Here is a 47,925-nt window from a genome sequence, read left to right as displayed (position 1 = left end):
GGGCTCCATCGGGGTGGGTGCGCGGGGGTTGCAGGTGCACTGTTCGCGCCAGGCTCACCCGGGTCGCGCCCGTGCCGTGGGCCCGGGGGGGTTGGGGCGGGGCGCCCGCCACGATCCGCAGGGAACCCCCGAATCGGAGCGAGAACTAAGCGGCTTCAGGCGGCAGCCGCTTGGAAGTGTTTTTCGATGATCCCCTTGATGTCCTCATGGCACCCTCCGCAGCCTGTTCCGGCGCGGGTGGCCTTGGATACCTCGCCCACGGTGCTGCAGCCTTCCACCACGGAGTCCTCGATGCTGGCCGCACTCACCCCGGCGCAGCGGCACACGGTCCGTTGGGGATCGTTGCTCGTGGCGCCGGCATCCAGCTGGTCAGGTCCGTCCAGGCGGAGCAGCAAGGACCGGTCCGCGGGCAGCTCCGAGGAACGCTCGAAAAGAACCACCAGCTCGGCAGCAGTCCTGGGCATACCTACGGCCACCAAGCCTTCCAGCACTCCTCCGCGGGTGGTCATCTTCACGTAGCGGCCGTGTTCGGGATCGGCCCACTGGGAGATTTGCCGGCGGGCACGCCCGGACGCGGCACCTGCTTCCAGCAACTCCTCGTCCCATGGATCGGCCTGGTTATCGCCCGCCACGGCCAGATTGATGCCGCGTGCCTTCAGGACAACCACCCCGGGCTTCTCCATGGGCAGCGCTTCCAAGGCATCTGCGGCGTCCTGGCCATCCCGGGCCAGGACCACGAGGTACTCGGCCAACCACTCAGCCTGCCGCCAGCCCGGACCCACCAGGCCGGAGGGCCCAGCGGCTGTCCGGCAATCAACGCAGGCAGCGTCGGGGCAGCGCACTTCAGCGCAGTCGCCGATCGCGAACATGTGGGGCTCGTGATAGGTCCGGAGGTGGTGATCCACAAGGATCCCTGTCGCAACAGGCAAGCCACAGCCTTCCGCCAGTTCGATGCGGGGGCGCACACCACAGGACAGAACCAGCAGGTCGCCGTCGATCGCCGAGCCGTCATCCAGCAGCAAAGCCGAGAAGCTGCCGCCGGGTCCTGCCGTCTCCACACCAGTAGAACGTGCATTGCCTGCCATCCGGACACCTCCGGCGCGCAGACTGTTGATGAGGACGGATCCACTGCCGCGGTCAATGCTCCTGCCGAGGGGGAAGGGTCCATTGTGAACCACAGTTGCTTGGGCGCCTTCTTCCGAGGCAGCCAAGGCGGTTTCCAGGCCAAGCACGCCGCCACCCAGCACCACCACACGCTTTCCGTCGGCCACCGCCGCCCGAAGTACCGCAGCATCCTGTAGATCACGCAATGCCGTGACGCCGGCCGGAAGCACCGGCCTGGAAGGATCCGGGTTGAGCCCTGTGAGGTTGGGAATGACGGGACGGGACCCGGTGGCGAACACCAGTCGGTCATAGTGCTCAGTGCTGTCATCGGACAGGACTATGTTTTGACGGGCACGGTCGATCCTCTTGGCCTTGACGCCCAACCGCACTTCCACGCCGTCGGCTTCCAGCTCGGACGCATCAGTCATCGCGAGAGCCTCGGCTGTGGTGCGGCCGACGCCCAGCTCGGCCACCATAACGCGGTTGTACGCTGCCTCGGTTTCCTGGCCCACCACCAGCAGCTGCACCAGTCCCGAGCGGACGGCGGGGAGTAGTTCGTCCACGAGACGGGCAGCTACGGGGCCGAATCCAACAACAACAATGCGCTCGCTCATGATGCCTCCTTGACGTGCAGTGGCAGCCGGGTTCCAGCTGGAACCCGTTCCTGGGTGGAGACTGCCTTCCGGACCCATACCCGGCTGGTCTTGAACTCCGGCATGCCGGAAATGGGATCTGTGGTCGCCTCGGTGAGGCGGTTGGCATTTTCCTGGCCGGGGAAGTGGAACGGCAGGAAGACAGTGTCAGGGCGGACCGAGTTGCTGAGCTCGGCACGGCAGAGCACTTCACCGCGCTCATTTGTCACGGTGGCGTAGTCGCCGTCGGCAATGCCGCGTGAAGCCGCCGTTCCCGGGTGAATGAGGAGCCGGGCCTGGGGCTGCGACGCCAGGAGCTCGCTCACGCGTCGGGTCTGCGCACCGGATTGGTAGTGCTCCAGAAGCCTGCCGGTTGCCAGCGCCAGTGAATCGTCCGCGAACGAACGAACAGCCCGCTTGGACGGCGTCACCGGAACCATGACGGCCCGGCCATCGGCATGGGCAAACCCGTCGGCGAAGAGTCGCGGCGTCCCGGTGCTTCCCACGGGGTAGGGCCAGTAGGCAGCTTCGCCCCGGTCCAGCATGCCGTAATCGATGCCCGAGTAGTCGGCCAAACCACCGGCCGAAGCCAGGCGAAGCTCTTCGAAAACGGTCTCGGGATCGTCACTGAAGGTTGAAGGGGCGTCAAGCAGTTCCGCCAGCCGCGCCATGAGCCACAACTCGCTGCGAACGCCCGGGGGAGGAGTCAGCGCTCGGCGGCGCCGGATCACGCGACCCTCTAGGTTGGTCAGCGTGCCTTCTTCCTCGGCCCACTGGGTCACAGGCAGAACCAGGTCCGCTTCAGCTGCGGTCTCGGACATGAAGAAGTCGCAAACCACCAGGAAGTCCAGGCTGCGGAGGCCGTGGATCACTGCGTTGGTATCGGGCGCCGACACCACCACATTGGCGCCGTGCACGAAAAGGCACCGGACGCCGTCGGGCTTTCCGAGGGACTTGAGAAGTTCCACGGCGGGGAGGCCGGGGCCGGGGATCAGCGACTCGTCGATGCCCCACACACCGGCGACGTGCGCGCGGGCGGCGGGATCGGTGATCTTGCGGTAGCCGGGAAGCTGGTCGGCCTTCTGCCCGTGTTCGCGGCCGCCTTGACCGTTGCCTTGGCCGGTGAGCGTGCCGTAGCCGCTGCGGGCCGAGCCGGGCAGGCCCAGGAGGAGGCTCAGGTTGATCGCCGCGGTGGCGGTGTCCGTCCCGTCCACGTGCTGTTCCACACCGCGGCCGCTAAGGATATAGCTGCCGCCAGCGCGGGCTCCTTGCGCCAAGCGACGGGCGGTCTCGCGGATCAAGGTGGCGGGGACGCCGGTGATGGACTGCACGCGCTCGGGCCAGAACGCGGACAAGCTGCGCACCACCGCGGCGTAGCCGCTGGTGTTGGCCGCGATGTACTCAGCATTGGCCAGTCCTTCGTGGACCACCACATGGCTAATGCCCAAAAGGAGAGCCAGATCGGTGCCGGGCGTCGGTTGCAAGTGGAGCCCGCCGCCGTCGGACGTGAACGCCGCAGTAGCCGAGCGGCGGGGGTCCACCACGATCAGTCCGCCGGCGTCGCGTGCGCCCTGCAGGTGCTGGACGAACGGAGGCATGGTCTCGGCAACGTTGGAACCGAGCATGAGGATCACGGACGCGGTGTCCAGATCCGTAACAGGGAAGGGAAGGCCGCGGTCCACGCCGAACGCCCGGTTGCCCGCAGCTGCGGCTGAAGACATGCAGAAGCGGCCGTTGTAGTCGATCCGTGAGGTGCGCAAGGCCAGCCGGGCGAACTTGCCCAACAGATACGCCTTCTCGTTGGTGAGGCCGCCGCCGCCGAATACGCCCACGGCGTCATTCCCGTACTGCTGCTGGGTGTCCTTGACGGCAGCGGTGATGAACATCAGTGCTTGGTCCCACGAGATGGGCTGATGCACGCCGTCGGAACCTTTGAGCATCGGTTCGGTGACGCGGCCGTTGTGACGCAATAACGACGCCGATGTCCAGCCTTTGCGGCACAGCCCGCCCCGGTTGGTGGGGAAGTCGCGCCCGGATACTTCCAAGGGCGGGGCGGATGCTGCCTCCGGCGCGGGCACTGCCCCGGCTGCAGGTGCAGCCGGGGTCAGCGTCATGGCGCACTGGAGCGCGCAGTACGGGCAGTGGGTATCGGCGCCGTTGGGCATCTAGATGTGTCCGATCGTGTTGCGCTTCCGGGCGGGGCGGATGTAGCAGACCCAGCAGACGGTGAGCATGAGGACATAGGCTCCAACGAATCCGTAGAACGCCGGGGTGTAGGAGCCGCTGGCCGTGTTGGAAGCGTTGAGCACCTGTGGAATCACGAACCCGCCGTAGGCGCCGATCGCGGAGATCAGGCCCAGTGAGGAAGAAGCGAGTCGTGCGGTGGTGGCGCTCGGGGCGCCCGCACGGGCTGCCCGGCTGGATGTTGCGAAGATGACCGGGATCATGCGGTACGTTGCACCGTTTCCGAAGCCGCTGGCCAGGAAGAGCAGCAGGAACAAGGTGAGGAAGAGCCAGAAGTTCTTCAGGGGCAGCGTCCAGATCATGGTCAGCGTGATGACAGCCATGGAAGCGAACGATGCGATGGTCATCCGGGCTCCACCCATGCGGTCTGCCATGCGTCCGCCGTAGGGGCGGGCCAATGAACCGACCAGCGGGCCCAGGAAGGCCAGCGAGAGTGCCACCGCGCCGACGTGGATGGAGGAGAAGTCCGGGAAGTAGTCCTTGATCAGCTTGGGGAAGACGCCCGCGAAGCCGATGAACGAGCCGAAGGTACCGATGTAGAGGAACGCCATGATCCACAGGTGCGGTTCCTTGAGGGCAGCCAGGGAACCAGCCACATCACCCTTGGCGCTGGTGAGGTTGTTCATGTATTTGTAGGCGCCGAAGGCGGCGATGATGATCAGGGGGATCCAGATGATGCCTGCCATCGGCAGGTTGACGGTCCCGGCAGCCAGCAGCGTGATGGCGATAGGGACAACAAGCTGTGCGACGGCGGCACCGAGGTTACCGCCGGCAGCGTTCAGGCCCAGTGCCCAACCCTTTTCACGGGCAGGGTAGAAGAAGGTGATGTTGGCCATCGAGCTGGCAAAGTTGCCGCCACCGAAACCGGCGAGGCCGGCCATAAGGAGCATGACGCCAAAAGGTGTTTCCGGATTGGATACGCAGATGGCGAGGCCTGTGGTGGGGATCAGCAGGAGCAGCGCCGAGACGATGGTCCAGTTCCGGCCACCGAACTTGGGAACCATGAACGTGTAGGGGATGCGGAGCGTGGCGCCTACGAGGCTGGGGATGGAGATGAGCCAGAAGATCTGGTTGGTATCGAACTGGAAGCCGGCTGCGGGGAGCTGGACCACCACAATGGACCACAGCTGCCAGACGACGAATCCGAGGAATTCGGCGAAGATCGACCAGTAGAGATTGCGTTTGGCGATGGACCGGCCTTCGGCTTCCCACTGGCCCTTGTCCTCGGCATCCCAGTTGGCAATCCAGCGGCCGGGGCGGTGTTCAAGGGCGGGGGCGGCGGTGGCAGTGGACTGGACGGGGGCCAGTTCATCTGCGGAGCGGTCAACAGTCACGGAGTGCCTCCTTGGTGGGGGACGTTGTTATTCCAAGGTAGGTTTCGCGCATTTCGTGGACGGGCGCCGTTTGTAAACGTGCTGTGACATTTCCCTATCGGCGGGGTCACCGGCGCGTGAGGCGATGGTGAGGTAATGTGGCGCGGACCACAAGATGAGATTTTTCCGTTCGTCCGCATATTGGACTTTGTTGTCCATTCAATGGACAGCGGGAACTATTATTGAACTCTCGAATAATCCTTCGCCGGGTGGCCTCCTGGAGAATCGGCCGGCGTGAAAGAAAGCTGCAAATACATGTCTTCCACTGCACCATCCAAGGAAGGCGAGTCCACTAAGCCAGTGAACTCGCGGGGCAAGGTGATCTTCGCGAGCCTGATCGGCACGACGATCGAGTTCTACGACTTCTACGCCTATGCCACCGCGTCGGTACTCGTCTTCCCGAAGCTCTTCTTCCCGGACGCCACTGACATCAACGCGCTGCTCAGTGCGTTCGCCATCTTCGGTGTTGCCTTCTTCGCACGTCCCGTCGGCGCCGTGGTCTTCGGCCACTTTGGTGACAAGATCGGCCGAAAGGGCACCCTGGTTGCATCGCTGCTGACCATGGGTATTGCAACGTTCCTCATCGGCCTCCTGCCCACGGCTTCCATGGCGGGATGGGCCATCCTGGCGCCGATCATGCTGGTCATCCTGCGCTTCTTCCAAGGCCTGGCCCTGGGTGGAGAATGGTCCGGCGCGGCGCTGCTCGCCACGGAGAACGCGCCCGAGGGCAAGCGCGCCATCTACGGAACCTTCCCTCAGCTGGGCGCGCCCATCGGCTTCATCATCGCCAACGTCATCTTCATCTGGATGAACGTGTCCCTGAGTGCCGAAGAATTCCTCGCCTGGGGCTGGAGGGTTCCGTTCCTGCTCAGCGCGGTCCTTGTCATCGTGGGCCTCTACGTCCGTTTGAAGCTGGTGGAGAGCGTGTCCTTCACCAAGGTGATTCAGCAGGAAAAGGTGCAGAAGCTGCCCCTCGCGGCTACCCTCAAGAGCCACTGGCGCCCCGTGGTGGCCGGTACGTTCATCATGTTCGCCACCTACGTGCTCTTCTACATCATGACTACGTTCACGCTGTCCTACGGCACCAAACCCACGCTGGCCGGCGCCCAGGCAGCAGCGGAGAAGGCCGGTACGCCCATGACGCCGGAGCAAGTCGCAGCCTTCGTCCCAGGCCTGGGAATCACCAGGTCCGACTTCCTCTGGATGCTGATCATCGGCGTCGTCTTCTTCGGTATCTTCACGATGGTCTCCGGGCCGCTCGCTGAGAAGTGGGGCCGACGCAAGTTCCTGCTGGGCGTCACCGCCGGCATCTTCGTCTTCGGTGCGCTCTGGTTCACCATGTTTGGCCCCGGCCAGGCAGCGGCCATGGTTGGCCTCATTGTGGGGTTCACCCTCATGGGCCTGACCTTCGGCCCCATGGCGGCCATTCTTCCCGAGCTGTTCCCGGCCAACGTCCGTTACACGGGTTCAGCAGTGGCGTACAACCTGTCTTCCATGATCGGAGCGGCACCGGCCTCCTTCGTAGCCATTGCCCTCTGGTCTGTAGCCGACGGCAGCACCTGGCTGGTGGGCGCCTACATGGCAGCCGCCGCTGTGGTCACCTTCGTCGCGCTGTGGCTCACACGTGAAACCAAGGACACGGACTACGAGAACAACGTTGCCTAAGTAGCCAAATAACGACATCGGCCCCGCACCAAACGGTGCGGGGCCGACGTCGTTAAGAGGTTCTTGGCGTTAGTCCTCGATGGTGGCGATGACTGCACCTGCGGCGACAGTCTCGCCTGCGGTGGCAGCGAGGCCGCGCACGGTACCGGCCTTGTGGGCCGTCAGTGGCTGTTCCATCTTCATGGCTTCGAGAACCACGATCAGGTCGCCCTCAGCCACAACATCGCCTTCCGAAGCTGCCACCTTGACGATGGTGCCCTGCATGGGGGACGTCAGCGCGTCGCCGCCCGCAGCCGCAGCCGTTGCACCAGCTGAACGGGAGCGCTTCTTGGACTTGCCGGACTTGGTGCCCGAACCGCCGGAAACCGCGGCGATGCTACCGCCCAGGCCGGACGGCAGGACCACCTCAAGCCGCTTGCCACCGACCTCGACGACGACGCGCTGGCGCTCACCGGCGTCGGACGTTTCAGCGCCCGCGCCGTTGGCAGACCATGCCGGGATGCTGTTGACGAACTCGGTCTCGATCCAGCGGGTGTGAACCTTGAAGGGTCCTTCCGCGGGAGCAAAGTCGGGATCGGTGACTACTGCGAGGTCGAAGGGGATGACAGTGGGAATGCCCTCAACCACCATCTCCTCCAACGCCCGGCGTGAACGCTGGAGGGCTTGCTCGCGGGTGGCGCCCGTGATGATCAGCTTGGAGAGCATGGAATCGAAGTTGCCGCTGATGACGTCGCCCTGCTCAATGCCGGAATCGATCCGGACGCCGGGGCCTGTCGGGTTCTTCAGTGTGGTGATGGTGCCGGGGGCGGGCATGAAGTTGCGGCCCGGGTCCTCGCCGGTGATGCGGAACTCGAAGGAGTGGCCACGGACTTCGGGGTCGTCGTAGCCCAAGGCTTCACCGCGGGCGATGCGGAACTGCTCACGGACGAGGTCGATTCCCGTGACTTCTTCGGACACGCAGTGCTCCACCTGGAGGCGGGTGTTCACCTCGAGGAAGGAAATGGTGCCGTCCTGGCCCACAAGAAACTCGCAGGTGCCGGCGCCGAGGTAGTTGGCTTCCCTCAGGATTGCTTTGGAGGACTCGTACAGGCGCTTGTTCTGCTCTTCGCTGAGGTACGGAGCCGGGGCTTCCTCAACGAGCTTCTGGTTGCGGCGCTGCAGGGAGCAGTCGCGGGTGGAAACCACCACAACGTTGCCGAAAGCATCGGCCAGGCACTGGGTTTCGACGTGCCGCGGAGCATCGAGGAAACGCTCAATGAAGCATTCGCCGCGACCGAAAGCGGCCACTGCTTCACGGACGGCTGATTCGTAGAGCTCGGGAATCTCGTCCATGGTGCGGGCGACCTTGATGCCGCGTCCACCGCCGCCGAAGGCAGCCTTAATCGCGATGGGAAGGCCGAATTCCTCGGCGAACTTCAGGATTTCGTCGGCGGACTCCACAGGGTCGGCCGTGCCGGGGACAAGGGGTGCGCCTACTTTTTCGGCGATGTGGCGGGCCTGGACCTTGTCGCCCAGGGCCGAGATGGCCTCGGGGGAGGGGCCGATCCACGTGATGCCGGCGTCGATGACCTTGGCCGCGAACTCGGCGTTCTCGGCGAGGAAGCCATAGCCGGGGTGGATACCGTCGGCACCTGACTGCTTGGCGACGTCGATGATCTTGTCCATCACCAGGTACGACTCGGCGGCGGTGTTGCCGCCCAAAGCGTAGGCTTCGTCGGCGAGGCGGACATGGAGGGCGTCACGGTCGGGGTCGGCGTAAACGGCTACGGAGGCGATGCCTTCGTCCCGGGCGGCTCGGATGATGCGGACCGCGATTTCGCCGCGGTTGGCAATCAAGACCTTGGTGAGAGGGCTGGAAATGGGCTGCGCCGGGTTAGCTGACAAGTTGTTGACTCCTTCTGTCCTTGAGGAGCCTAGCGCGATTGTGAGGGTTCCGCCCATATTGATGGGGGATTCCGTGTGTGATGCGATGTTCCTTTGTAGGTTTGCTACAAACTACTTCTCTTGGTTATCCGTGTCCCACAGCTCCGTGATGCCCACGTTCGCATGGACCAGCAGGTCCCGAAGGGTGGAGATGGAAAGCCCGACGACGGCGTGCGGGTCGCCGTCGACCTTGCGGATGAAGGCCCCGCCCAAGCCATCGATGGTGAAGGAGCCGGCACAGTGAAGGGGTTCTCCGGTGGCGATGTAGGCATCGATGTCGTTCGTGCTCATCCGGGCGAAGTGGACCTCAGCGCTCGATACCGCGCCAACAGTGGCGCCAGTGCCTTCGGGAGCTTCATCTGCGCCTGCTTCTTCGTCCGCGTCAGCGGCCGTGTCCCGGCAGTCAACCAGCCAGTGCCCCGTGTGGAGCACTCCCTGCGAGCCGCTCATCCGCAGCATTCGTTCCCGCGCGACCTCCGCGGTGTAGGGCTTGCCGTGGGACTCGCCGTCGAACTCGAACACCGAATCGCAACCGATCACTAAGGCACCCTCGGCTTCGGGCAGGGCGGCAACGGCCTCGGCCTTGGCACGGGCCAGCAAGAGCGCGGTGTCGTGGGCGTCAGTCACACCGTACTTTGCCTGCACCGCATCCTCGTCGACGTCGGAGACCAGGACGTGATGCCGGATCCCGGCTTCCGTGAGGAGCTTGGTGCGGGCGGGGGACTGGGAGGCAAGGATCAATCGGGTCACGGTCCCAGCCTAATACGGCGCTCGATCACATCCCGCGCGCTTCCCCCTGACGCTCGATCACATCCCGCGCGCTTCCCCCTGACGCTCGATCACATCCCGCGTGCTTCCCCCTGACGCTCGATCACATCCCGCGTGCTTAAACCGAACGCTCTCTCACTTGCGTCACGCAAATGGGAGAGCGTTCGAGAATATTGGCTGTTACGTGAGAGATCGTTAGTGGACGAGTTCCGCGGCAGAGGCCTTCCGGCGATCACTGCGGTCCAGCTTGGCGCCTTCCACGTCCACATCCGGAAGGATCCGTTCCAGCCACTTGGGCAGCCACCAGGCCTTCTCGCCCAGGAGGTACATCACGGCGGGAACAATCGTCATGCGGACCACGAAGGCATCAATCAGCACACCGAATGCCATCGCGAAGCCGAGGGGCCTGACCATGGTCAGATGGCTGAAGATGAAGCCGGAGAACACGCTGACCATGATGATCGCGGCCGCGGTGACCACTGCTGCAGCGTGGCTGAACCCGGAGCGGACAGCATGTTTGGCGGACTCACCGTGCATGAAGGACTCCCTCATGCCGGAAGTAATGAACACCTGGTAGTCCATCGCCAGGCCGAACAGCACGCCGATCAGGATGATAGGCAGGAAGCTGAGCACAGCACCCGGATTGGCGACGTCGAAGATGCCTCCCAGCCAGCCCCACTGGTACACGGCAACCACGGCGCCGAAAGCAGCGGCCAGCGAGAGCAGGAATCCGCCGGTTGCCAGCAGGGGCACCACGATGGAGCGGAATACCAGCAGCAACAGCAGGAGGGAGAGTCCCACGACAATCGCCAAGTAGGGCGGCAGAGCCGCGCCGAGCTTGTTGGACACATCGATGTTGCCTGCGGTTTGGCCCGTCAGGCCAATGGTTGCATCCAAGTCGTCATGAATTGCTGAGCCCTTGGCGCGGAGATCGGACACCACCTGCACGGTGCCGGCGCTGGCGGGACCCTCCTTCGGGATGACCTGGAAGACGGCGGTGCGGCGGTCTTCGCTCAAGGCAACCGGCACAGCGGCGATGACGTTCTCAACGCTGCGAAGCTGGTCCGCGACGTCGAACTGCTTGTTCCTGGCATCGTTCTCGCTGAGGCCTTCGGGGAATTCGCCCACAACGACGATCGGTCCGGTTACGCCTTCGCCGAAGCTGCTGCGCGTGAGGTCGTACGCCTTGAAGGCTTGCGAATCCACCGGCTCGGAGCCGCCGTCGGGAAGTGCCAGCCGCAGCTGCGATGCCGGCAACGCCAAGGCACCCAGCAGGGCGACGCTTGCCACGAGGGCAACCCACGGGTGACGCGTGACCATACCGCCCCAGCCACCGCTGCTGCGCTTCTCCTCGCGTTCCCGGTCCGCAGCTTCGTGGCCGGGCTCGGCGTTGTGCTTTGCAGCATTGGCCCAAGCGCGCTTGGAAATGAGTCGGCGGCCAATCAAGGCCAGGACGGCAGGCGTCAGGGTCAAAGCTACGACGACGGCTACACCGACTGTCGCTGCGGCCGCAACACCCATCACTGCGAGGAACGGCAACCCGGGAACCACCAGTGCGGCGAGGGCGATGATGACCGTGAGGCCGGCAAATAGCACGGCGTTACCGGAGGTACCGGTGGCCAAGGCCGCAGATTCCTCGGCGTCCATACCGGACAGGAGTTGCGTGCGGTGGCGGTTGACGATGAAGAGGGAGTAGTCGATGCCAACCGCGAGGCCGAGCATCAGGGCAAGCATGGGCGAGATCGAGCTCATGTCGATCACACTGGTGAGCGCGAACGTTCCACCTACGCCCACGGCAACGCCGATCAACGCCATCAAAAGTGGCAGGCCAGCCGCGATAAGCGTGCCGAGCATCAGAATCAGGACAAGGGCAGCCACTGCGACGCCCACGATTTCTGCAATGCCGAAGATCTCAGAGACGTCCTCGGTGATTTCCTTGCTGGCGTAGGCAGTGACACCGGCGGAAGAGACTCCGTGGACGATCTCCTGGACTTCCTCGCGGACGGCGGGGTCAACGGCGTTGATGGAGGTCTTGAACTGGACCTGCGCGATTGCAGCTCTGTTGTCGCTGGAGACAAATCGCATTCCCTCAGAGGCCTCAAGCTGTCGCTTGCCGAGGGCCAGCGTGGCGGCGCCGTCGGCTGCTTCCTTGGTTCCGGCGTCGAGCTTTTCCTTCCCTGCGGTGAGTTCGGCGCGCTGCGGAGCCAGCTGCGCTTCAATCTGTGCCGGAGTGAGGCCAGCTGCGGCCAGTTGCTGCTCAGCCCCTGCGAGTTGGGCTTCGCCTGCAGTCAGCTGGGCGCGCGCGGCGTCCAACTGGGTTTGGCCCTCGGCAGCCTTGGCTTCGCCGGCGGCGATGTCCGCGGCGGCCTTATCCAGTTGCTCCTGCGTGGTGAAGGGGTTTACCGTGCCCTGCACGTCCGGCATGGCTTCCAGCTTGGTAAGAGCAGCCGCAACTGCATCCTTTTTGGCTTGGTCGAAGCCGGCATCTCCGGCGTCGAAAACTACGCTGGCCGAGCCGCCTGACGAATCGGGCAGGGCCTCCTTCAGCTTGTCCGCCATCTGCTGGGTTTCGGTGCCCGGGATGGTGAAGTTGTTGGACATGGTGCCGTGGAACGCTGCGGCCGAGCCGCCCACTGCCACCATGACGGCCAGCCAAATGGAGATGACCAGCCAGCGGCGGCGATACGAAAATTTGCCGAGACGGTAGAGGAACGAGGCCATGTCAGAACCGATCTTTGGTGGTTGAAACGGAAGTTGAGGCTGCTGAGGCGCGCAGGGAGGCGTCCGACGGCGGCGCGAAGCCGGTGCCGAGAAGGCCCATCGCATCGATGAGGTGCTGGCGGAGGACGGCGAGGGATTTGGGGGAAAGGTCCGGTCCGTGTTCGGCGAACCAGACGGTCATTGCCGCTTTGCCGCAGGAGATGACGGAGCCTGCGAGGGCATGGAGGTAGAGCTCGCTGATGCCGGCGCCGAGCCGGCCGCGGGCGGCATCGATGATTTGCTCGGTGCAGTGCTCCCAGGCTTCGAGCTCGGAGCGGGCCAGCTGGCGGTTGTCCTGGGTCAGGCTGAACAATTCGGCCATGGGTGCCACGGACATGGGATCGGCCAGTGCCATGAGGGCGGCCTGCGCGGATTCGAGGATGGACTCGTCCGCGGGGCGCATCCGGAACTGCTCCAGCGCGTGGTCCATAAAGCCGTCGGCAACGGAGGCCAGGGCAGCTTCGAGGCTGGGGAAGTAGTTGAAAAAGGTTCGCCGTGAGACACCCGCGCTGGCCGCGATGTCTTCTACGGTGAAATTTCCGGGCCCGTTGCTGCGCAAAAGGTCCAGGGCTGCGGAGGCGATGGAGCTGCGGGTGGCCGCCTTGTTGAGTTCGCGCCGTGAAGGGGCAGTTGGCTCAGCAATGGTGGACGACTCCACAGTGGCTTCCTGGCTACTGGTTTGGGTCACATACTTACACTAAGTGCAAGTTTGCACTCTGCGCAATTTCGCACTTCTCGGGGGCATGCGAAAAGTCCCGCCCTGGTTCGTCAAGCCCACCGTTGAACGGGGTGGCGGACGAACCAGAGCGGGACTCGTAAGCGTGGGGTTAGAACTGTGTTGGGGGCGCCGGGGGAGCGGGTGGAGTCGGCTGACCCTGCTGGGATGACTGTTGGGCTGCGGTTTTGGTCAGGTAGATGGACTGGCCCGTTGCTCCGGGCTCACCCTCACCCAGCGGCAGCACGTAGACCGCGGTTCCGTAGGCACACACTTCGGTCCAGTTGGTGCCCATTTCCGAGGTGTCGAAGCGCATGGCCACAATGGCGTTGGCTCCACGCTGCTGCGCTTCGTTGACCATGCGTGCCATGACTTCCTGGCGGCTTTCGTAGAGGGCTTTGGTCATTTCGGGCAGCTCGCCTCCGCCAAGGGAGCGGAAGCCTGCAAGCATTTGCGACCCGATATCGCGTGAACGGACAGTGAGGCCCATGACTTCGCCGAAGACGGCATCGATGCGGTGGCCTGGGATTTCGTTGGAGGTGACGATCAACATGGTCCGAGCCTATCCAGACTCGACCCCTTAAACGGGGAAATCCCCCGGGGAGAACTCCCCGGGGGATTTGTGCCCTTGCGAAGCGGCTGAGTCTTAGGCCTTTGAATCGGCCAGTTCGCGCTCGTTGACTTCTGCCGCTGCCTTGTCGGCTGCGAACTCATCCGCGAACGCTGCACCGTTGCGGGGTGCGTTGTACAGCGACTCATCCAGGATGCCCTGGCGCTTGGCCACGATGGCCGGGATCAGTGCCTGGCCCGCGACGTTGACGGCGGTGCGACCCATGTCCAGGATCGGGTCGATCGCCAGGAGGAGGCCGACGCCGGCAAGCGGGAGTCCCAGCGTGGACAGGGTCAGCGTGAGCATGACGACGGCGCCGGTGGTGCCTGCCGTAGCGGCGGAACCGAGGACGGAGACCAGAACGATCAGCAAATACTGGCTGAAGTCGAGGTTGATGCCGAAGAACTGTGCCACGAAAATCGCAGCGATGGCCGGGTAAATCGCTGCGCAGCCGTCCATCTTGGTCGTGGCGCCCAGCGGCACGGCGAAGGAAGCATAGCCGGAGGGGACGCCCAGGTTCCGCTCGGTGACGCGCTGCGTGAGCGGAAGCGTGCCGATCGAGGAACGGGAGACGAACGCCAGCTGGACCGCCGGCCAAACACCGGAGAAGTACTGCTTGACGGACAGGCCGTGGACGCGGACCAAAATGGGGTAGAGGACGAAGAGCACCAGTGCCAGGCCAATGTAGATAGCGGCAGTGAACTTGCCCAATGAGCCGATGGTGTCCCAGCCGTAGATGGCCACAGCGTTACCGATCAGGCCGATGGTGCCCAGCGGGGCGATGCGGATGATCCACCACAGGACCTTCTGGATGACTGCCAGCGCGGATGCGTTGAAGGTCAGGAAGGCTTCGGCCTGCTTGCCCACCTTGAGGGCGGCAACGCCGATTGCGATGGCGATCACCAGGATCTGGAGCACGTTGAAGTTCACTGCGGTGCTGACGGTGGTGGCGGCGTTGGCGCTCTCGGTGACGGTGGAGCTGGCGCCGAGTCCAAGGAAGTTCTTGGGGAACAGGCCGATCAGGAACGCCCACCAGTCACCGGTCTTGCCGGCGTACTTGGCTTCTTCGGTGATGCCGGTTGCGGCGCCTGGTTGCAGGAGCACACCCAGGCCGATGCCGATCAGTACCGATACCAGCGAGGTAATGGCAAACCACAGCAGAGTGTTCCACGCCAGTCGCGCGGCGTTGGAGACCTGGCGCAGGTTCGCAATGGAGCTCACCACGGCGGTGAAAATCAAAGGAACGACGGCGGTCTGCAGCAACGATACGTAGCTGGAGCCAATGGTCTGGAGAGTAGCGCCAAGGCCGTTGGGAGCAGTCTTGGTGCTGCCCGTGTACTTGGCGATGAGGCCAAGGACGAGGCCGATGATGAGGGCTGCGATGATCTGGACGCCGAAGGAACCGGCCCACTTGGGGAGCCGGAAGCCGGTCTTGCCAGCTGCTGGGGAAGTGTTGGTTGAGGTGCTCACCGGAACACGTTAGGTGCATCGCAAATAACATAGCGAACGGACGTTGAGAAATGTTACGCAGCTATGAAGTTATTCCCGCCCGGGGCCGTGGCGTGCGTCTCGGGCGGGAACAAAAACTATCCCAACAGTGCCCGGCGCAGTACGTCCAAACCTACGGAACCGATGTTCAACGCCTTGCTGTGGAAGGACTTGAGGTCGAAGCCTTCGCGGGATTCAAGCTCTGTACGGATTTGCTCCCACAAACGCTGCCCCACTTTGTAGGACGGGGCCTGGCCTGGCCATCCAAGGTAGCGGGTGAATTCGAACTGGAGCTGGCCTTCGCTGATGTCGAGGTTGGCTTTGAGGAAGTCGAAGCCTTTGTCGGGTGTCCAGGTGCCGGTGCCCCAGCGTTCGGGGACGGGCAGTTCCAAGTGGACGCCGATGTCGAACACCACGCGCGCAGCACGCATGCGCTGGCCGTCGAGCATGCCCATGTGGTCGCCCGGGTCCTTGAGGTAGCCGAGTTCAAGCATGAGCTGCTCGGCGTAGAGCGCCCAGCCTTCGCCGTGTCCGGACACCCAGCAGACATTGCGGCGCCAGTTGTTGAGGAGTTCGCGGCGGTACGTGGCCGTAGCTACCTGGAGGTGGTGCCCGGGAACGCCTTCGTGGAACACCGTGGTGGTTTCGGACCAGGTGGTGAAAGTGTCTTCACCTGCCGGTACGGACCACCACATGCGGCCGGGCCTGGAGAAGTCGTCGGAAGGGCCGGTGTAGTAGATGCCGCCTTCATCGGTGGGGGCGATCATGCATTCGAGGGTTTTCATGACGTCGGGGATGTCGAAGTGGACGTCGGCGAGCTCAGAGACTGCACGGTCGGAGAGTTCCTGCATCCAGGCCTTGAGGGCGTCCGTGCCCTTGATCTGGCGGGCGGGATCGTTATTGAGAATGCTCTTGGCTTCTTCAATGGAGGCGCCCGGCTTGATCTGGCCGGCAACCTTTTCCTGCTCGCTGATGAGCCGCTCGAGCTCCTGGACACCCCAGGCGTACGTTTCTTCCAGGTCGACTTCGGCGCCAATAAACGAACGGGACGCCAGGGCATACCTTTCACGGCCCACGGCGTCCTTCTCCGGGGCTACGGGGAGGAGCTCGTCCCGAAGGAAGTCGCCCAAGGCACTGTACGCAGAACGCGCGGCCGCAGTCCCGGCGTCGAGCTTTGACTGAACGTCCGCAGGCAGCGGCTGATCACCAACGGCAGCCGTTGAAGCCATCTTGGCGAAGAAACCATCCTCTGCCGCGTACCTGCCGGTCTGCTCAATGACGATCCGCACTTGGCGGGCGGCGGATATTTTTCCGGCGGCAGCAGCCGAGCGAAGTGATGCAATATAGCCCTCAATCGCACCAGGAACGTTCGCAGCACGGCCGGCGATGTGTTCCCATTGTTCCACCGTGTCCGTGGGCATGAGGTCGAAGATGGCGCGAATGTCCTGGGCGGGGGAGGCGATGTTGTTGAGGTCGGCCTCATCCCAGCCGGACTCGTGGATCTCCAGGTCCAAGCCGAGCCGCTCACGCATGGCGTCCAGGGTGACGGCGTCCACATCATCGGACGGTTCAAGGCCTGCCAGGGCATCCAAGGCCAATCTTGTGGCCTCCGCATGCGCCTCAGCCCCGGCAGGCGAGAAGTCCTGGTATTCCGTTTCGTGTCCCGGCAAGCCCAGCGTGGTGGCGAAGCTGGGATTGAGTTCGATCAGCTTTTCTGTGTACGCGTCAGCCACGGCATCGATGGCGGACTTAGGGCGTACGGGAGTGTTTGCAGTAGTCACCCACAGAGCCTAGCCGCGACAACGCTTACGTGAAAGGGTTGTTGAACTTTCTACAGAGGAGGGAATTAACCCCGGCTGCGCTTCCAAGCACCTGGACCCGGTGTGGGGTCCAGGCGGAGTTGTTGGCGACGCACCCAGTGCCGGACGTTCGGCTTGGACGAGGCCTCTTCCTGCCGGACTCCCAGCGAAACCACGACGGCGGCAAGCGCCGCGAGCTCTTCGGCCGTCGGTTCGCCCTTGACCACCGAGAACATCGGTTCGGCAGGCGATGCGGCGGCTGCTCCGTCAGGCGCCAAATCGGCGCGATGCCTGGGCGCCATCACAGCGGGATGTTTCCGTGCTTCTTGGTGGGCAGGCTCGCGCGCTTGTCGCGGAGGGCCCGGAGTCCGCGGATGATCTGCAGGCGGGTATCCGAGGGAGCGATGACTGCGTCAACATAGCCCAGCTGCGCCGCCTGGTACGGGTTGAGCAGCTCTTCCTCGTAGCCCTGGATGATTTCGGCGCGCTTGGCCTCCACGTCGCCGCCGGCTTCGGCAACGGCAGCGAGATCGCGACGGTAAAGGATGTTCACTGCCCCCTGGGCACCCATGACGCCGATCTGGGCCGTCGGCCAAGCGAGGTTCAGGTCAGCGCCCAACTTTTTGGAGCCCATCACGATGTACGCGCCACCGTAGGCCTTGCGGGTGATGACGGTGAGCTTGGGAACGGTTGCTTCAGCGTAGGCGTAGAGGAGCTTGGCGCCGCGGCGGATGATGCCTTGGAACTCCTGGTCCTTGCCGGGCAGGAAGCCGGGGACGTCAACCAGCGTGATGATGGGGATGTTGAAGGCGTCGCAGTGACGGACGAAGCGGGCAGCCTTCTCCGAGGCAGAGATGTCCAGCGTTCCCGCGAACTGCATGGGCTGGTTGGCCACGATGCCCACGGTGTGTCCCTCAACGCGGCCGTAGCCGATCATCACGTTGGGAGCGTAGAGCGACTGCATTTCCAGGAAGTGGGCGTCGTCCACGATCTGCTCAATGACTTTGCGCATGTCGTACGGCTGGTTGGCGGAGTCGGGAATCAGCGAGTCCAGCGCGTGGTCGTCGTCGTTCAGTTCCAGTTCCTGGTCGTGCTCCACCACGGGGGCCTCGGACAGGTTGTTGGAGGGCAGGAAGTCCAGGAGTTCGCGGACGAATTCGATCGCGTCGGCTTCGTCGGAAGCCAGGTAGGTGGAGGTGCCGGTGGTGGCATTGTGCTGCCGCGCGCCACCGAGGGTTTCCATGTCCACGTCCTCACCGGTGACTGTCTTGATGACGTCAGGTCCGGTGATGAACATGTGGGATGTCTTGTCCACCATGACCACGTAATCAGTCAACGCGGGGGAGTAGGCAGCGCCGCCGGCGCACGGGCCCATGATGAGGGAGATCTGGGGGACCACGCCGGAAGCGTGCACGTTGTTGCGGAAGATGTCCGCGAACATCGCCAGCGAAGCAACGCCTTCCTGGATGCGTGCGCCGCCGCCGTCGTTGATCCCGACAACCGGGCAACCGTTCCGGAGGGCGAATTCCTGGACCTTGACGATCTTCTCACCGTTGACTTGGCTCAGTGAGCCGCCGTAGACGCTGAAGTCCTGGCTGTAGATGGCGATGAGGCGGCCATCCACGGTTCCGTATCCGGAGACCACGCCGTCGCCGAGCGGCTTCTTCTTTTCCATGCCGAAAGCGGTGGAGCGGTGGACTGCGAGGGCGTCGAACTCGACGAACGATCCGGGATCGACCAGGAGGTCGATGCGTTCGCGGGCGGTATTCTTGCCGCGCGCGTGCTGCTTTTCGATTGCTTCCGGGCCGGAAGGCTGTTCTGCACGGGCCTGGCGGTCGCGGAAGTCGGCAATCTTTCCCGCTGTCTTTGTCAGATCGTGGCTCATCAAGTGTCTCCGGCTCTGTAGCTGATATTCGCTGGCGCAATCCCCGGCACGGACAAGTAGCTGACTTAAGTAGCTTCCGTACAAAGAACAGGCCCCGCAGGCCAGTCTAGTGACGCCTCTGCCGCGAACCGCTGTAGAAACCCTACAATTTTCCGTGCTCACGCCAAAGCCAACACTATGTTACCCGCCAGTAACATAGTTGGGTTAGAGTGTCTCCATGACTTCAAGCAACGGCGCTTCCTCCGCCTCAACAGAGGGTCACACGCAACGCACCACCCCCTACGTTGCCTCCGCTTCGCTCAAGGGCAAGACCATCCTTATGTCCGGCGGCAGCCGTGGCATCGGCCTGGCCATCGCCACCCGTGCGGCCCGCGACGGCGCCAATATCGTGCTCATGGCCAAGACCGGCGACCCCCACCCCAAACTCGAGGGGACCGTCTTTACCGCCGCGGAACAGTTGGTCGAAGCGGGCGGCCAGGCGCTGCCGCTCGTCGGGGACGTCCGCAATGATGACGACGTCGCCGCCGCAGTCGCCGCCGCCGTCGAGCGTTTCGGGGGCATCGACGTCGTGGTTAACAACGCCTCGGCGATCGACCTTTCCCGCACCGACGCCGTGGACATGAAGCGCTACGACCTCATGCAGGACATCAATGTCCGCGGCACGTTCCTGTTGTCCAAGCTGGCCCTGCCCGCCTTGCGCGAATCCAGCCACGGCCACATCCTCACCCTGTCTCCTCCCCTTAACCTGGACCCGAAATGGGCCGGTATGCACTTGGCCTACACCATGGCCAAGTACGGGATGAGCCTCACCACGCTGGGACTCGCCGAAGAGCTGAAGAACGACGGCGTCTCGGTCAATTCACTCTGGCCATGCACCTTGATTGACACGGCCGCGATCCGGAACATGCCAGGCGGGCAGCAGATCGTGCAGGCGGCCCGCGGACCGGAGATCATGGCCGATGCCGCGCACGCCGTGCTGACGGGTTCGGGTGCTACCGGGAATTTCTATACAGACGAAGAGGTGCTGCGCGCTGCCGGCGTCTCGGACTTCACTCCGTACAGTCTCGGCGCGCCCGAAGATCGCTTGGTGCCGGACATCTTCCTTTAGGGAGATTCATAGCCGTTTTTCAGCGCAGCCATCATCCGGGGACGTCGCAACTGGATAGGATTCAGCTATGGATGCCGAACAGCCAGAGAGCAGCGAACCCCAGGTCTTGTCCGGAGAGGTCACGTCCGGGCACTCCCGTTGCTCTGTGGATCGTAGGGCGTTGGACCGTGATGCTCTGCTCCAGTCGGATTTCTTGTCGGCTACCGGCATCTCCCAGCTGAAGATTGTCGATTCCACAGGATCCACCAACCAGGACCTCGTAAGGGCTGTGACGGTGGAGCCGAAAAAGTGGGCCGACCTTTCCGTGTTGACCGCCGAACACCAGACGGCGGCGCGCGGCCGGCTGGACCGCCACTGGGAATCACCCGAGCGGTCGGCGGTGTCCGTTTCCATGGTGCTGCGCCCCATAACGGCAGAAGGAATGCCGGTCCCGACGCAGAGCTACTCCTGGCTGTCGCTCCTTGCTGCGGTTGCCCTGCGTGAGGCCCTGCAGGAAACCGCCGGAATCACCGCGGAGATCAAATGGCCCAATGACGTGCTGGTCAACGGGCGGAAGGTGGCTGGCATCCTGGCCCAGATGACTCCGCTGGGCGATGGCTCCGTTCCGGCCGTCATCTTGGGTGTTGGCCTCAACGTGTCCTTGGCCGAGGAGGAACTTCCAGTTCCTACAGCAACCTCGCTTGCCCTCGAAGGGGCCACCACGACGGACCGCACCGCGCTGCTGAAAAGCTACCTTTCCCGCTTTGCCAGGTTGTACCGCAGTTTCTGCAACTCCGAGGGAGACCCTGCGGCCGGTTTGGTAGGTGGCCCGTCCCTGCACAAGCGCGTTGAGTCGGCCATGGTGACGTTGGGCCGGGAAGTGCGCGCTCACTTGCCTGGGGACCACGAACTCGTGGGCCACGCCTCGCGCTTGGACGAGCATGGCTCGTTGTTGGTGGTGGACCACGGCGGTAGGGAGCACGTAGTGACAGCCGGAGATGTGGTGCACTTGCGCGCCACAGAAAGCGGTTATGCGTAAAGAGTTACTTCCGGGGGAGCAGGTCATCACGATTACGCGCCAACAGGGCCGTTCGCTCTTCTTTCCGGTGCTGGCCTTCATCGTGGTACCCGCCCTGACGGGTTTTGCCTGTGCCTGGATCGTCAGGGAAAACCCCCAGCGCCTGGTGCCGTTCATCACTGCCGAATGGACGCCTTGGCTGGTGGGGACCGTTGTTGTGCTCGCGGTGTGGTTCCTCGCCGCGTACAGCCTCAAGCGTGTGTTGCGGTGGCGGTCGATCAAGTACGTCCTGACGAGCAGGCGTGTACTTGCCAGGAACGGAATGTTTCGGCGGAGTGATTGGCAGGTATCGCTGATGGCCGTCCGCAACGTTGGTGTCCAGCAGAGCATGCTCCAACGGGTATTGCACTCAGGGAATATATCCTTGGATACCGGGCACTCCGGAATAGCCGTCCTGGCCGATGTTCCCGAAGTGGGGAAGTTCCGGGGATTCATTCTTGACGCGATGGACGAACTCCCGCAAGGTGAGGTTTTTGAGGGTGAAGTACTGAGGGATTTTGAAGAATTGCCATGGGAGTTGAGAGAAGGTGGAAGAGATGAGCGTTGAGGATCAGCAGTCCGGCGAGGACCTGGACCAGGAGTTCGACGCCGTACCGGAACCTTCCGTCGACGAGGAGACTGAGGTCGGGCCAGCTCCGGCGTCGGTGCAAACAGGTCCGCCCACTGGTGTGATGTCCGCGGAGCGCCTGGCTATTAAAGCCCTTGAGGCGAAGCTCCTGGGCGGAGAACGCAAGCTGCGGCGTCGTGAAGTTGCTGCAGGCGCGGGCGTGTCCATCCTGTCGGCACGCAAAATCTGGCGCGCGCTGGGATTCCCTAACTTTGGGGACGAGGACGTGGCGTTTACTGAACGCGACCAAGCTGCGTTATCCAGCATCCTGGACTTGGTGCGTGCAGGGCTCCTGACAGAGGAAGCCGCGATTTCCGTTACCCGTTCCATCGGCCAAATGACGGACCGCATGGTGGTCTGGCAGATCGAAGCGTTGGTGGAGGACATGGTTTCCGAGCAGGGAATCCCTGATGCCGTGGCCCGAAAACAACTGGTGGGTCAGCTGCCGGCGCTGGTGGATTCCCTCGAAGAGATCCTGGTGTACTCCTACCGCCGCCAACTCAATGCCGGCGTCCAGCGTCTTGCCGTTCGCGCGGAAGCCGGGCTCCAGGCCAGCGAGGAGGGCCGGGAGGGCGACGAAGACGATTCGCCGTTGCCCTTGGCCCGGGCAGTGGGATTCGCGGACCTGGTCTCTTACACCAGCCTGTCGCGCCGCATGAACGAGAAAACTCTCGCCCAATTGGTGCAGCGTTTTGAGAACAAATGCGCCGAGATCATTTCCGTGGGTGGCGGACGACTGGTCAAGACCGTGGGCGACGAAGTCCTCTACATCGCTGAAACCCCCGCTGCCGGAGCGGAGATTTCCTTGGCACTGGCGCAGGCCTTCACTGAGGATGAGATCCTGCCACAGTGCCGTGTATCCATGGTGTGGGGCCGCATCCTTTCCAGGCTTGGCGATATCTACGGGCCCACCGTCAACCTTGCCGCACGGCTGACTACGCTGGCGCAGCCCGGGACGGTTCTCGTGGACGCCATGACTGCGGCCGCCCTTGGACAGGATGACCGCTTCGTCCTGGTTCCCCAGAAGTCGGAGAACGTCCGTGGCTTCGGTGAGATTCATCCCGTGATGCTCGCACGCGGGCGGGGCAAGGGTTTGGTGCTGGACTAGGCAGCCTGCTGACAGCCCGTCTGGGCCGCACGCTCTCTCACGTCCCTCGGGCTTCAGCCGTTCGCTCTCTCACTTTCTTCAGGAAAGTGAGAGAGCGAACGGGCTTAAGGGCTGTTATGTGAGAGAGCGTTGGAAATATCTGCGGTTGCTGAGAACTGCGTCACGACTTAGCAAAACGATGGATTAACCCGGTAGTCTTAGCGTTGTTTGTGTCGTGGATGGCCGTGCGGTTTCGGTGTCGGCTGCCTCGGGCTGCCTAATTTGTGGGGGAATGTGGATGGCTCTGCCTGACGGGTCCGGGAACCGCCGTGCCAAGAACCGCCGTCGGAAGGTCATAGCGGCAACCGCTTTTTCCCTTGCTGCCGCAGTCCTGGTGACCGGCGCGATCCTCTACCCGGGGTTCAAGACCACCGAGGTGGACCTCAATGATGGCGGCGTCTGGGTGGTCAGCAAGTCCAAGAATGCCGCCGGCCGGCTCAACTACCCTTCCAAGTCCCTGGATGGTGCTGTGACGCCGGCAAGCAAGGACTTCGACATACTCCAGCAGGCCGGTGACATCTTCATTGATGACCCTGAAGGTGCCACCATCAACCCGGTCAGCGCCGCAAACATGCGCCTGGGCGGAGACCAGAAACTGCCAGGCTCCGCGGATGTAAGTTTCGGCCACAAAGTGCTGGCAGTCACCGACCCGTCAAAAGGCAAGGTCTGGGCACTGTCGCCCGGCTCAGTGGGCGGCTTCAGCGACGAGTCAGAGCCACTGTTCGAGCAATCGCCCGGAATTGTTTCGGTAGTGGGCGCAGACGACACCATTCACACTGTGGATCCGGAGTCCGGCAGCGTGACCGCAACCAAAGTGGACGCCAACGGCAGGTCAGTGGATTCGCAGGTCCGCAAGGATGATGCCCTCAAGGGCGCCGGAGACCTGCAGCTCACCGCCGTGGGTGACAAGGCCGTTGTGCTCAATGAAGTTACCGGAAACATCGTTCTCCCTGGCGGCGCAACCGTTCACCTGGATGACGCCCGGGACGCGAAGCTCCAACAAAGCGGACCCGCCGCGGATTTCGTGGCCATCGCCACCACCAACGCCCTTCTGCTTCAGCCGTTGGATGGGGGTACAGCCAAAACCGTCCGGCCCGACGGCGAAGGCATTCCCGCGGCGCCCGTGCAGCTGGGCACCTGCACTTACGGAGCATGGTCCGGTGCCAACAAGTACATTCGCGAATGCAGCAACGAGGCTGACAACCGCCGCGCCGACGTTCCCAAGGCGAGTGCGTCGCCGTCGTACGTTTTCCGCGTAAACCGCGACCTTGTGGTTCTGAACGACGTCAATTCCGGCAACGTCTGGATGGTCAACCAGAACATGCAGTTGGTCAACAACTGGGACGACGTTATCCCGCCCCAGCAGACATCGGACGACGCCGACAAGGACTCCGCGGACGAAGTCCAGCAGACGGTCCTGCCGGACCGAAGCAAACCCAACACCCCGCCTGTGGCCAAGCCGGATGCCTTTGGCGTGCGCGCCGGGAAGACGACCCTCCTGCCGGTTTTGGACAACGACGCCGATTCCGACGGCGATGTCCTGACGGTCTCCGCTGACCAAGCCGTGAGGTCGGGGGCGTTGGCGCCCGTCTACGGCGGGACGGGTTTCCAGATCTCCGTCCCTGCGGAGCAATCCGGGGCCGAGACTTTCAAGTACTCCGTGGACGATGGCCGTGGCGGAACTGGCGCAGCGAACGTTGACCTCCGGATCGTGCCGTCCGGTGAGAACAACGCACCCCAGCAGAAGCCCAACAGGAACAACGCCTTGGTGGTGCAATCCGGGAAGATCGCAAACCAGTACATCCTCAGTGACTGGATAGATCCCGACGGCGATGACATCTTCGCGGTTGCTGCCAGCAGCAGCGATCCCGCCGACCAAGTACGTATCAGGCCGGACGGGCTACTGACGTTCCAGGACTCCGGGGCAGGGCCGGGCAAGAAGACCATTTCCGTGACGGTCTCGGATGGCGCATTGAGCACTGAGGGGCGCATCAGTGTGGACGTTCGTGCCCCTGGTGCCCTGCCGCCCATCGCCAACGCCGATCACGTGGTGGCGGTGGCAGGCCAGGACACGGTGATCGCCCCGCTCAAAAACGATACTGATCCGCAAGGCGGCACTCTGCGGCTGGCACAGGCCCAGCCGGATGAACAAGCCACGGCTGTCATTGGTCCGGACCAGCAGACGTTTACCTTTAACTCCACGACTGCCGGCCCTCACTACGTCACCTATATGGTCACCAACGGCCCCGCGAGTGCGCAGCAGCTTGTGCGGGTGGACGTAGTGTCCGGTAATAACGACGGCGCCCCCGTTGCGGTTCGCGACATCGCGCTTCTGCCCAGCGGCGGCAGCACCGTGGTGGACGTGCTGGGCAATGATTCGGATCCGGCCGGCGGCGTGCTGGTTGTCCAGTCGGTCACTGCGGAGGACGGCTTGCCGGTCACGGTAGCGGTTCTGGACCATTCAGTGGTCAAGGTCACCGACATCCATGCGACCGGACAATTGTCCTTGAAGTACACGATTTCGAACGGCAAAGCGTCGGCCACGGGAGACATCTCGGTGCAGGTGGTGCCGGCGCCGAGCAAGCTGCAGGCCCCGCAGGCCAAACCCGACGAAGTATCGGTACGCGTCGGCGACGTTGTGACCATCCCGGTCTTGGAGAACGATTCGGACCCCAACGGCGGAGAGCTCACCCTTGATCCCGCACTGGCGCAACAGCCCGACGCCGCGGACGGCAGGACGTTCATCGCTGGCAATTCCCTGCGCTTCATCGCAGGTGAGGTTCCCAAGACCGTCTATGCCATTTACAAGGTCAGCAACGCCTCGGGCCAAACCGATTCGCAGCAAGTCACTATCCGTATCCGCGCCAGGGACGACGCCACGAACACCCGCCCCGAGCCGCGAAACCTGACCGCACGTGTGGTGGCGGGCATGACCGTCAAGATCCCCGTACCGTTGGACGGCATCGATGCCGACGGCGACTCGGTGCAGCTCATTGGCGTCGACAAAGCGCCCGCGCTTGGCACAGCCGTGGTGGGGGATGGATACATGGAGTTCACTGCTGCCGCCAATTCTGCCGGGACTGACACGTTCAGCTATCGCGTTCGGGACCGAATCGGAGCCGAAAACACCGGCACCGTGATTGTGGGCATCGCACCGGCAGAAGCGAACAATCAGAAGCCGATTGCCGTGGACGATGCAATTGACGTCCGGCCAGGTCGTCGGATTGCAGTAGATGCGTTGAAAAACGACTCGGATCCCGACGGCGATCCCCTTGGCCTGGTGAATTCCTTCGAAGCCAATCCGGAACTGCAGGTTGAGGCTGCCACCGGCAAGATCCTGTTGACAGCGCCCGGCGTTGCCGGAAACGAGAGCATCAGCTACCGGATCCAGGACGACAAAAAGGCTGAAGCAAGCGCCGTTGTCAGGGTTCAAACAAGCCCGACGGCGGCCCTCCACGTTCCGATTGCGGTAGACGATCGCATCACCCTGGCTGAGACGCTGGGCAAGACCGCCGTGGACGTCCCGGTACTGAAAAATGACTCTGATCCGGACGGCGTTGCGGAAGACCTGACCATCACGTTGCCGGATGCGAATCCGAACGCCAGGGTAGGGACCGCCGGCAACGTTGTGGTGACTCTTACTCCCCAGGACCAGCTGATTCCGTACACCGTGACGGACATGGATGGGCAGTCAGCAACAGCAGTGATGTGGATCCCCGGACAAGGCCTGCAGTATCCAACGCTTGCCAAGACCGAGCCCGTTGAGGTCATGTCCGGCAAGGAAATCACGCTTTCGCTCCAGGAATACGTCCGCGTGCGGGACGGGCGCCAACCCCGGCTTACGGTGGCGGACAAGATCCGTGTACAGGGAGCCGATCCCAACAACGTTATTTCTGGCGATGGAAATGCTCTGCGGTATGCGGCACAGACGGACTACGTTGGCCCGGGGTCCGTCACCTTCGAGGTGACTGACGGATCAGGCCCGGACGACTCGCAGGGGCTGAAGTCCACGTTGACCATCATCACCAAGGTGATCCCGGACCCCAACGCGAACCACATCCCCACTTTCAGCGGCGCTTCGATCGAGGCACCTAAGGGGGAAACCACGGACTTGGAATTGGCAAACCTCGCCAAGGACGTGGACGAACGGGATCAGGGAAACCTCAAGTTTGAGCTCGATGGACAGCAACCCGCGGGCTTCCAAACCAAGGTGGAGGGAACCGTCCTCAAAGTCACCCCGGACCTTTCTGCTAATCCGGGCGTGGTGGGCACCTTCCCGCTAAAGGTCACGGACGGCCGCTCTGAATCTGTTCGTGCCACGGTGACGGCCACGGTTGTCTCGTCCAACAGGCCGCGTCCTGCAGCCAACGACGACGCTGTTGAGAAAGCCAACGCCGGGCGGTCCGAGACCATCAACGTGCTGGCCAACGACTTCAACCCCTTCAATGACTCACCGCTGACCATCGAGAGCGCCGCCGTGGAAACAGGCTCTGCGGCTGGTCAACCGACGGTCTCGGGCGATTCGGTCACCGTGACTCCTGCTGACAGCTTCAAAGGCGTCATGGTGGTGCGGTACACCGTGCTGGACAAGACCAAGGACCCATCCAGACAGGCCGTGGGGCGTGTCCGGATCACAGTCCGGGACAAGCCCGACGCTCCGTCGGCGCCCGTAGCAACCGATGTGCGTAGCCGCACCGCAGTGCTTAAGTGGGCACCGCCGTCGGACAATGGCGCAGCCATCACCAAGTACACGGTGAAGGCGGCCGGCTTTGAGCAGGCGTGTCCCACCACTACCTGCACGCTCTCGGGACTGACCAACAACGTGAAGTACGTGTTCACGGTATTCGCCACCAATGAGGTGGGAGACTCACCTGCCTCAATCGCGTCCAATGAGATCCGCCCGGACGAGAAGCCGTCGCCGCCGGACGCCCCCACGGTCAAAGCCGGGGACAAGAACATGGCTATTGCGTGGACCCCTGCGAAGACCGAGGGCTCTCCTGTGAAGCATTACAACCTGGAGATCTCGCCGCCTCCGGCCAACGGCATAGCCGTCAAGAACGAGGTCACCGGCCTGAGCTACACATGGCCCGGGCTCAGCAATGGCGTGAAGTATAAGGTTCGTGCCCAGGCCGTCAATGAGCTCGGACCGTCGGACTGGGGCATGTACTCCCTCGAGGACAACCCCGCTGGCCTTCCGGCGGCCCCGGCTGCCCCCACCACCGCTGTGGTGGAGTCCGTGGGAACAAGTAACCAGATCCGCGCGGATTGGGTCGAACCGGACATCAATGGTGATCCCATCAAGACGTATTACGTCACCATGAGTGGTGGAAACGGCGTGCCCCAGACCCAAACAATCCCGGGGAACGTCCGGTCAGCCACCTTTACCGCCCAGAACGCCGAAGCCGGCTACACGTTCACTGTGCAAGCCGAGAACAAGGCCGGGAAGGGTGGCGTCAGTGCCGCCTCGGCCCCGCGCCGTGCCACAGGCAAGCTAGGCACCGTTAACAACGTCACTGCGACGCCGGCAAATACCGGGGGAGCGGGCCGGGCCGTCACCATCAACTTTGCGGTCCTTGACGACAAGCAACGAAACGGATCCACGCAGAGCGAAGTCAGCTACCGCTACCTGGCGAGTACCGGCCAGTCCGGTCCCATCACGCCCGGGCAAACGGTGGGTGGTTTCGCCAATGGGCAGGCTACCTCCATCACGGTCACGGCCGTGTCCTCCGTGGCGCCAAGTTCCAATGCCAGCGCACCGGCAACAACCACGCCGTACGGGTCGCCTGGTACGCCGTCCGCTTCCGGTGCAAACGGCGGCCAGAACCAGACCACACTGACGCTGAACTGGTCCTCCCCGTCAACGGGCAGCAACGACGTAGCTGTAACCAAGATCAGGATCACCGGCGGTGGAACGGATACCGGGTGGATCAACGAATCAGCCTCCGGCAGCCGGGTAGTCAACACCGGTGGCTACAACCAGACCCGCACCATTGAGGTCCAGACGTTCAACTCCATAGGCCAAGGCGGAGGCGTGGCTTCCGCAAGTGCTCAGAGCGGGCCGCAGAAGACGTCATGGGAAGCGAACCTGCCCTCCGGTAGCTACCGTACCTGCACGGATACTGCGCCTTCCGGCCAGACGTCATGGGATCCCAAGCCAGGCGAACACACTTGTGGTGGGAAGATCTACGGAGCCCCGTGGCAATACGAATCCAACGGAACCTTCACGGTCAACTGCTACGTGTACCGCAGCACCCCGTACATCAACTACGCGGCCTGGTACCGCCTGACCAGCGGCCCTAACGCAGGCCGGTTCATCGCCCAAGGCAACACCACCTTGGGAGACCCCGGACCTCATCAGATTCCGCAATGCTGACTCAACCGATGCCGGGGCGCCGGGCAGTTGTCCCCATCGCGCCCCGGGGCAGGGAGACAGTACGCTGTCAAAGCCAATGGATAGCCCGGTCTCGGGTTTCCTTGGCCGGCCGTGGGGCGCGTGGGATAGTCTTAGGGACTGAAATTTCCGCCGCCGCACGGGGGTACTGCGAAATGTACGGCCGCCGGCATCTGCCGGTTGGCTTGGAAGCCACTGGGGGGCGGCTGAACACAAAGGGAATTCTGGGGCTGTGACAACTTTCTTCGGCAAGCTGGGGCTGAAAAAGCGTCAAAACAAGAAATTCATAGCGGGAACTGCCGCTACCGTGGCGGGCGCTTTGCTGATCACCGGGGCGATTCTGTACCCGGGGTTCAAGACCACCGAGGTGGACTTGAACGACGGCGGCGTGTGGGTCGTGAGCAAAACCAAGAACGCTGTGGGCCGGTTGAACTATCCGTCCCGCGTGCTGGATGGTGCCGTCACCCCCGCTACCACTACCTTTGATGTGCTGCAGCATGATGGCAACGTCTTCGTGGACGACGAATCCGGCTCAACCATCAACCAGGTATCGGCAGCAAACCTGAAGCTGGGTGGCGATAAGCAGTTGCCGTCGTCGTCGCAAGTCAGCTATGGCTCCACCGTTCTCTCGGTGACCGACCCCGCCCGGGGGAAAGTGTGGGCACTGTCTCCCTCCACCGTCAACGGCTTCGACGAAGAAGGAACCGAACCCGTACTGACAGGTTCCCCGGGCATGGTCTCTGCCGTGGGATCCGACAACCGGATCTACACAGCAGACCCCGGTAAGGGCGAAATCATAGTCACCACGGTGGACCCTAACGGGGAACGCACTGACTCACAGGTCAGCAAGGTGGACGAGCTCAAGGGCGCCGGCGACCTTCAACTGGCCGTGGTGGGCGATAAGCCCGTGGTCCTTGACGCCGCTTCCGGCAACCTCTTCCTGCCTGGCGGCCGCAAGCTGCAACTTCAGGATGCCCGCGAAGCCAAGCTCCAGCAGAGCAGTGAAGACAGCAGCTACGTCGCCATTGCCACACGAAAGGCCCTGCTGAAGCAGCCCTTGGACGGGTCCACAGCCGCAACCGTGAATGCTGACGGTGAAGGCGTCCCCGCAGCTCCGGTTCAGGTCAGCAAGTGTGTCCACTCAGCGTGGTCCGGCGCCAACAAGTACGTCCGCGACTGCGACAACGACGCCGACGACAAGAAAAACGACGTTCCCAAAGCCAGTGCCTCCCCAAGCTACGTTTTCCGCGTCAACAGGGACCTGGTTGTCCTCAACGACGTGAACTCGGGCAGCGTGTGGCTGGTCAACCAGAACATGCAGCTGGTGAACAACTGGGACGACGTTGTCCCGCCCAAAAACCAGTCTGATGACCAGGACCAGGAGTCCGCGGACAACAACACCATCAACGTCCTCCCGGACCGCACCAAGCCCAACCGTCCGCCCGAGACCAAACCAGACGAGTTCGGTGTCCGACCGGGCCGGACTTCCATCCTGAGCGTGCTGGACAACGATTCAGATCCCGACGGCGATGTCCTCACCGCTTCGGTAGGTGCCAACGGCCCCAAGATGGGTGCCCTGGAAAACATCTACGGAGGATCCGCCTTCCAGATCAAGGTCCCGGCAGATGCGAAACCGGGCACGGAAGTCTTCGACTATAACGCCGCCGATGGCCGCGACTTGTCCGCCGGCGGCAAGGTCACACTTCGGGTAGTGGCTCCGGAAGAGAACAAACCCCCGTCCTTCAAGCGAGGCGAGCCCACCACCATGCTGGTGGAGCAGGGTAAGTCCGTCAGCCAGAACATCCTGACCGACTGGATGGACCCCGACGGCGATGATCTCGTCCTGCTGGATGCAAAGTCTGACAACGACCAGGACCAGGTGAAGGTACGCCGCGACGGCCTCCTGACGTACCAGGATTCCGGCGCAGCACCGGGCAAGAAGAACGTCACCATCACAGTGTGGGACGGCCGGGCCACCACCACCGGCCGCATCGTGGTCAACGTGCAGCCGCCCGGTGCCCTCGCGCCGGTGGTCAACGCTGACCACGTCACCGCAGTGGTGGGCCAGGACCTGGTCATCGCACCGCTGAAGAACGATGTGGACCCCAACGGCGGCGCCCTACGTGTCGCCCATGTTGAGGCCGCCGGCCCTGCTGAGCTCGGCCCCGTAACCGACGGCGGCACCTTTACCTTCCGGAGCACCACCCCTGGCCCCATCTACCTGACATATATCGCGAGCAACGGGCCCCAGAGCAGCCAGGGACTGATCCGCGTGGACGTAGAGTCCGGGAAAGATCCCGGAGCCCCCGTCGCGGTCCATGACGTGGCGCTGCTCCCCGTGGGCGGCAGCGTTCTGGTTGATCCGTTGGCCAACGACTCCGATCCTTCCGGCGGTGTGCTGGTCCTTCAGTCCGTCACCGTGCCCGATGGCTCGTCCGCCTCGGTGAGCGTGATCGACCACAGCGTCCTTCGCGTTACCGACGTTCTCGGAGCCAAGGAACCCTTCGTCTTCAGCTACACGATGTCGAACGGCCGCGCGTCGGCCACCGGCACGGTGGGCGTTGTCCCGGTGCCGGCTCCCGCCGTCGTCGAGGCTCCCCAGCCAAAACCCGACGAAGTCAACGTCCGAGTGAACGACGTCGTGACCATTCCGGTCCTGGACAACGACACCCACCCGCAGGGTGAGGAACTGTCCGTGGATCCGGTGCTGGCGCAGAGCGTCCCGGAAGAGGACGGCAAAGCGTTCATCTCCGAGAAGACCCTGCGCTTTATTGCCGGGTCCACGCCCAAAACCGTGCGGGCCATTTACAACGCGGTGGATCCGCAGGGGCAGAAGAGCGCCGCGGCAGTCACCATCCACGTCCTTCCGCTGGAAGGTACCCAGAATTCGCGTCCGCAGCCGCAAAACCTGACGGCACGAGTTGTGGCGGGCGGCAGCGTCCGGATCCCGGTTCCGCTGGACGGCATAGACCCCGACGGCGACTCCGTACAGCTCACCGGCATCGACAGCACACCCACCATGGGAACCGCGACGGCGGGCAGCAGCTTCATTGATTTCGTCGCCGCCGGTGACGGCGCCGGTACCGACACGTTCCGGTACAAGGTGATCGACCGCCAAGGTGCGGTCAACACCGGAACGGTGACGGTTGGCGTCGCGCCACGTGGCGAGGACAACCAGAAACCAGCTCCCGTCGATGACGAAGTCAAGGTCCGCCCTGGCCGCCAGATCGCTGTGGACGCGACCGCCAACGATACCGATCCCGATGGTGACATCATCCGGATCCTGACAGACAGCCTGGAGGCTGACGCAGCCCTCGACGCCAAGGTCAGCCAGACCAGTGGCCGGATTCTGGTAACCGCTCCCGCTGCGGAGGGCACCGTCAACGTTCGTTATTCCGTTGCCGACGACCGCGATGCCGTAGGACAGGCCAGTATCCGGGTGGTAGTCCAGAACGACCTGCCGTTGCAGGCGCCGATTGCCCGCGACGACCGCGTGACCTCGGCACAAACGCTCGGCAAAACGGCTGTGGATGTTCCCGTCCTGAAGAACGACGAAGATCCGGACGGCGTGGGGGAGAACCTCAAGGTCGCTACCGGTTTGGAAACCGCGCGTCCCGGTCCCGAGGGCAACGTCATTGTTGACCTCACCGAGCAGCCGCAACTGGTGCCCTACACCGTGGAGGACGTGGATGGACAGAAGTCCACGGCCATCATTTGGGTTCCCGGTATTGGCCAGCAGGTTCCCACGCTCGCCAAGGACGAGGTAGTGGAACTCGTCTCAGGCCAGTCCGTCACGGTGAACCTCTCGGAATGGGTCAAAGTCCGTGAGGGACGCTCACCACGCCTGACCCAGACCGACCGCATCAAGCTCATCGGTGCCGACGGCAGCGACCCCGTGGCCAACGGTGGCACTGCCCTGAAATACACGGCCGGTGCGGAGTACGTTGGCCCCGGCTCCATCAGTTTCGAAGTCACTGATGGAACAGGTCCGGACGATCCCAACGGCCTGAAGTCGACGCTCAGCATCCGAACCAAAGTGCTGCCGGACCCCAACAAGAACAACCCGCCGATTCTGCTGGGCAGCGACGTGGAAGTTCCCAAGGGCGACTCTGCAAGCCTCGACCTGGAGAAGCTGACGTCGGATCCGGACTCGGATGACGTACAGAACATGAGCTACGAGCTGGTGGGCGCAGCCCAGGGCGGCTTCAAGGTGAACGTGGACGGCAAGACGCTCAAGGTCTCCGCGGATGATTCCGTACAGATCGGGCAGTCGGGCACCGTCCAGGTGAAAGCAAAGGACCGCCGCGGGCTCGAGGCTGTCGCAACGTACAAGCTGTCCCTGTCGGCCTCCAACCGGCCAAAACCGGTGGCAAACGACGACGCTGAACCCGAGGCGCAATCCGGGAAGCCTGTGACGGTCAACGTGTTGGCAAATGATTCCAACCCATTCCCGGAGACACCACTGAAAATCGTCTCAGCCGTCACCGAAACGGGCCAGGGAACGGCTGAAGCCGGCGGGGACAGTGTGACCGTCACACCCGCAAGCGGATTCACCGGAACCATGGTGGTTGCATACACAGTGGAGGATAAGACCGGCGAGATCTCCCGGTATGCCACTGCCCGCATCCGTCTGACCGTCAAGGACAAGCCGGCAGCACCAACCACGCCGCTTGCACAGTCCGTGGGCGACCAAACCGCCCTGCTCACATGGAACGCGCCGGCTGATCGTGGCTCGCCGATCACCAAGTACACGGTGTACGGAGAGAACGGCTTTAAGCAGGACTGCCCCGCGAATACCTGTACGCTGACCGGCCTGACCAACAATGTGAAGTACCACTTTGCCGTCACAGCCACGAATGCGATCAAAGAATCCGAACGGTCTCCGGTGTCGGCCGAGGTCCGTCCGGACGTCAAGCCCGACACCCCGGTGGCACCGACACTGAAGTTTGGCGACAAGCAGCTGTCCGTGGCTTGGGTTCCTCCTGCAAGCAAGGGCTCGCCCATCAAGTCCTACGACCTTGAGATCTCGCCTGCTCCTGCCGGCCAGAACCCGCAGATCCAGAACCTGACGGCCAACAGCCATGTTTGGACCGGTCTGACGAACGGGGTGGCCTACAAGGTCCGGGTCCTGGCCAGGAATGACGCCAAGGAGCCTTCGGAATGGAGTACGTACTCTGCTGCCGAAACTCCTGCTGGAGTGCCGGCGACCCCTGCGGCTCCTTCAGTTGCGGGTGCCGGATCCGTGGGTTCGCAGAGCCAGTTGCAGGTCAGCTGGGCAGCACCGAACAACAACGGTGACGCTGTGTCCGCCTACACGTTGACCACCTACATGGGCGGCGCCGTCGTAGCTACCCAATCCGTGGCAGCGACCTCGCAGAATGTCACCGTGGCGAACTCCGAAGCGGACTACACGTTCACGGTCTCGGCTACCAACAAGGCCGGGGTCAGTGGTGTCAGCCAACAGTCGGCCCCGATCCGTGCGGCAGGAAAGCCTGGCATGGTGGGCACCCCATCGGCTGCCTTGGTGGAAACCAACGCTGATGGCGGCAAGATCCAAGTGACGTTCAATCCCTTGACGGCTGCGGAACGAAACGGAGCCAACGTCAACGAGATCAGCTACCGGTATGCATTGACGTCCGGAGGCGGCAGTGGCGCGATTCCATCCGGGGGAGCCGTAGTGCCAGCCGCCAATGGAACCGACACAGCAGTAGTGGTGTGGGCAGTGTCTTCACGGAACCCCACACCCGGGGACAGAAGCCCGGCATCAAACACCGTCAATCCCTATGGGCTTGCCGCTGCGCCGGTGGTGACCGGAAGTAAGAGCAGCGGTGTTGGCGACAAGACGGTGTCGTGGACCTGGAGCGCTCCCAGTGGCAATGGACGTCCCGTGACGGGCTACCAATACAGCCTCGAGGGTGGCACATGGACTGACACCGGCCAGAGGAGTTTCTCCACCACAGTGGGCTTCGACGAGACAAAAACTTTGCGAGTCCGCGCCATCAGTGGCGGCCAGGCTGGCCGGGTGGGCAGTGACACGTCACGGAGCGGGTCTGCACCTCCGCCGCCGCCTCCGCCCACTCCACCCCAGATCCAGGCACACAACAGCACGTGCCCTGGCCAGCCGGGAAGGCCGGACACGTACAACCCGAGCGGCCCCACGTGTGGCGTTGGCTGGGTGGAACGGTCTTGGGGATGGATTGACGTCACCTGCAGGCAGGATATCTACAACAACGGGACGCCATGGTACAAGCTCAACGGCTCGCCGAAGAGCGGCTGGTTCGTGAAGTCCACCACCGTGGACCTTCGCAATGGCATGCCCCCTGTCTGCTGACCCCTCGCCTGGCTCTTAGCAACAACTTCAACCCAACACTCCGAACACACCCAAGGAACAGGATCAACCGATGACCATGACAAACGAGCAGGCCGCGTGGTTTGCAGAAACGTTCGAGAAGCTCGTTGCCAACGTGGGCAAGGCCGTGTTGGGCAAGGAACACGTCATCCGGCTGACGTTCACGGCGATGATGGCCGAAGGCCACGTCCTGTTTGAAGACGCACCGGGTACGGGTAAGACCTCCCTCGCCCGTGCCTTGGCCGCGACGGTCCAGGGTTCGCATAACCGCATCCAGTTCACGCCTGACCTCCTGCCGTCTGACGTGACGGGTGTGACCATCTACGACCAAAAAACCCAGAAGTTCGAATTCCACAAGGGCCCGGTGTTCAACAACATCGTCCTGGCTGACGAGATCAACCGTGCTTCTCCTAAGACGCAGTCCGCGTTGTTGGAAGTCATGGAGGAATCCCGCGTAACCGTGGACGGCACTACGTACGAGGCCGGCCGCCCGTTCATGGTCCTGGCAACCCAGAACCCCATCGAACAGGCCGGCACCTACCGCCTGCCCGAGGCCCAGCTTGACCGCTTCCTGATTAAAACCTCCATCGGTTACCCGGATCACGCTTCCACCGTCCGGCTGCTGGGCGGGGCCAACCTGAAGGACCGTTCGAAGGATCTCAGCGCGTTGATCACCACTCAGGCCGTGGCGGATATGGCAGACCTGGCAGCCACCACCCACGTGGACACCGCGGTGCTCGAGTACATTTCCCGCCTCTGCGAAGAGACGCGTAATGCCTCTGAAACGCGGCTTGGTGTTTCTGTTCGTGGCGCTTTGGCCATGGTCCGCGCTGCGAAGGTGTGGGCCGCCAGCCAGAGCCGCAACTTCGTTCTGCCGGATGACATCAAGGAGCTCGCCCCAGTGGTGTGGACGCACCGTTTGGTGATGGACCCGGAAGCCGAATTCTCCGGCGCAACACCCGAGGTGGTGCTCAACCGCGTCCTCGCTGACGTCGCGGCCCCGCAGCAACGCGCGAGCGCCTAAACACTACTCCCCACCGCACCCAGCTCGAACAAAGGCCCAGACATGTCCTCCAGCACACCCCTGAACAGGGCTGCTGACTCGTTGAAACGCGCTACGTCCGCTTTTGGCGGCAAGATGCGTTCCCTGCGCGGCCCTGGCAACGAGCCGGCCAAGCGCCCCGGCCGGTCAAGCCAACGCGGCAAAACCAGCAAGCTCCACCCCGCAGCCGTATGGTCGGAAGCAGTCGGAACCGCAGGCGACTTCCTTGCTCCAGGGTGGAGCAAGGTCAGGGCTGTCTGGCTGAGGTACGTGTGGCCCGTCCTCGCGGTAGTGAGCCTGCTCGGGTGGGTAGTGTTGGCTGCCTCGATCGGGCTCTGGTGGGCGGGACAGGCGTGGGGTTGGCAGGAAGCCAAGTCAGCTGCCATGGTGGCGTTCCTGCTGTTCCTCCTTGCCATCGGCTTCATCGTGGGCCGCTCGGCCTACGGCGTGGTTCTGGACCTCGCCCGCACACGGGTGGCTGTGGGGGATGACGCTGTGGGCAGCATTGCCGTGTCCAACGTGTCCACGAGGCCGTTGTTGCCTGCAGCGTTGGAGCTGCCGGTGGGTTCCAACACGGCCGTTTTCCATTTGCCCCGCATGAAGCCGGCACAGGTGCACGAGGATCTCTTCACCATCCCTACGGCCCGGCGTGCAGTGATTGTCGTGGGTCCGGTCCGCTCTGTTCGCGCCGACCCACTCCACTTGCTGCGGCGCCGCGTGATGTGGACCGACCCGGTGGACCTGTTCGTACACCCCCGGACCGTGTCGCTGGGGAGCTCGGCCGCAGGTTTCATCCGCGACCTTGAGGGCATGCCCACCACGGAGTTGTCCAGCGCGGATGTCTCCTTCCATGCCTTGCGAGACTACGTTCCCGGGGACGATCGGCGACACATCCACTGGAAGACCACGGCCCGCACCAATAAGCTCATGGTTCGCCAGTTTGAGGAGACCCGGCGCGCACACCTGGCCATCTCGCTCTCCATCAACACGGACGAGTATGACTCCGGGCCCGAGTTCGAAATGGCCATTTCTGTGGCCGCGTCCATTGGCAGGCAGGCCATCCGCGAGCAGCGTGAGTTGGATGTCCTGACCCAGAAGGGGCCGCTCCGCTGCGAAACCGGCCGGAACTTGCTGGACGACATGACCCGCATTGTCGGGGCACCCATGCGGAAGACCGCCGTCGACCTCGCCCGCACCCTTTCGGACACTGTCCCCAACGCCTCCGTGGTGTTCTTCGTAGTGGGCAGCCACGTGACAGCCACGCAACTGCGCTCCGCGGCCTCGTCCGTTCCCCCGGGTGTGCGGAGCCTGGCGGTCCGTGTCCAACCCGGAGCGGCGCCGTCGAGGGCCAACATCGCGGACCTGACGGTCCTCACGGTCGGCGACCTGGACGATCTCGCCATAGTTCTTCGAAAGGCGGCAGCATGAGCACCGCTCCTCACCTCCGGGTGCGTCCCCGCGCAGCTAAGGCGACCCGGTCCGCCGTCCGCGGCACCGGAGGATCGATATTCGACGACGGCAGGCCAGCCTGGCATTTCGCCGTCGACTGTGGGGCGCTCCTGGTGCTCCTGTTCCTTGGCGTCCTCGGTTTCACCCTAAGCTTCGGGGGAGACGCCCACTACCTCATCGCCGGTCTGGGTGGTGTGCTGCTGGGGCTGGGCATCGCTGTCCTCAACGTGCGCTTCCGCCTGGGACTGCTCATCACGGCTGCCGTGACCTTCGGCGCCTACATGGTATTTGGCTCGGCATTGGCCGTGCCGGATTCGGCTGTCTTCGGATTCCTGCCCAGCCTCGACTCCTTGCGTACGCTCCTGCTGGGCATCGTGTTTGCCTGGAAGGACATGCTCACCGTTGGCGTTCCTGTGGGCACAGCGAATGGCATGCTCATTGTGCCGTTCCTCAGTTCACTGGTGACCGCTCTGGCCGCTGGTCTGCTGACGTGGCGTTTGAAGAGCCCGTACTGGCCGTTGCTGCCGGTGCTGGTCCTCTTTGTCACGGGCATCGCTTTCAGTACCAGCGCGGGCTTCCTCAATGTGGAGCGCGGCGTCTCGCTGACCATTGTGTCCATCGTGTGGGCGACGTTCCGCCGTGATGTGCTCCGGCGGAACAGCACCAAGGCCGTTTCGGCCAATAGGCCGGGTTCCGACGCCGCCACAGCCCGCCGCGGCCAGCTCCGCCGCCTGGGGACTGCTGCAGCCGTGATCGTTGTTGCGGTGGGCGTCACCGCCATCGCCTCGCCGTTGGTGACCGCCAGCGATGACCGGAAGGTGCTCCGCAACACGATTGTCCCGCCGTTCGATCCGCGGGAGTACGTGACACCCCTTGCGAGCTTCCGTAACTTCGTCAAGGACGAGAAGGACAGCACGCTGTTCACGGTCAAGGGGCTGCCCAAAGACGCCCGCGTCCGGTTGGCGGCACTGGACGCTTTCAACGGCGTGAACTACAGCATGGATCCCAACAGCTCCGGCAATTTCAGCAAGGTGGGCGATGCCCGGTCGCTGAACACCCTGGCCGATTCCGGGAGCCCGGTGGAGGGCACCAACTACACACTGGACATCACCGTAGAGGATTATCAAGGCTACTTCGTGCCTGGTGGCCGGCACACCACGGGTATGAGTTTCGCGGACACTTCGGGGGCCGCTTCCGGGCTCTACTTCAACGCCGGCACGGACACGGCCGTGACCACCAAGGGCCTGTCCAAGGGCGAGAACTACACCGTGCAGGTCTCGGACCCGGGGACGCTGGAGCACGGCCAGCTCACGCAGTACGACTTCGCGAAGCTCACGCTGCCGGAAGCGGAGGAAGTGCCACCGATCGTGGCTTCCCAGGCGAACCAGATTTCCGCGGATGCACCGACTGCCATTGACCGTGTCCGGCAGATTGAGGCACATTTCCAGAAGAGCGGTGCTTTCAGCAATGGCCTTGTGGCCGAAGGGCAGCTCCCGAGCCTTCCCGGCCACAGTGCTGCGCGCGTCCGCAACATGCTCTCGGCCAAGCAGATGCTGGGGGACGACGAGCAATACGCCGTGTCCATGTCCCTCATGCTCCGCCACCTTGGTATTCCTTCCCGCGTGGTCATGGGGTTCTATCCTGACCCCAAGAGCCCTGAGAATGGCGCCGGGGATATCAAGATCACGGGTAAGGACGTCCACGCCTGGGTTGAGGTGGCGTTTGACCGCGTGGGATGGGTTGCCTTCGATCCCACCCCGCCCAAGGACAACGTGCCCATCCCGCCGGACCCGGAAAACAAGTCCAAACCCAAGCCGCAGGTACTGCAGCCGCCGCCCCCGCCGCAGGAGCCCGCTGACCTGCCGCCGGATTCCACCCCGGATGCCCTGGATGCAGACGAGAAGAAAAACAACCCGTGGCTTTTCTGGGGTCCGCTGCTCGCGGCTATTGGCGTGGCACTGATTCCGTTGGGGATCCTCGCCTTGCCGCTGCTGCTGATTCTCCTGCTGAAATCACGACGCCGGAAGGCCCGTTTCCGTGATGGCCACCCGGCCCAGCGGGTTGGCGCCGGATGGAACGAAGTGCTGAGCCTGGTCACCGATATGGGTGCCTCGATTGACACCAAGTCCACCAGGCGCGAGTCGGCCTCGGTCATTGCTGACGCGTTCCCCACTACCGGAACTACCACCACCCTGCTTGCCCACCGGGCGGACGCCGCTGTGTTCGGCGCGGGCCAGCCCAGTGAGGACCAGGTCAAGGAGTACTGGGAGATCGTTGATACATCGTTGACGGACATCACGGGAAGCGTGGGATTCTGGAAACGGCAGCAGGCACGGTTCTCGCCACGCTCGTTGCTGTCAGATGGCCGCGCGGCCCTTCGTCGCCGTCAACAGGGCACCACCGAGCCTGCGAAGCGCCGCTTCACGTTGCCGTTCAAGAAGGACACCACTGATGAGCAATGAGACAGAACTTTGCCCGGCTTGCCGGCACGGGGTCCGTCCGGGCGCGACGTTTTGCACGCAATGCGGTTCACCGCTGAATAACCGTGGCGCCCGCAAGGTGGGCAACATCAACCATGCCCAGAAGGCGGCGTTGGAGTTCGCCAACCGGCATGGTTTCTCCGATCCCGGTAGTATCTCGGTAGTGTCGGCTCCGGCGTCGCCGATGCAGCACGGAGCAAAAACCATGCCGGACCGTATGCCTGGGCCAGGGGGAGGGACCACTATGACCACCAAGCTCGAATTGGCGCCCGCCTCTGCCGGGAAGCGACTGGGCGCTGCTGTGCTGGACTGGTTGGGTCCCGTCGCCGTGCTGGCCACCACGTTCGCCATTGGAATTGCCGGCATCACGCAGACCCGCCGGAACGGCTTCATTGTCTATGACACTGGCCTGTTGGTTCTCCTGGGGAGCATCGGTTTAGGCGTGACCGTGGTGTACATCTTTGTCCTCCTTGGTCTGGAGGCGAAGTCAGGAAATACCATCGGCAACCAGCTCATGGGCATCCGCAGTGCGGATTCTGATGGCTATGCGCCGGGCGCAGGTGTTGTTTTTGTTCGAGGGATCCTCACTGGCGGCCTCTTGCTGCTGGGGTTCATTGTTGCCGTCATCTTGTCGGCGCTTGGACAGATCGGACTGGTGTTGTGGATCGCCCTGCCGCTGATGTTCCTCGGTGTAGTTTGGGCTTTCCTTGTAGTCGTATCCAACGCCTGGGACACCAATGGCAAGCTGCGTGGCTGGCAGGACAAAGCGGCAAAGTCCTTGGTGTTCGATGTGAACGCCGGTCGCAATCCGGTAACCACGGGTGGCATCCAAGGTCCCTACAGTTTCGCGCCTATGGATCTCCCTCCGGTTCAGCCCGTCGCTTCCCCGGTCCCTTCCGGGCCCACACAGGGCGCGCGTCCGAGCGCGAATCCACTTCCGGCTCCGGCGCAGGCCACTCCCGCGGCACCGGCTGGCCAGCCTTCGCATGATCCTAACCAGTGGCGCCCACCCACAGCGCCCTTCACGCCGGCACCCCGCACACCGGCAGCGCACACACCAACAGCACCGATTGCACCAGCGTCATCGAGCCCCGCCGTGGTCGCACCACAGCAGGCACCCGCGGCCGCCGCCCATCCGGACGACGACGTGGAGCGCACCCAGATGCGCCCCGGGGCAGCCCGTGCCCAGGCCGTCCTGCGGATTCGGATCGATGACGGCCAGGACGTCCAGTTGGGCGGGTCTGTCCTCCTCGGCCGGAACCCGGCGCCGCAGCCCGGGGAAACCGTGGAACAACTGCTGCCCGTGTCAGACCCCGGCCGGTCGATCTCCAAAACGCATCTGCACCTGCGCGTTGATGGCGACGGCGTCTGGGTCACGGACCGTAACTCCACCAATGGCAGCGCTGTCACCACCCCTGACGGCATCCAGACCAGGATCCACCCGGGCGAAGCGAGCTTTGTCCGTCCCGGTTCCACCGTTCACTTCGGGGACCGTTCCTTCCACCTAGGACAAGCATGAATTCACAGCCGGCCACACCCGCCAACGCCGAGGCGGGTCCCGCCGCAGGCGGATCCTCTTTTCGGCTCAGCTACGGGTACGGAACGGACCGCGGGCTTCGCCGCGAACTGAACGAAGACTCGTTCATTGCGTCAGACCCCGTCTTCGCCGTTGCCGACGGCATGGGCGGGCATGAGGCGGGCGAGATCGCCAGCGGCATGTGCGTCAGGGCTTTGGGCAGCGCCCCTGAATTGTCGGCCGGCGTGCGCACCGCTTCAGCGGCCGACCTTCAGTCATGCTTGCTGAAGGCCGACGCTGCCATCCGCAACGCAACGGGAGCGCGCGCCGGGACTACGCTGTCCGGCGTTGTGGTGGTGGAGCAGATGGGCCTGCCCTACTGGCTGGTCATGAACATCGGCGATTCCAGGACTTACCGCCTCAGCCAAGGGGAGTTTGCGCAGGTAAGCGTTGACCACTCCGAGGTGCAGGAACTGGTGGATTCCGGGGATATCACAGCGGAGCAGGCTACCGTCCACCCGCGCCGCCACGTTGTTACCCGCGCCCTGGGTACCGGCGACGAAACCGAGGCCGATTTCTGGTTGCTTCCCATCCAGGAAGGTGACCGGATCATGATCTGCTCGGACGGTCTCAACGGGGAGCTGGGCGATGACCACATGTTCCGCATCCTTAGCACCGTTGCCCATCCGCAGGATGCCGTGGACGCACTGATCCAGGCAGCCCTGAGAAGCGGTGGCAGGGACAACGTCACCGTCATCGTCGTGGACGCCAAGAACGTCTTGAACGACGCCGGCATCGCCACCACTGCGCCGCGCCCCGAGGTTGCGTCCGAGGTTGAAGAAGATACTCTTCCCCGGGCCTGGGTGAATGGCACCGACGAGGTCGCAGGGGATGGGCAGGAGGAAGGCGCCGATGGCAAGCAGTAACCACCTCTCGCTGAGCAGATATCAGCAGGGTGACTGGTTCGGCGTAGTGCGGAACGGAACCGTGGTGCTTCTGGGCCCTGACACGCCGCACGCACTGATCGACACCGTTTGGGAGTTGCTGGCGTCCGCACCCGAGGCCCACGAAGTCCTTCATGAGGTGACGGATGCCTTTGGAGTTTCCCTCAGCCGCATCCCGCCTTTCGGAATCATCGACTCAAAGGACGCACTTCGTGTGTTCCTCCGGGGGGATCTCGAACTCGTTGTGCAGATGGCCGGAGGCGAGGAACACCTCACAGGGCGTGACGTCACCACCTGGACTGAACGGCGACTTGCAGACGCCGACTCTTACAGCGTCCGGATAGGGAACAAGCCTTCCCCGTCTGCGGGAATTCCGACGTCGGGTGGAGGCCAGCCGCTGAAAGGCTCGCCCCTGAACAGTCTTCCGCTGGGGGAGGGTGTGGTGCTCCTGGCCTCGCTCGAGGCCTCGGCCCGGGCTGCCGCCCCCGCTGACAGTGAACCTGAGGTCCGGCCCGCAGCCGTATCCGATGAAACCATGATTGGCTACGCGGAAGCGGACCTGGGGCTGACGATCGCACCGGGTCATTTGATCCCCGCCAACGAACCTTCCAGCAGCGAGCCTTCCGCAAGCGAGCCCTTCATTGCCCGGGAACCGGCTGTTGCCGAAGTGCAGGCGTCCGAGGAGGAGAATGGCATCGCCGCGTTACCTGTTCTTGGGGAAGCGGTGGCGCCGGCGGATCAGGTGGCCGGGGAAGCGCCTGACCAGGCCGGGGATGCTGCACCGGCGCAGTCGGTTTCTCCCGTGGATGCGGAGCTGGAACCAGCCAGCGAGGCAGATACGGACGCATCCGAGGTGCCCGTCCACACGAGTACCACTGATCCAATCCTTCCGTCGCTGGAAAACACCACAAACTATGACCATCTGTGGGACAAGACGGTGATGCGCAACATCGAGGACGCGGCAGTCCGCACGGACGAAGGGTCTGACGACCATGACTCGCCTGCGTCCGCTGCACCGGATGCCCCACCAGCTATGGAACAGATGTCGCCGGCGCCGGTGAACCTGTCGCCAACCCCGTCCGCCGAAGCACCAAGTGGCCTGATTGACTCCGTTCCCTGGCTGCGCAGCAGTTCCTCGGCCCCTGAACCGGGCAGTGACCAGCAGTCAGTTCCGTCCAAGCCCGTAGCCGATCCTGCGGCCCAAGTGCCGGCCGCTTGGTCGTCGGCTCCGGCGGCCATGGCCGCGGACGAGGACTCTGACCATGACGGACAGACCATCATGAAAAGTAGCCTTCCCACCGAAGAGTCCGGCGCAAAGGCTGTTGTTGGACGCGCGGAGGCGTCAGCCGTCAACGGGCCGAGCGTTTTGGCACGGATGTGCTCCCAAGGCCACGCCAACCCGCCAACGTACCCGCAGTGTTCGGTGTGCGGTGTTGCCGTTTCCGGCGACGCCATCCACGTCCCACGTCCCAGGCTGGGCCGGATGAGGTTGTCTACAGGTGAGTTGATTGATCTTGACCAGTCGCTCATCATCGGCCGCCAACCGTCGGTTTCCCGTGTGCAAGGCGGCACCATGCCGCGTCTGGTCCAAGTGGACAGCCCTGGTGGGGATATTTCCCGCTCCCACGTGGAGGTACGGCTTGAGGGTTGGCACGTCATGTTGTGCGACCTGAAGGCAACCAACGGCACTGTGCTCATCCGGGAAGGCCAGGCACCCCGCCGGCTTGCCCAAAACGAAATGGCCATCCTGCTGGACGGCGACATCGCCGAGCTGGGCGACAACATTTCATTGCGTTTCGAGGAGATTCTTTGAGTTCCAAGAGGCCCCCTGCGCCGCCTCCACCCATCCCGGGTTTCAAGTACATCAGCCTGCTCGGCTCCGGTGGCTTCTCGGATGTCTACCTTTATGAGCAGGATCGACCGCGCCGAAAAGTAGCGGTCAAGGTGCTGTTGTCCGATTTGAAGACCGAAGGGGCCCGCCGCCGTTTCGAGTCCGAAGCGAACCTCATGGCGCAGTTGTCGTCGCACCCTTACATCGTGACGATCTTCGAAGCCGAGATCACCGAGAACGGACACTCTTACCTCGCCATGGAGTACTGCTCCAGGCCGAGCCTCGACGTCCGCTATCGTCGCCAGCGCTTCAGCGTGGATGAGGTCCTGGCCGTCGGCATCCAGGTGGCTTCCGCCGTCGAGACCGCTCACCGGGCAGGAATTGTGCACCGGGACATCAAGCCTGCCAACATCCTCGTCACCGATTACAACCGGCCTGCGCTGACTGACTTTGGTATCTCCGGCACCATCGGCGCTGACACCGAGGACGACGCCGGCATGTCCATCCCGTGGTCCCCGCCGGAGCAGTTCCGCGGAGGTGCCGTTGATGGTGTTCCTGTGGACATTTGGGCCCTGGGTGCAACGCTGTACACGCTGCTGGCGGGTCGTTCACCCTTTGTCCTCCCGGGACAGGACAACTCGCAGCGGGAACTGATCTCCCGCATCACCAACTCACCACTGCCCAGGCTGGGCCGTGCCGACGTTCCGGAGTCCCTGGAACTCGTTCTCGCCACGTCCATGGCCAAGTCACCGGAATCCCGTTATTCCTCGGCGCACGCTTTCGCGCTGGCACTGCAGCGGATCCAGGCTGAACTGAACCTGTCTGTGACGCCATTCGAGGTTCTGGAAGAACCCGGGCACGGAGACGACCAGCACCCGGACGACAACTTCGAGGAAACCCGGGTCCGGAGCATCGCTTCGATCGATCCCGACGCCTCAGGAACCGCCACCACAGGCTCAGCGCCCACTTTCCCGGCGCGAACCTTCCCGTCCACGGTTCCCGGCGCCACCCAGCAGCCGACACAACAACCGGCCCAGTCCGCCAACCCTCCGCAAACGGTCCCGTCCCACACCGGGCCTTCGGCCCCACCGCAGTTTCACGCTCCGGCATCGGGATACACGGCGCCGGGTTCGTACACTGCACCGGGATCGTACTCAGCCCCCGGCAGCCAAAACGCTCCGGCCGAGCCTGACACGGCAGAGTCCACAGTGCTGCGTGGCTGGCAGCCTTCGCGTCCCCAGGACGATCTTGGCGCAACCGTCAGCCGCTCCAACGCTCCCTCCGGGGCCTCTCCGGTCACGCAGGAGGATGCCCCGCAGGCAGATCACAGCAAGCGCAACCTGTGGTTTGCCGCCACTGGCGCGGCAGTGCTGGTAGCGGCCATTGTGGTGGGCGTGGTGTTGGGCGCCCAGGCGCAGCCCAAGGTTGCACCTACGGAAACGGCAAGCAAGCCGCCAGCAGACGCTTTGAGCGACGGCAGTGTTCCGGAGGTTGCGGGAATGTCCGCGGCGCGGGACACCAAGGACCGGAATATCGTTGTCTTCTCCTGGACAAACCCGGACCCGTTGCCCGGAGACACGTTCAAATGGCGGGTCAAGTCGGCAAAATCCGAAGGCGTCTATGAGACCACGTCCACTGGAAAGGCGTTCCTCGGCGCGCTGGCTGAGCCACCCATCTGCGTGCAGGCAATTATTGTCCGGGCTGACGGAAGTGCCTCACCCGGCGGGCCGGATTCCATCGCCTGCCTGGACGAGTAAACGGCACATGAGACTTACTTACCGCCGACTGAGGAGGCACAGATCATGGGGGATCTAGCAATAGATTTCTGTGGGGAATGGTACGAACCATCCGACGAGGACATCTTCGATATTGGACGCGAAGGTGACTTGGAAGTGGACGACAACCCTTATCTGCACCGACGCTTCCTGCAGATCGCGCGCTACGACGGCATGTGGTGGCTCAGCAACGTCGGCAGCATGCTGTCCGCCACCATTGCTGACGGCTCCGGCGGCATGCAGGCCTGGCTTGCGCCCGGGGCGAGGATCCCGCTGGTCTTCAGCCACACCAACGTGATTTTCACGGCCGGACCTACCACCTACGAGTTCGCTGTTCACTTGAAGACACCGTCCTTCCGGCACGAAGCACGCGATGACGACCAAGCGGGGGACACCACGATCGGACCCGTGGTCTTCACCGATTCGCAAAAGGCGCTCATCGTTGCCTTGGCCGAACCCATGTTGCGGCGCGATGGCACCGGCTTTAGCGCCATTCCGTCATCTGCCGAGGCCGCGAAGCGACTGGGCTGGGCCCTGACCCGTTTCAACCGCAAGTTGGACAACGTCTGCGACAAACTTGACCGCGTAGGCGTCGTGGGCCTCCGCGGCGGGGTTGGAAAACTTGCCACCAACCGCCGGGCGCGCCTGGTGGAACACGCCGTGACGTCACATCTGGTGACTCCGGCTGACCTGCATCTCCTTGAAAAAATGAGTGGAGTCGACGAAGGATGAAGTTCCGCCTGACCTTGCGGCGTGACCCTGCGGAAGCAAAGGACCTCGCCGTAACGGTGGATGGTCGTGCCACCGTGGCTGATATTGCCACCGAACTTTGGGCTGCCGACCCCGCACGAAAGGGGACCGAACCGCCGTCGAACCTGTCCATCAGCGTGGACGAGGCTTTCGTTGGCGGCGGGCTCTCCGGGCACGTCCTGCGGCCGACGGACAACCTGCTGGAGTCGGGGCTGCGGCCAGGGTCCAAGGTCTCACTCGCGCAGGTCAGCGAGCAGTTCGCATCCAACGGGCAGGCCAACGGCAATGGCAGGGGACCGGCAGCGGCGACGTTGCGCGTCATGTCAGGGCCCGACGTCGGACGCGAATTTTCACTGCCTTTCGGCACCAGCTACATCGGCCGGGACCGTGACGCCGACATTCGTTTGTCGGACCCGCTGACGTCCAAGCGCCATGCGCGGATCACGGTGGGCGAAACGGTGGAAATCGTGGACACGAACTCCGCCAACGGCCTCCTCATGGATGGGCTGCCGG

28 protein-coding genes (1 of these 28 cut by a window edge) are annotated in these 47,925 nt (G+C 63.5%); 16 read left to right on the top strand and 12 right to left on the bottom strand.

Features of this window, described 5'->3' with window-relative positions; translation table 11 throughout:
- Positions 1 to 155: 155 nt before the first annotated feature.
- From ACZ881_RS19275 to ACZ881_RS19265, 3 genes are read right to left on the bottom strand one after another with little or no spacing between them, the layout of a single operon-like run.
- Positions 156 to 1,718, bottom strand: coding sequence for an FAD-dependent oxidoreductase (locus ACZ881_RS19275; RefSeq protein WP_476117631.1), 1,563 nt, complete (start codon positions 1,716 to 1,718; stop codon positions 156 to 158).
- The gene (locus ACZ881_RS19270) at positions 1,715 to 3,901 is read right to left on the bottom strand and encodes a molybdopterin oxidoreductase family protein (protein ID WP_476117630.1); all 2,187 of its coding nucleotides are present in this window, start codon (positions 3,899 to 3,901) and stop codon (positions 1,715 to 1,717) included. Before ACZ881_RS19270 ends, ACZ881_RS19275 begins: the two co-directional genes overlap by 4 nt.
- Positions 3,902 to 5,314: an MFS transporter gene (locus ACZ881_RS19265; RefSeq protein WP_091466229.1), complete on the bottom strand. Its 1,413-nt coding sequence runs from the start codon at positions 5,312 to 5,314 to the stop codon at positions 3,902 to 3,904.
- Between the two features lie 294 nt (positions 5,315 to 5,608).
- Between ACZ881_RS19265 and ACZ881_RS19260 the strand changes: the two genes are divergently transcribed.
- Positions 5,609 to 7,018, top strand: coding sequence for an MFS transporter (locus ACZ881_RS19260; protein ID WP_091466231.1), 1,410 nt, complete (start codon positions 5,609 to 5,611; stop codon positions 7,016 to 7,018).
- A gap of 69 nt (positions 7,019 to 7,087) precedes the next feature.
- On the opposite strand, the gene ACZ881_RS19255 is transcribed toward ACZ881_RS19260, so the two are convergent.
- The 9 genes from ACZ881_RS19255 to ACZ881_RS19215 form a co-directional block, all read right to left on the bottom strand.
- Positions 7,088 to 8,959, bottom strand: a complete 1,872-nt coding sequence (locus ACZ881_RS19255; protein ID WP_454810085.1) for an acetyl/propionyl/methylcrotonyl-CoA carboxylase subunit alpha — start codon at positions 8,957 to 8,959, stop codon at positions 7,088 to 7,090.
- Between the two features lie 54 nt (positions 8,960 to 9,013).
- Positions 9,014 to 9,691, bottom strand: coding sequence for a Maf family protein (locus ACZ881_RS19250; protein ID WP_476117629.1), 678 nt, complete (start codon positions 9,689 to 9,691; stop codon positions 9,014 to 9,016).
- A 213-nt stretch (positions 9,692 to 9,904) separates the two neighbouring features.
- Entirely contained in the window at positions 9,905 to 12,430 is a 2,526-nt protein-coding gene (locus tag ACZ881_RS19245) for an MMPL family transporter (protein WP_476117628.1), read from the bottom strand.
- A gap of 1 nt (position 12,431) precedes the next feature.
- Complete coding sequence (locus tag ACZ881_RS19240) at positions 12,432 to 13,157, bottom strand: TetR/AcrR family transcriptional regulator (protein ID WP_476117627.1); 726 nt, start codon at positions 13,155 to 13,157, stop codon at positions 12,432 to 12,434.
- 139 nt (positions 13,158 to 13,296) lie between these two features.
- The gene (locus tag ACZ881_RS19235) at positions 13,297 to 13,737 is read right to left on the bottom strand and encodes a YbjQ family protein (protein ID WP_091466238.1); all 441 of its coding nucleotides are present in this window, start codon (positions 13,735 to 13,737) and stop codon (positions 13,297 to 13,299) included.
- A gap of 93 nt (positions 13,738 to 13,830) precedes the next feature.
- Complete coding sequence (locus ACZ881_RS19230) at positions 13,831 to 15,264, bottom strand: dicarboxylate/amino acid:cation symporter (RefSeq protein WP_476117626.1); 1,434 nt, start codon at positions 15,262 to 15,264, stop codon at positions 13,831 to 13,833.
- 116 nt (positions 15,265 to 15,380) lie between these two features.
- The gene (locus ACZ881_RS19225) at positions 15,381 to 17,063 is read right to left on the bottom strand and encodes a DUF885 domain-containing protein (protein ID WP_476117625.1); all 1,683 of its coding nucleotides are present in this window, start codon (positions 17,061 to 17,063) and stop codon (positions 15,381 to 15,383) included.
- A 65-nt stretch (positions 17,064 to 17,128) separates the two neighbouring features.
- On the bottom strand, positions 17,129 to 17,386 hold the full coding sequence (locus ACZ881_RS19220) for an acyl-CoA carboxylase epsilon subunit (protein ID WP_476117624.1): 258 nt from the start codon (positions 17,384 to 17,386) through the stop codon (positions 17,129 to 17,131).
- Positions 17,383 to 18,966 (bottom strand): acyl-CoA carboxylase subunit beta, encoded by a 1,584-nt coding sequence (locus ACZ881_RS19215; protein WP_476117623.1) that lies wholly within the window; start codon positions 18,964 to 18,966, stop codon positions 17,383 to 17,385. Before ACZ881_RS19215 ends, ACZ881_RS19220 begins: the two co-directional genes overlap by 4 nt.
- A 217-nt stretch (positions 18,967 to 19,183) precedes the next feature.
- Between ACZ881_RS19215 and ACZ881_RS19210 the strand changes: the two genes are divergently transcribed.
- The 15 genes from ACZ881_RS19210 to ACZ881_RS19140 form a co-directional block, all read left to right on the top strand.
- Positions 19,184 to 20,074 (top strand): SDR family oxidoreductase, encoded by an 891-nt coding sequence (locus ACZ881_RS19210; RefSeq protein WP_476117622.1) that lies wholly within the window; start codon positions 19,184 to 19,186, stop codon positions 20,072 to 20,074.
- A 67-nt stretch (positions 20,075 to 20,141) separates the two neighbouring features.
- Positions 20,142 to 21,092, top strand: coding sequence for a biotin--[acetyl-CoA-carboxylase] ligase (locus ACZ881_RS19205; protein ID WP_476117621.1), 951 nt, complete (start codon positions 20,142 to 20,144; stop codon positions 21,090 to 21,092).
- The gene (locus ACZ881_RS19200) at positions 21,085 to 21,678 is read left to right on the top strand and encodes a PH domain-containing protein (protein ID WP_476117620.1); all 594 of its coding nucleotides are present in this window, start codon (positions 21,085 to 21,087) and stop codon (positions 21,676 to 21,678) included. Before ACZ881_RS19205 ends, ACZ881_RS19200 begins: the two co-directional genes overlap by 8 nt.
- Positions 21,668 to 22,846, top strand: coding sequence for an adenylate/guanylate cyclase domain-containing protein (locus tag ACZ881_RS19195; protein WP_091466255.1), 1,179 nt, complete (start codon positions 21,668 to 21,670; stop codon positions 22,844 to 22,846). The genes ACZ881_RS19200 and ACZ881_RS19195 overlap by 11 nt, the downstream gene beginning before the upstream one ends.
- A gap of 277 nt (positions 22,847 to 23,123) precedes the next feature.
- Complete coding sequence (locus ACZ881_RS19190; RefSeq protein WP_476117619.1) at positions 23,124 to 29,258, top strand: Ig-like domain-containing protein; 6,135 nt, start codon at positions 23,124 to 23,126, stop codon at positions 29,256 to 29,258.
- A 250-nt stretch (positions 29,259 to 29,508) separates the two neighbouring features.
- Positions 29,509 to 35,607 carry an Ig-like domain-containing protein gene (locus ACZ881_RS19185; protein ID WP_476117618.1) on the top strand — a complete coding sequence of 2,033 codons (6,099 nt, stop codon included), beginning with the start codon at positions 29,509 to 29,511 and terminating at the stop codon, positions 35,605 to 35,607.
- 70 nt (positions 35,608 to 35,677) lie between these two features.
- Positions 35,678 to 36,649, top strand: coding sequence for an AAA family ATPase (locus ACZ881_RS19180; protein ID WP_091466258.1), 972 nt, complete (start codon positions 35,678 to 35,680; stop codon positions 36,647 to 36,649).
- Positions 36,650 to 36,691: 42 nt separating this feature from the next.
- A complete protein-coding gene (locus ACZ881_RS19175; RefSeq protein ID WP_476117617.1) occupies positions 36,692 to 38,095 on the top strand; it encodes a DUF58 domain-containing protein in 1,404 nt (467 codons plus the stop codon).
- Complete coding sequence (locus ACZ881_RS19170) at positions 38,092 to 40,578, top strand: transglutaminase TgpA family protein (RefSeq protein WP_476117616.1); 2,487 nt, start codon at positions 38,092 to 38,094, stop codon at positions 40,576 to 40,578. Before ACZ881_RS19175 ends, ACZ881_RS19170 begins: the two co-directional genes overlap by 4 nt.
- Entirely contained in the window at positions 40,568 to 42,115 is a 1,548-nt protein-coding gene (locus ACZ881_RS19165; RefSeq protein WP_476117615.1) for an RDD family protein, read from the top strand. The genes ACZ881_RS19170 and ACZ881_RS19165 overlap by 11 nt, the downstream gene beginning before the upstream one ends.
- Positions 42,112 to 43,038 carry a PP2C family protein-serine/threonine phosphatase gene (locus tag ACZ881_RS19160; RefSeq protein WP_091466264.1) on the top strand — a complete coding sequence of 309 codons (927 nt, stop codon included), beginning with the start codon at positions 42,112 to 42,114 and terminating at the stop codon, positions 43,036 to 43,038. The genes ACZ881_RS19165 and ACZ881_RS19160 overlap by 4 nt, the downstream gene beginning before the upstream one ends.
- Positions 43,025 to 44,869 (top strand): FHA domain-containing protein, encoded by a 1,845-nt coding sequence (locus ACZ881_RS19155; RefSeq protein WP_476117614.1) that lies wholly within the window; start codon positions 43,025 to 43,027, stop codon positions 44,867 to 44,869. Before ACZ881_RS19160 ends, ACZ881_RS19155 begins: the two co-directional genes overlap by 14 nt.
- Positions 44,866 to 46,644 (top strand): serine/threonine-protein kinase, encoded by a 1,779-nt coding sequence (locus ACZ881_RS19150; protein ID WP_476117613.1) that lies wholly within the window; start codon positions 44,866 to 44,868, stop codon positions 46,642 to 46,644. Before ACZ881_RS19155 ends, ACZ881_RS19150 begins: the two co-directional genes overlap by 4 nt.
- A gap of 45 nt (positions 46,645 to 46,689) precedes the next feature.
- Positions 46,690 to 47,394: a hypothetical protein gene (locus ACZ881_RS19145; RefSeq protein WP_017199350.1), complete on the top strand. Its 705-nt coding sequence runs from the start codon at positions 46,690 to 46,692 to the stop codon at positions 47,392 to 47,394.
- A protein-coding gene (locus tag ACZ881_RS19140) for an FtsK/SpoIIIE domain-containing protein (protein WP_476117612.1) crosses the window boundary here: on the top strand, positions 47,391 to 47,925 show its beginning. It continues 3,920 nt past the right edge of the window; 535 of the gene's 4,455 nt are visible here — the first part of the coding sequence; its start codon is at positions 47,391 to 47,393; its stop codon lies beyond the right edge, outside the window. The genes ACZ881_RS19145 and ACZ881_RS19140 overlap by 4 nt, the downstream gene beginning before the upstream one ends.

The sequence above is a fragment of the Paenarthrobacter sp. TE3676 genome (assembly GCF_056279165.1).
This window is presented reverse-complemented; position numbering and strand designations above follow the sequence as displayed.

Coding starts and splice junctions, on each gene's coding strand:
- ACZ881_RS19275 (WP_476117631.1), bottom strand. CDS start 1,718: ATGAGCGAGCGCATTGTTGTTGTTGGATTCGGCCCCGTAGCTGCCCGT.
- ACZ881_RS19270 (WP_476117630.1), bottom strand. CDS start 3,901: ATGCCCAACGGCGCCGATACCCACTGCCCGTACTGCGCGCTCCAGTGC.
- ACZ881_RS19260 (WP_091466231.1), top strand. CDS start 5,609: ATGTCTTCCACTGCACCATCCAAGGAAGGCGAGTCCACTAAGCCAGTG.
- ACZ881_RS19255 (WP_454810085.1), bottom strand. CDS start 8,959: ATGGGCGGAACCCTCACAATCGCGCTAGGCTCCTCAAGGACAGAAGGA.
- ACZ881_RS19245 (WP_476117628.1), bottom strand. CDS start 12,430: ATGGCCTCGTTCCTCTACCGTCTCGGCAAATTTTCGTATCGCCGCCGC.
- ACZ881_RS19235 (WP_091466238.1), bottom strand. CDS start 13,737: ATGTTGATCGTCACCTCCAACGAAATCCCAGGCCACCGCATCGATGCC.
- ACZ881_RS19215 (WP_476117623.1), bottom strand. CDS start 18,966: ATGAGCCACGATCTGACAAAGACAGCGGGAAAGATTGCCGACTTCCGC.
- ACZ881_RS19210 (WP_476117622.1), top strand. CDS start 19,184: ATGACTTCAAGCAACGGCGCTTCCTCCGCCTCAACAGAGGGTCACACG.
- ACZ881_RS19205 (WP_476117621.1), top strand. CDS start 20,142: ATGGATGCCGAACAGCCAGAGAGCAGCGAACCCCAGGTCTTGTCCGGA.
- ACZ881_RS19200 (WP_476117620.1), top strand. CDS start 21,085: ATGCGTAAAGAGTTACTTCCGGGGGAGCAGGTCATCACGATTACGCGC.
- ACZ881_RS19195 (WP_091466255.1), top strand. CDS start 21,668: ATGAGCGTTGAGGATCAGCAGTCCGGCGAGGACCTGGACCAGGAGTTC.
- ACZ881_RS19190 (WP_476117619.1), top strand. CDS start 23,124: ATGGCTCTGCCTGACGGGTCCGGGAACCGCCGTGCCAAGAACCGCCGT.
- ACZ881_RS19180 (WP_091466258.1), top strand. CDS start 35,678: ATGACCATGACAAACGAGCAGGCCGCGTGGTTTGCAGAAACGTTCGAG.
- ACZ881_RS19175 (WP_476117617.1), top strand. CDS start 36,692: ATGTCCTCCAGCACACCCCTGAACAGGGCTGCTGACTCGTTGAAACGC.
- ACZ881_RS19170 (WP_476117616.1), top strand. CDS start 38,092: ATGAGCACCGCTCCTCACCTCCGGGTGCGTCCCCGCGCAGCTAAGGCG.
- ACZ881_RS19165 (WP_476117615.1), top strand. CDS start 40,568: ATGAGCAATGAGACAGAACTTTGCCCGGCTTGCCGGCACGGGGTCCGT.
- ACZ881_RS19160 (WP_091466264.1), top strand. CDS start 42,112: ATGAATTCACAGCCGGCCACACCCGCCAACGCCGAGGCGGGTCCCGCC.
- ACZ881_RS19155 (WP_476117614.1), top strand. CDS start 43,025: ATGGCAAGCAGTAACCACCTCTCGCTGAGCAGATATCAGCAGGGTGAC.
- ACZ881_RS19145 (WP_017199350.1), top strand. CDS start 46,690: ATGGGGGATCTAGCAATAGATTTCTGTGGGGAATGGTACGAACCATCC.